At 53.1% G+C, this 57671-nt stretch carries 57 protein-coding genes and 2 tRNA genes (1 of these 59 running past the window's edge); 52 read left to right on the top strand and 7 right to left on the bottom strand.

Translation table 11 applies throughout. The annotated features are described in order from the left end of the window. The 4 genes in view from GX030_09945 to GX030_09930 are tightly spaced (at most 46 nt apart) and all read left to right on the top strand, a layout consistent with a single transcriptional unit that may run on beyond the window. Nucleotides 1–801, top strand: partial view of a UDP-N-acetylmuramate--L-alanine ligase gene (locus tag GX030_09945; GenBank protein NLV92695.1) — the 3' portion only. Its footprint begins 570 nt before the window's first position; only the last 801 of its 1371 coding nucleotides appear in the window; its start codon lies beyond the left edge, outside the window; it ends in the stop codon at nucleotides 799–801. Nucleotides 802–847: 46 nt separating this feature from the next. Then, a complete protein-coding gene (locus GX030_09940; GenBank protein NLV92694.1) occupies nucleotides 848–1237 on the top strand; it encodes a GNAT family N-acetyltransferase in 390 nt (129 codons plus the stop codon). A 3-nt stretch (nucleotides 1238–1240) separates the two neighbouring features. After that, nucleotides 1241–3691, top strand: a complete 2451-nt coding sequence (locus GX030_09935) for a DEAD/DEAH box helicase (protein NLV92693.1) — start codon at nucleotides 1241–1243, stop codon at nucleotides 3689–3691. A 17-nt stretch (nucleotides 3692–3708) separates the two neighbouring features. Then, a complete protein-coding gene (locus tag GX030_09930; GenBank protein NLV92692.1) occupies nucleotides 3709–4251 on the top strand; it encodes a gamma carbonic anhydrase family protein in 543 nt (180 codons plus the stop codon). On the opposite strand, the gene GX030_09925 is transcribed toward GX030_09930, so the two are convergent. The 6 genes from GX030_09925 to GX030_09900 form a co-directional block, all read right to left on the bottom strand. Further along, a complete protein-coding gene (locus GX030_09925) occupies nucleotides 4200–5072 on the bottom strand; it encodes a hypothetical protein (protein ID NLV92691.1) in 873 nt (290 codons plus the stop codon). The genes GX030_09930 and GX030_09925 overlap by 52 nt on opposite strands. Then, nucleotides 5065–6909 carry a DEAD/DEAH box helicase gene (locus GX030_09920; GenBank protein ID NLV92690.1) on the bottom strand — a complete coding sequence of 615 codons (1845 nt, stop codon included), beginning with the start codon at nucleotides 6907–6909 and terminating at the stop codon, nucleotides 5065–5067. The genes GX030_09925 and GX030_09920 overlap by 8 nt, the downstream gene beginning before the upstream one ends. Nucleotides 6910–6985: 76 nt before the next feature. Then, nucleotides 6986–7816, bottom strand: coding sequence for a Dam family site-specific DNA-(adenine-N6)-methyltransferase (locus GX030_09915; GenBank protein NLV92689.1), 831 nt, complete (start codon nucleotides 7814–7816; stop codon nucleotides 6986–6988). A gap of 79 nt (nucleotides 7817–7895) precedes the next feature. Next, nucleotides 7896–7971, bottom strand: a tRNA-Ala gene (locus GX030_09910). 55 nt (nucleotides 7972–8026) lie between these two features. Further along, on the bottom strand, nucleotides 8027–9445 hold the full coding sequence (locus tag GX030_09905) for a hypothetical protein (GenBank protein NLV92688.1): 1419 nt from the start codon (nucleotides 9443–9445) through the stop codon (nucleotides 8027–8029). Further along, entirely contained in the window at nucleotides 9423–9848 is a 426-nt protein-coding gene (locus GX030_09900; protein ID NLV92687.1) for a hypothetical protein, read from the bottom strand. The genes GX030_09905 and GX030_09900 overlap by 23 nt, the downstream gene beginning before the upstream one ends. 174 nt (nucleotides 9849–10022) lie before the next feature. Between GX030_09900 and rimO the strand changes: the two genes are divergently transcribed. The 4 genes from rimO to GX030_09880 all read left to right on the top strand — a co-directional run bounded on the left by rimO (nucleotide 10023) and on the right by GX030_09880 (nucleotide 14057). Further along, a complete protein-coding gene (gene rimO / locus GX030_09895; GenBank protein ID NLV92686.1) occupies nucleotides 10023–11345 on the top strand; it encodes a 30S ribosomal protein S12 methylthiotransferase RimO in 1323 nt (440 codons plus the stop codon). Then, nucleotides 11342–11866: a CDP-diacylglycerol--glycerol-3-phosphate 3-phosphatidyltransferase gene (gene pgsA, locus GX030_09890; GenBank protein ID NLV92685.1), complete on the top strand. Its 525-nt coding sequence runs from the start codon at nucleotides 11342–11344 to the stop codon at nucleotides 11864–11866. The genes rimO and pgsA overlap by 4 nt, the downstream gene beginning before the upstream one ends. A 139-nt stretch (nucleotides 11867–12005) precedes the next feature. Continuing rightward, nucleotides 12006–12512, top strand: coding sequence for a hypothetical protein (locus GX030_09885; GenBank protein ID NLV92684.1), 507 nt, complete (start codon nucleotides 12006–12008; stop codon nucleotides 12510–12512). A gap of 54 nt (nucleotides 12513–12566) precedes the next feature. Beyond that, a complete protein-coding gene (locus GX030_09880) occupies nucleotides 12567–14057 on the top strand; it encodes an AAA family ATPase (protein NLV92683.1) in 1491 nt (496 codons plus the stop codon). Between the two features lie 50 nt (nucleotides 14058–14107). Here GX030_09880 and GX030_09875 read toward each other — a convergent pair whose 3' ends face one another. After that, complete coding sequence (locus GX030_09875) at nucleotides 14108–14326, bottom strand: hypothetical protein (protein NLV92682.1); 219 nt, start codon at nucleotides 14324–14326, stop codon at nucleotides 14108–14110. 628 nt (nucleotides 14327–14954) lie between these two features. Between GX030_09875 and GX030_09870 the strand changes: the two genes are divergently transcribed. The 44 genes from GX030_09870 to GX030_09655 all read left to right on the top strand — a co-directional run bounded on the left by GX030_09870 (nucleotide 14955) and on the right by GX030_09655 (nucleotide 57537). Next, nucleotides 14955–16202, top strand: a complete 1248-nt coding sequence (locus GX030_09870) for a competence/damage-inducible protein A (protein ID NLV92681.1) — start codon at nucleotides 14955–14957, stop codon at nucleotides 16200–16202. Nucleotides 16203–16384: 182 nt separating this feature from the next. Beyond that, nucleotides 16385–17419 (top strand): recombinase RecA, encoded by a 1035-nt coding sequence (gene recA / locus GX030_09865; GenBank protein ID NLV92680.1) that lies wholly within the window; start codon nucleotides 16385–16387, stop codon nucleotides 17417–17419. Beyond that, nucleotides 17416–18102, top strand: a complete 687-nt coding sequence (locus GX030_09860) for a hypothetical protein (GenBank protein NLV92679.1) — start codon at nucleotides 17416–17418, stop codon at nucleotides 18100–18102. Before recA ends, GX030_09860 begins: the two co-directional genes overlap by 4 nt. A 212-nt stretch (nucleotides 18103–18314) precedes the next feature. Beyond that, nucleotides 18315–19877, top strand: a complete 1563-nt coding sequence (rny, locus tag GX030_09855; GenBank protein NLV92678.1) for a ribonuclease Y — start codon at nucleotides 18315–18317, stop codon at nucleotides 19875–19877. 198 nt (nucleotides 19878–20075) lie between these two features. Next, nucleotides 20076–20336: a stage V sporulation protein S gene (locus tag GX030_09850; GenBank protein ID NLV92677.1), complete on the top strand. Its 261-nt coding sequence runs from the start codon at nucleotides 20076–20078 to the stop codon at nucleotides 20334–20336. 101 nt (nucleotides 20337–20437) lie between these two features. Beyond that, nucleotides 20438–21376, top strand: a complete 939-nt coding sequence (locus GX030_09845) for a membrane dipeptidase (GenBank protein NLV92676.1) — start codon at nucleotides 20438–20440, stop codon at nucleotides 21374–21376. Nucleotides 21377–21488: 112 nt separating this feature from the next. Continuing rightward, nucleotides 21489–21704 carry a dodecin domain-containing protein gene (locus tag GX030_09840; protein ID NLV92675.1) on the top strand — a complete coding sequence of 72 codons (216 nt, stop codon included), beginning with the start codon at nucleotides 21489–21491 and terminating at the stop codon, nucleotides 21702–21704. 144 nt (nucleotides 21705–21848) lie between these two features. Further along, complete coding sequence (locus tag GX030_09835; protein ID NLV92674.1) at nucleotides 21849–22274, top strand: SpoVA/SpoVAEb family sporulation membrane protein; 426 nt, start codon at nucleotides 21849–21851, stop codon at nucleotides 22272–22274. Nucleotides 22275–22298: 24 nt separating this feature from the next. Next, nucleotides 22299–23321 (top strand): stage V sporulation protein AD, encoded by a 1023-nt coding sequence (gene spoVAD / locus GX030_09830; GenBank protein ID NLV92673.1) that lies wholly within the window; start codon nucleotides 22299–22301, stop codon nucleotides 23319–23321. 17 nt (nucleotides 23322–23338) lie between these two features. Next, nucleotides 23339–23677: a SpoVA/SpoVAEb family sporulation membrane protein gene (locus GX030_09825; protein ID NLV92672.1), complete on the top strand. Its 339-nt coding sequence runs from the start codon at nucleotides 23339–23341 to the stop codon at nucleotides 23675–23677. Between the two features lie 78 nt (nucleotides 23678–23755). Continuing rightward, complete coding sequence (locus GX030_09820; GenBank protein ID NLV92671.1) at nucleotides 23756–24088, top strand: phage holin family protein; 333 nt, start codon at nucleotides 23756–23758, stop codon at nucleotides 24086–24088. A gap of 52 nt (nucleotides 24089–24140) precedes the next feature. Then, nucleotides 24141–24704 carry a stage V sporulation protein AE gene (locus GX030_09815; GenBank protein ID NLV92670.1) on the top strand — a complete coding sequence of 188 codons (564 nt, stop codon included), beginning with the start codon at nucleotides 24141–24143 and terminating at the stop codon, nucleotides 24702–24704. Nucleotides 24705–24706: 2 nt separating this feature from the next. Further along, nucleotides 24707–26152, top strand: coding sequence for a spore germination protein (locus GX030_09810; protein NLV92669.1), 1446 nt, complete (start codon nucleotides 24707–24709; stop codon nucleotides 26150–26152). Between the two features lie 11 nt (nucleotides 26153–26163). Then, nucleotides 26164–27153: a hypothetical protein gene (locus GX030_09805; GenBank protein NLV92668.1), complete on the top strand. Its 990-nt coding sequence runs from the start codon at nucleotides 26164–26166 to the stop codon at nucleotides 27151–27153. Beyond that, a complete protein-coding gene (locus tag GX030_09800; protein ID NLV92667.1) occupies nucleotides 27125–28225 on the top strand; it encodes a CoA protein activase in 1101 nt (366 codons plus the stop codon). Before GX030_09805 ends, GX030_09800 begins: the two co-directional genes overlap by 29 nt. After that, the gene (locus GX030_09795; protein ID NLV92666.1) at nucleotides 28222–29208 is read left to right on the top strand and encodes a 2-hydroxyglutaryl-CoA dehydratase; all 987 of its coding nucleotides are present in this window, start codon (nucleotides 28222–28224) and stop codon (nucleotides 29206–29208) included. The genes GX030_09800 and GX030_09795 overlap by 4 nt, the downstream gene beginning before the upstream one ends. A gap of 79 nt (nucleotides 29209–29287) precedes the next feature. Next, nucleotides 29288–30631, top strand: a complete 1344-nt coding sequence (gene lysA, locus GX030_09790; protein ID NLV92665.1) for a diaminopimelate decarboxylase — start codon at nucleotides 29288–29290, stop codon at nucleotides 30629–30631. A 6-nt stretch (nucleotides 30632–30637) separates the two neighbouring features. Continuing rightward, the gene (locus GX030_09785) at nucleotides 30638–31261 is read left to right on the top strand and encodes a site-2 protease family protein (protein ID NLV92664.1); all 624 of its coding nucleotides are present in this window, start codon (nucleotides 30638–30640) and stop codon (nucleotides 31259–31261) included. A gap of 23 nt (nucleotides 31262–31284) precedes the next feature. Continuing rightward, complete coding sequence (locus GX030_09780; protein ID NLV92663.1) at nucleotides 31285–31827, top strand: hypothetical protein; 543 nt, start codon at nucleotides 31285–31287, stop codon at nucleotides 31825–31827. Nucleotides 31828–31852: 25 nt separating this feature from the next. After that, on the top strand, nucleotides 31853–32572 hold the full coding sequence (locus tag GX030_09775; GenBank protein NLV92662.1) for a segregation/condensation protein A: 720 nt from the start codon (nucleotides 31853–31855) through the stop codon (nucleotides 32570–32572). Nucleotides 32573–32587: 15 nt separating this feature from the next. Next, nucleotides 32588–33148 (top strand): SMC-Scp complex subunit ScpB, encoded by a 561-nt coding sequence (gene scpB / locus GX030_09770; GenBank protein NLV92661.1) that lies wholly within the window; start codon nucleotides 32588–32590, stop codon nucleotides 33146–33148. Between the two features lie 62 nt (nucleotides 33149–33210). Beyond that, nucleotides 33211–33945 (top strand): DUF2953 domain-containing protein, encoded by a 735-nt coding sequence (locus GX030_09765; protein ID NLV92660.1) that lies wholly within the window; start codon nucleotides 33211–33213, stop codon nucleotides 33943–33945. After that, a complete protein-coding gene (gene ytfJ, locus GX030_09760) occupies nucleotides 33881–34363 on the top strand; it encodes a sporulation protein YtfJ (GenBank protein NLV92659.1) in 483 nt (160 codons plus the stop codon). Before GX030_09765 ends, ytfJ begins: the two co-directional genes overlap by 65 nt. Nucleotides 34364–34370: 7 nt before the next feature. Then, nucleotides 34371–35570 carry a D-alanyl-D-alanine carboxypeptidase gene (locus tag GX030_09755; GenBank protein NLV92658.1) on the top strand — a complete coding sequence of 400 codons (1200 nt, stop codon included), beginning with the start codon at nucleotides 34371–34373 and terminating at the stop codon, nucleotides 35568–35570. A 190-nt stretch (nucleotides 35571–35760) separates the two neighbouring features. Beyond that, nucleotides 35761–36501, top strand: coding sequence for an rRNA pseudouridine synthase (locus tag GX030_09750; protein ID NLV92657.1), 741 nt, complete (start codon nucleotides 35761–35763; stop codon nucleotides 36499–36501). An 8-nt stretch (nucleotides 36502–36509) separates the two neighbouring features. Then, nucleotides 36510–37766: an NAD(P)/FAD-dependent oxidoreductase gene (locus GX030_09745; protein NLV92656.1), complete on the top strand. Its 1257-nt coding sequence runs from the start codon at nucleotides 36510–36512 to the stop codon at nucleotides 37764–37766. Between the two features lie 128 nt (nucleotides 37767–37894). Next, entirely contained in the window at nucleotides 37895–38995 is a 1101-nt protein-coding gene (locus GX030_09740; GenBank protein NLV92655.1) for a histidinol-phosphate transaminase, read from the top strand. 39 nt (nucleotides 38996–39034) lie between these two features. Further along, complete coding sequence (locus tag GX030_09735; GenBank protein NLV92654.1) at nucleotides 39035–39718, top strand: (d)CMP kinase; 684 nt, start codon at nucleotides 39035–39037, stop codon at nucleotides 39716–39718. Nucleotide 39719: 1 nt separating this feature from the next. Continuing rightward, on the top strand, nucleotides 39720–40346 hold the full coding sequence (locus GX030_09730; GenBank protein ID NLV92653.1) for a 1-acyl-sn-glycerol-3-phosphate acyltransferase: 627 nt from the start codon (nucleotides 39720–39722) through the stop codon (nucleotides 40344–40346). Nucleotides 40347–40476: 130 nt separating this feature from the next. Then, the gene (locus GX030_09725) at nucleotides 40477–42672 is read left to right on the top strand and encodes a bifunctional 4-hydroxy-3-methylbut-2-enyl diphosphate reductase/30S ribosomal protein S1 (GenBank protein NLV92652.1); all 2196 of its coding nucleotides are present in this window, start codon (nucleotides 40477–40479) and stop codon (nucleotides 42670–42672) included. 123 nt (nucleotides 42673–42795) lie between these two features. Beyond that, nucleotides 42796–43524, top strand: a complete 729-nt coding sequence (locus GX030_09720) for a DUF1614 domain-containing protein (protein NLV92651.1) — start codon at nucleotides 42796–42798, stop codon at nucleotides 43522–43524. Between the two features lies 1 nt (nucleotide 43525). Continuing rightward, complete coding sequence (locus GX030_09715) at nucleotides 43526–44722, top strand: hypothetical protein (GenBank protein NLV92650.1); 1197 nt, start codon at nucleotides 43526–43528, stop codon at nucleotides 44720–44722. A 41-nt stretch (nucleotides 44723–44763) separates the two neighbouring features. Then, nucleotides 44764–45684, top strand: coding sequence for a hypothetical protein (locus tag GX030_09710; GenBank protein ID NLV92649.1), 921 nt, complete (start codon nucleotides 44764–44766; stop codon nucleotides 45682–45684). 5 nt (nucleotides 45685–45689) lie between these two features. Further along, the gene (locus GX030_09705; protein ID NLV92648.1) at nucleotides 45690–45881 is read left to right on the top strand and encodes a hypothetical protein; all 192 of its coding nucleotides are present in this window, start codon (nucleotides 45690–45692) and stop codon (nucleotides 45879–45881) included. Nucleotides 45882–46039: 158 nt separating this feature from the next. After that, nucleotides 46040–47344 carry a DUF512 domain-containing protein gene (locus GX030_09700; GenBank protein NLV92647.1) on the top strand — a complete coding sequence of 435 codons (1305 nt, stop codon included), beginning with the start codon at nucleotides 46040–46042 and terminating at the stop codon, nucleotides 47342–47344. After that, nucleotides 47337–48668 (top strand): ribosome biogenesis GTPase Der, encoded by a 1332-nt coding sequence (locus tag GX030_09695; protein NLV92646.1) that lies wholly within the window; start codon nucleotides 47337–47339, stop codon nucleotides 48666–48668. Before GX030_09700 ends, GX030_09695 begins: the two co-directional genes overlap by 8 nt. After that, on the top strand, nucleotides 48665–49273 hold the full coding sequence (plsY, locus tag GX030_09690) for a glycerol-3-phosphate 1-O-acyltransferase PlsY (GenBank protein ID NLV92645.1): 609 nt from the start codon (nucleotides 48665–48667) through the stop codon (nucleotides 49271–49273). Before GX030_09695 ends, plsY begins: the two co-directional genes overlap by 4 nt. 225 nt (nucleotides 49274–49498) lie before the next feature. Beyond that, a complete protein-coding gene (spoIVA, locus tag GX030_09685; GenBank protein ID NLV92644.1) occupies nucleotides 49499–50977 on the top strand; it encodes a stage IV sporulation protein A in 1479 nt (492 codons plus the stop codon). Nucleotides 50978–51177: 200 nt separating this feature from the next. Beyond that, nucleotides 51178–51468: an HU family DNA-binding protein gene (locus GX030_09680; GenBank protein ID NLV92643.1), complete on the top strand. Its 291-nt coding sequence runs from the start codon at nucleotides 51178–51180 to the stop codon at nucleotides 51466–51468. Nucleotides 51469–51639: 171 nt separating this feature from the next. Continuing rightward, on the top strand, nucleotides 51640–52860 hold the full coding sequence (locus GX030_09675) for an aspartate kinase (protein NLV92642.1): 1221 nt from the start codon (nucleotides 51640–51642) through the stop codon (nucleotides 52858–52860). 73 nt (nucleotides 52861–52933) lie between these two features. After that, nucleotides 52934–53011, top strand: a tRNA-Pro gene (locus GX030_09670). 116 nt (nucleotides 53012–53127) lie between these two features. Continuing rightward, nucleotides 53128–54528: a hypothetical protein gene (locus GX030_09665; protein NLV92641.1), complete on the top strand. Its 1401-nt coding sequence runs from the start codon at nucleotides 53128–53130 to the stop codon at nucleotides 54526–54528. Between the two features lie 381 nt (nucleotides 54529–54909). Further along, nucleotides 54910–56982, top strand: a complete 2073-nt coding sequence (fusA, locus tag GX030_09660) for an elongation factor G (GenBank protein ID NLV92640.1) — start codon at nucleotides 54910–54912, stop codon at nucleotides 56980–56982. A gap of 132 nt (nucleotides 56983–57114) precedes the next feature. Then, on the top strand, nucleotides 57115–57537 hold the full coding sequence (locus GX030_09655) for a TIGR04086 family membrane protein (protein ID NLV92639.1): 423 nt from the start codon (nucleotides 57115–57117) through the stop codon (nucleotides 57535–57537). Nucleotides 57538–57671 lie beyond the last annotated feature (134 nt).

Below are 57671 nucleotides of genomic sequence, written 5' to 3'. Positions count from 1 at the left end.
TCCTTTACTAATCTGATTAAAGCCTACCAGGCCTTCTTGGGGCAGCTAAAACCCGGGGGCGTGGCGGTAGTAGGAGCCCAGGCTGCGCGGATGCTGCAGGGTCAGTTGCCGTCAGCAGTAACCTACGGGTTAGATGATCCCGACTGCGACTACACCGGTCGGATCCTCCGGCTCGAGGGATTTGATTCCCAACTGGAAGTGAGCCGCCGGGGCAGGGTGATGGGAACCTTGGAGTTGAAGATGCCGGGAGCCCATAATCTCGAAAATGCCCTGGCTGCGTCGGCAGCCTGTTTGGAATTGGGATTGGAGTTTTCTCAGATCAAAGAGGGTTTGGCCCAGTTTCAAGGGATCAAGCGGCGGTTTCAATTGGTCCAGCACAACCGGGAAAGGGACATTCTCATCATCGACGATTACGGTCATCATCCGACGGAGTTAAGAGCAGCGTTGCGGGCAGCCAAGGAGATTTTCGGACGCCGAGTTGTTGCTGTCTTCCAGCCCCATCGGTTCAACCGGACCCAGTTTCTTTTTGATGAGTTTGCTAACTCCTTTTCCGATGCCGATGTGGTAGCTGTGGCACCTATCTATGCGCCGCCACCGGAAACCCCTATTCCCGGCGTCAGCTCGGAAAAACTGGCTGAGGCGATTCTTGCCGTGGAAAGAAAGCCTGTTGAGGCCTTTTCCGACCTGGGAAGTGTCACTGATTGGTTGGCCGATAACCTTCGCTCCGGGGATTTAGTAATCACCTTGGGGGCCGGCAATATTGGGCTAGTGGGTCAGGCCCTAGCACGGAGGTTGGATTAATTTGGAGACGAAAATTGCTCAAACTCCTGAGGAACTGCAGCAGGTGATGGCCATTCGGGAGGAAGTGTTTGTCCGAGAGCAACAGGTTCCTCCGGAGTTGGAGAAGGATGCAGAAGATGATTCAGCTATCCACTTCTTGGCCCTGGTGAATGGACAAGCAGTGGGGGCGGCACGCCTTGTGGTCCATGGCGATGAAGGCAAGGTGGGCAGGATGAGTGTGCTTTCCCCCTTTCGGGGCCGTGGGATCGGTTCAGCCCTTTTGCGGAAGGTGGAGGCTGCGGCTCGGGAGCAGGGGCTTGTTCGGTTGCGGCTTCATGCCCAGGACCATGCCCTCAAGTTCTACCAACGACTGGGGTATCAAGTAACCGGAGAGGCCTTTCTCGAGGCGGGAATTGTCCACTTTCCCGTGGAGAAGCTGCTGCAGGGGAGAGACTAAAAGGTGGACGTAAAGAGATTCTTAGAGGCACTTACCAGCGATCCTGATTATCAGGGTCAGATAGTGGATATCCAGGAAATACCGGCAAGAGAGGCAGTGTACGGGAAACTAGAGGACCCGTTACCGGTGGTACTAACTTCGGCCCTGAAAGAAATGGGAATTTCCCGGCTGTACTCCCATCAAGCCGAGGCCATTACCTTAGCCCGCAGGGGTAAGAATGTAGTGGTGGTTACTTCGACGGCCAGCGGGAAGACCCTATGCTATAATCTACCGGTGCTGGAGCAGCTAATTTACCACCCCGATACTACGGCACTGTATATCTTTCCCACCAAGGCATTGGCCCAGGACCAACAACGGGGACTTGCCCGGTGGCAATCGCTAATTCCCGGGTTGCCTTTGGTGTCGGGGACCTATGATGGCGACACTCCTCGTAACGAACGGCGCAAGCTAAGGGATGAGGGAAACTGCATTTTGACGAATCCCGACATGCTCCACGGTGCCATTTTGCCCAATCACAGTAGTTGGGGCAAGTTTTTCGCTCGGCTGAAGTTCATCGTCATCGATGAGATTCATACCTATCGGGGGATCTTCGGCTCCAATGTGGTGAATGTAATTCGCAGGCTGCGGCGCATCTGTCGCCACTACGGCAGCGACCCCCAGTTCATTCTCTGTAGTGCCACCATTGCCAATCCAAGGGAACTGGCTGCCAATTTGATCGGAGATACTGTCACTGCGGTGACCAACGATGGCTCACCTAAGGGGAAGAAGACCTTTGTCCTGTGGAATCCTCCCTTTCTTGAGGGGACCACGAAAAGACGCAGTACTAACAGTGAAGCCAAGGAATTGTTGGTCCGACTGCTCAAATCTAGAGTTCAGACCATCACTTTCACCAGGGCCCGGGTCTCTGCAGAATTGCTCTATCGTTACGTGCGGGAGGTGCTGTCCCGTGATGGGGCGGCCATGGCCAATGCCATCAGGGCTTACCGGGGTGGCTACTTGCCCAAGGAAAGGCGGCTCATCGAGCAACAACTCTTTTCCGGTGAGCTGTTAGGGGTGGTCAGTACCAACGCCCTGGAGCTGGGGATTGACATTGGCGGTTTGGATGCCGCGCTGATCGTTGGTTTTCCGGGGACCATTGCCAGTACTTGGCAGCAGGCAGGGCGAGCCGGTAGAAGTGGCACCGATTCCCTGGTGTTTCTCCTGGCCCATAACACGCCCATTGATCAATATCTGATGGCCCATCCCCAGTACTTCTTTGAGCAAAGTCCGGAACATGCTGTGGTTGACGGCGACAATCCCTACGTTGTCGTTGGGCACCTGCGGGCTGCGGCCCATGAATTGCCGATTCAGGTGCAGGAGGAATCGGATTTTGGCCAGTATGCACCGGCGATTCTGGATATTCTCGGTGAAGACCGCCAGGTAGTGTATCGTGGTAACCGCTGGTTTTGGGTGGGCAGCGGATACCCGGCAGAAGACGTCAACCTTCGCAACATCTCCGAGAACACCTATACCATCGTTGATATTACCGGAGAGCCCCAGGTGATCGGCTCCACCGATGAGCTCAGTGCCTTTGTTCAACTCCATACTGAAGCGGTATACATGCATGACGGAGACTCTTACTTTGTCTCAAAGCTGGATACCACGGAAAAGGTGGCCTACGTCCATCGGGCTGAATTGGACTATTACACCCAGGCAATCTCCGATCGTCGCCTGCAGGTGGAAACCGAGGAAATCCGCCGGTCCATGGGTGAGGCAACCGTCGCCTTTGGCGAAGTAGAAGTGACTTACATCACCTATATGTTTAAGAAAATCAAGTTTGAAGACCGGGACAGTATTGGCTTTGGCAAAGTTGACTTGCCGCCTACAGCCCTGGATACCTGTGGCGTTTGGCTGATTCCGCCACTTAACACCCTCCATCGTGTTCGGGAGTACGGGCGAAATCCCGTCGATGGACTCTTGGGACTGGCCAACGTTGCTACAGAGGTTGTACCTTTGTTTGCGATGTGTGATCCGATGGATATCGGTTCTGTAGTTGAGTCCAGTAACACCGGTGTCCCAACGGTGTTTCTCTTCGACCGTTATCCCGGCGGTATTGGCTATGCCCAGAAGGCCTATGAGAAGATGGAGGAGATCTTGGAAGCCTGTTTGCAGCTCATTGAAGGATGTAGCTGTCTCGATGGCTGTCCTTCCTGTGTAGGGGCTCCGCTGCCGCCCTATGCACAATTGGACCCCGAGGCCGATAGCAAGGGGCGAATTCCCGACAAGGAAGCAGCCCTGGTGATTCTGCACGATTTGTTGGGGAAGGAACCCTATATCCCCCTGCGGCCTGTACCTTCCTGGTCCGCCGAGGACCAGGTGGCCGCCACCCAGGAAGTGGTGAGACCGGTGAGCAAACCCCTTCCGGAGAGAGTCGAGCTTCGGATCCGCAAGCAAGTTCAAAGGCTAAAGGAGTAGTCATAATGCAAAAAACGATGATGAAGTTTAACGGCAAGGAGCCGCAGATTGCGGATAATGTCTTTATCGCCGAGGGCGCCCGCCTGATTGGTGATGTGACTTTGCATCCCAACGTCAGTGTCTGGTTTAATACCGTACTGCGAGCGGATATCAACTCCATTGAAATCGGTGAAGGGTCCAACATCCAGGATAACTCCACCGTTCATGTGGATTACGACTATCCGACGGTGGTTGGCCGCCATGTGACCATTGGTCATAATGCCGTGATCCATGGGGCTACCATCAAAGACGATGCCTTGATTGGGATGGGGGCGATTGTTCTCAACGGCGCTGTCGTTGGGGAAAAGGCCATCGTAGGAGCCGGTGCTTTGGTGGGGGAGGGGAAGGAGATTCCTCCCCGCAGTTTGGCAGTGGGTGTCCCGGCCAAGGTGATTCGCACTGACATGACCGATGAGCAGTTAGCCTTTGTCAAAGCCAACCTCGAGGGCTACCTGCGTTTGACCGAGGCCTATCTCGACAGCGGCACCGAATTGAGGGCCAAGGCTGATTCTGATAAGTAAAGGAGTGCACTGGTTAAGGGACGGACCACCACTCGCGGTTGATTGCGAAGTTGGGCCTCCTTGAGCCGGAGCTCCTTTTCTGAGGCTCTTTCCTCGGCTTTGTCGTCGGTAGCATTGAGGAAATCGAGGCGTGTGAAATATTCTGCTATTTCTTGAGACTCTTGCTGCAAATGGGCTGAAGCTTCTTCAGCCCATTTGCGATCTTCCTGCTTGAGGAGATCAACGATGTATTGTCCAATGCAGTCGCGATAGGCCTGCAGGAAGGAAATCCGCCGCTTGTAGCGTTGAGCGGGGAAGGGAGGTAGGGTGCTGCGGTACAGGGAGACAAGATACCGATAGGGATTGGCAATCACTTGCCCCGTTACCAGATTACACCCCACTTCGATGCAATTTTCCTCCTGCCGGCTGGGACTTAGGTAACCAAGGTGCAGGACCATAAAGAGAAAGGGAACAAAGGTTACCGGGGCCATTCCCCACCGGTCTGCCTCGGTGTAACCGAACTGGCATGTGATCTTGCTGCGTCGGGCGATGGAATCAAGGATTTGCTCCAGACGAAAGCTGCCGGGACAGATCAATTCAATGCTAGGGTCTGTCAGCAGTTCAGGATGAAAGGCTAGTTTCAGGGTTTGGGCCGGTGCCATCAGCCCCGTGAGCACCCTGGCCTGGTCTTCGTCAAGTTCTGCCACCAGGATATCTCCATCCCAGTGATGGGAAGCCCCCAGTGCATTGAGATACTCGACAACAAATCGCGCTAGCTGGGTTTGCTGCTTACTCCATTGGACCGGAGTCTGCAAATTCTGTGCCGTCGGCAGGCTATGCATTTAATTTCACTCCTTGAGATGGTTGTTGCAGCAGAATGGTATCGATAATACTGGGGGGCAACTGGCTTTTTGCCTTGAGAATTTGGTCTCCCAAGGAATCAATTTGTTGGGCTAGATCCTCTTCATCCCTGGCATTGGACAGAATGTTCATAATTCTCGTCTCCAAAGAGTGGTCACCATCGAGCCGATGGAGAATGGCATCCAGTTCGCCGATCACCATCTCAAACATGTTGATCTTTTCCTGCAGTAAGTAGACGATATGTTCCTCGATGGTACCCAAGGTAGCGAAGTTGTAGATCTCCACATCATGGGTTTGCCCAAGGCGATGGACCCGACCGATCCTTTGCTCCACTCGCATCGGGTTCCAGGGCAGATCAAAGTTGATCAGGTGATGGCAGAACTGGAAGTTCAGTCCCTCACCGCCGGATTCGGTACTAACCAGCACATCACCGTATTGCTGAAATAGGAACTTAGACCATTCCTTTCGCCCCTTGGACAAGGAACCATCAAAGCCTAAAGTGGCCAATCCTGCAGCTTCCAGGTGTTGGCGAATATGGGTTAAGGAGGCTCGGTATTCGGTGAAGACCAGCACCTTTTCTCCGATGGTTTGGGCCAACTCCACTACTTTGTCCAGCTTCGCGGTGGTCTCGATGGCCATGGCTTGATCAATTAATTGGTTCAGGCGGGCAACGACGGCAGGATCCGCTGCCACTTGCCGCATCTTGTCCAAAGTGACCGCCGCGGCCCAGGGACTGCTGCAGGCTTCTCTCTGGAGAGTGATTAGGGCTAACCGATTTTGCCCCAGGTTGGTAGACCTGTGATACTCTTCTTGCACAAAATCAGTCACCGCTCGATAGAATGCGATTTCTTCAGGGTAGCCCTTGATGGGCACCGCCTGGACGTTACGCTTGGTAAATTGGACAGTGTCTTGACCTCGGCGATTGCGTACCATCACTTGGCTCAACAGACGGCGAAGCTCTGCTGTGTTATTGGGCGTCCGTTTGTCGGCAACGTAACGACGTTGGAAGTCCTTGTAGGAACCCAGTTGTCCTGGTTTGAGCAGAGTAATCAGGTTGTACAACTCTCGAAGGTCGTTTTGCACCGGAGTGGCAGTGAGCAAGAGAAAGTATTTTTTTGACAGTTGGTTGACAAACTGCCAATTGGCAGTACGTGAATTCTTCAAGCGATGGGCTTCATCGACGATAACCATATCCCAGTCAATGCCCAAGACAATATCCCGATGGGGTTGACGTTTGGCGGTATCGATGGAGGCAATGATCTGGGGGGAATGTTCCCAGTCAAATTGGTGGCGCTGGATCTGGGTGATGATGCCGAATTTATCCCGGAGCTCCTCATACCATTGCCAGCACAATGAAGAAGGAGTGAGGATCAGCACCCGTTGCACCAAGCCTCGCAGAATATATTCCTTGAGGATCATCCCGGCTTCGATGGTCTTGCCTAGGCCAACTTCATCGGCGAGAATTGCCCGGCCCCGCATGATGTTCACCACTCGGTGCAATGTATCTAGCTGATGGGGATAGGCAACGACATTTTCCTTCCGCCAACGGTCGGCCAGATGTCGGGGACACAACAGCTGTTGCCAGTCCTTCTGGCAGCTGAGATGATACCCCGTTCTAGCCAACTGGTGCCAAGTCCAACTATCGAATTGTTTGCGGCGAATTTGTTTTTGGAGAGTGGCGAATTCGCTTCGGGAAAGGAGGACATCGAAGAGACCGTCGACGGTACGAGGGGGAAAAAAGGTCTCAGGTTTTGCCTGTTGCCCAAAACCTTCCCCCAGGTTACCCCGAAGCAGAGGTACAGTGATGATGATTTCCATGGGCTGCCTCCTTTCTTGCAGGGTGTCCACTATTGTAGTGTTTACTGACCCGGGCAAGGTTATAACGGCAGCCCAACTACCCCTGGAGGTTCTTGGTGGCGAGGACTTCCTTAGCGGGAGTGCGGTCGCCATCGCAGGAAATTCTGCGGGGACCATAGAGGAAGTGGAGCTCAAAGCCGAGACTGCGATAGAGTTCGATGATCCGGCCCGTGGCCTGGTTAGACAGAACCACCGGTCCAGGATGGCGGGATAACCATCTAGCCAATCGGACCTGATCCGACCAATCAAAGTCCCTTGCGGCATAGCTGGTGAACTCGACGTCATAGGGAGGGTCGGCATAGATGAAATCATCGGCCTTTAGCTGCAGCCGAGCAAAATCCACAGAGGAGAATTGCCAGTGGGCCAGCACCTTCTGGTACGGAGTGAAATCTTTGATGTAATTGATCCTAGTGTAGCGGCCGAAGGGGACGTTGAAGTGGCCCTTGCGGTTAAATCTACAGAGCCCGTTGTAGCCGGTGCGGTTCAGGTAATAAAAAAGCTCCGCGGCTGTTTTGGAGTGAGCCTGGTTGGCATCAATCAGGCGGTTGAATCGGTCCCGGTGGGTATAGTACAACTCTTCATCGTTTTTCATCGGCAAAGAAGCCACCAGCCCATTTTGCAACCAGGTGTAGAAGTTGATCAGGTGGACATTGATGTCGTTAAGAAGAGCCCGCTGGGGCAGAAGCCCTAGAGATACTGCCAGGCCGCCACAGAAGGGTTCCACCAGGCGTCTGTGCCGATGTTCGGCCCACAAGCTTCTTAAATGGGGCACCAACCAGCGTTTACCGCCGGCCCACTTAAGGGGAGGTCTAAGCTGGCCCCGATCATCACTAGTTGAAAAGTCCTGCTGCTGTGTCTTGCCAGGCATGCATCTCCTACCCCCTTCCGGTCCAGACAATGGCGGGAAAAGAAAAAACCCCTACCGGTCGATTCCCGGGTAGGGGTTTTGGTGGACTCGAAGGGATTCGAACCCTCGGCCTCCGCGTTGCGAACGCGGCGCTCTCCCAACTGAGCTACGAGCCCGGAAAATCAAATCCAGAGCTATTATACCGCAACCTATTCCTGCTGTCTAGATGAACTACGGGATAAAGCTAAGAATTTTACTGACGGGGAGGAGCCACCGGGTCAGAGCACCGGGAAAGAGACCCACCAGGATCAGAAGACCGGCGAGAACCGCGGCCAGGTAATGCCGCCGGGAGATCAAGGCACTGATACTTTCCTCAAGGGTTGCTCTGTTAGCGATCAGGTGGCCAGCGTGGCACACCGCAAAAACCAAGATCCCTGCTGCGGTGATCCATGAAATCCGCAGCGCCGATAGTGTGAGCACCAACCACGGCAGACCGGGACTACCGGGAAGGAAGGCTACTAAAACTAAGGCAATTCCAAAGCCCAGCCCCACTGCCCAGTGGGGCTTGTCAACCCTTGCCTTATCGGAATCAATGGCAGAGGCCCAGTCCGCCAAAAGGTAGCGGAAGTACAGCAAGTAGGGGGCTAAGACCAGCCCAAAGGCAAAGGCCAACAGGGAAGCCTCGGTACCAAAGCCAGCCAGGATCAACAAGATTCCATTGTAGATCATCCCATGGTAGGCCGTTGACGTCGAGCCTGTGGTCCCAAAGGCTGCGAGAGCACCGTATGCCATGGTCAGCAAGCCAACGATCACCAAAGCAAAGCCAAAGGAAGGCGCTGCATCGGGAAGCAGCCTAAGGCCGGCAGTAATCAGAATCAGTAAAGCACCCTTACTCACAAGACCCACCAGCAATGCAGCAGTGACTGCCGACAGCTTCCCGGAACTAGAAAGCCATCCATGTAGGGGAAAGGTCGGCAGAACGACGGCCACTGCTAGGAATACTCCCAACAGAATCCACCACTGAGTTGTGGGAAGGATGGACTCCTGGGCCGCTGGGATAATGGCCGCGAAGTCAAAGGTGCCAGCGGCACTGGCCAGGGTGACCAGGCTCCAAGTGAGCAGCAGAGTACTGAGGAGCATGGCAGCAAAGACAGCATGACGGAATCCAGCTCCCCCTTTGGACGCCAATCGCTGATCCCAGAATACCAGCAGGTAGTTACCGAGAAGAAACAGCGGCCAGGTGATGACCAGTGCCATCACTGAGGTGGAGGTAACAAGACCAATTAGACCAAGGTGGGTAAGCAAAGTGCCCACGAGGCGCCGTCGTCTGTTTCTGGTATCTGTCTTTTCCGGGGCTTGCCCGTCACCTACACTGATGAGAATGAAGAAGGGGAGCAGGGCTAGCAGGAGAATGCCAGCTTCACGGCTAAATGCGAAGGAAAAGTCCAGTGTGGACTCAAAAAGGTTGATTGAGTAGAAAACACTGGGTGTCATCCCTGCTTCCAGTTGTGCGGTGATCCTTCCCAGCCCGAGATATGGCAAAGAGTGCCCCAAGGAGGCGAGCCAGGGTAGCAGCGGGGCTAGCCTTTGTGGCACCACCAGGATGGCAAGCGCGATGAAAATAGTACTAAAGAGAATGAGTTGTATCATTGGTATCCTCCCTGCCTTTGCCAAGGGCAAATAGAGTCTGCACTGCTTCGCCCAAGGTAGTGATGGCACCGCCCACTAGGTTCCAGGGCCAAGCAAAGATCCTGTCGCTATACCGATGCAGCCGATAAAGGGCTTGGGATAACCATTTCGCTCCGGTAAGCAAAATACCAGAGGCGATCCCGTCCCAGGTCACCAAACCAGCTCCAATTATGGTCAAGAGCTGGTGACATCGTTTCACTTGATAGCCGAAAAACTCCTCCGCCGTTGGGCCTTCGCCCAGAAGAGGTTCCCGTGGGTACTTGGCTCGAAGCCTTTTAGCCACGGCAGCCACCAATAGAAGTATATAGGCTGCTGCCAACAGGACTAGCCAGACAAGGGGTTGGTCTATATAATAAGGTGGCACCGGCAAGCTCCTTTCCACAGCACAGGATACCTCTGTATTCTCCGCGAGGGATACTGTTTCCTGGCATTATCAGCCAGGCATTGTTGGCAGGGGTAGGTTTCCGATATATTCTGATATAATTGATTGAGGTTTTTAGTCTAGCTAGGGGGAAGCAAATTAGTGAAAAAGGTTGGAATGGTTTCGCTGGGATGCGCCAAAAACTTGGTTGACAGCGAAATAATGTTAGGGATGTTACGGGACGCGGGATATGAGATTACCAGCGATTCCCAGGAAGCTGACGCCATTATCGTAAATACCTGTTCCTTTATCGGTCCCGCCAAGGAAGAGTCAATTGATACTATCTTGGAGATGGCTGAATATAAATCCCAGGGCAACTGTCGGGCCCTCATCGTTACCGGCTGTTTGAGTCAACGCTATGGCGAGGAATTGATGGAGGAAATGCCGGAGGTCGACGCCGTAGTGGGAACCGGTGACTTCGACCAGATTGTCAATATCTTGAATTCTGCCCTGGAAGGTCGACGCACCACTCAGATCGGGGACAAGAATATCTCTTATGAAAAAGAGCTACCGAGAATGCTGTCTACCGGCGGCTACAGTGCCTACGTTAAGATCGCGGAGGGCTGTGATCATCGCTGTGCCTTCTGTGTTATTCCCAGTTTGCGGGGTAGGTTTAGAAGTCGTTCCCTTGAATCCATCGTTACAGAGGTTATGGGGATGGCGGTTCAGGGCACCAAGGAAATCAACCTCATCGCCCAAGATACCTCGGCCTACGGAATAGATCTATACGGCAAGCCTCAGCTGCCGGAACTGCTGCGCCGGCTGGCGCAGATAGAAGGGATAGAGTGGATTCGGGTCCTGTATACCTATCCAGCTAATCTCACCGATGAGCTCCTCGAAGTGATGGCGACGGAGCCTAAGGTTTGCAAGTACCTGGATATTCCCCTCCAGCACGCCAATGGGAATATCCTTCGTCGGATGCGCCGTCCCGCCGATCAACTGAGAATTAAGGAACTGATTGAAAAAATTCGCCGCAGGATTCCCGATATTACCCTGCGCACTACCTTGATCGTGGGGTTCCCTGGAGAGACAGAAGCCGCCTTTGCCGAGCTCTGTCAGTTTGTCTCTGAGATTGAGTTTGATCATGTGGGAGTTTTCCCCTATTCCCGGGAAGAGGGAACGGAGGCCTATGATATGGAAGGTCAAGTCGATGAAGAGGTTAAGCTGCAGCGCAGGGATAAGCTGATGCAGATCCAGCAGGGTATTTCATGGCGGAAAAATCGACAGCGGGTGGACAAAATCTATCCCGTGTTGATCGAGGGTACTTCCCAGGAATCTGACTTGGTGATGCAGGGCAGGGGTCCCTTCCAGGCTCCAGAGGTTGATGGTGTGATATATATCGGTGATCCCAGCCTGAAGGTGGGGGACATTGTTCCGGTAAGAATTACAGAAGCGTATGCCTATGACCTTGTCGGTCAGGTTGAGGAGGACGAAGGGTGAACTTACCAACGACTTTGACCATCGTTAGGATTGTACTGGTTCCGGTGTTTATGGCACTGGTCTTGGTGAAAATTCCCTACGGGGCCTATTTTGCCGCCCTGGTTTTTATCTTGGCCGCCATCACCGATGGTTTGGATGGGTATATTGCCCGCAGTCGCAATCAAGTTACTAAGCTGGGTCAGTTATTGGATCCCATTGCTGACAAGCTCCTGATCTCCGGGGCTTTGGTCAGTTTGGTTCAGATGAATTTGGTCTCGGCTTGGGTAGCGATGATTATTATTGGGCGGGAATTTGCTGTCTCAGGCCTGCGAATGGTGGCGGTGACGGAAGGAATTGTGATTGCAGCCAGCAAGTTGGGAAAGATTAAGACCATCACCCAGATCGTAGCTATCGTTGCGATTTTACTTCAGCTTCCCGGCGCTCTGTTCCTTTTGTGGTTAGCCGCTTTGATCACCATCGTCTCAGCGGTGGATTACTTTGCCCGGGCCGGGAAATTCCTCAATCTTGATTCCTCCAAGTAACCAGACTGTCGAGGAAACCTTGGTTTGGTTGTCTTTCATTGGTAGGATGGACAAATGTTGCTTGGCCGCTCCTTGGATGGAGCGGCTTTTTTTCGTTGATTCCATGTTATAATGGTCAGGCAGGGGAGGGCTACACAAAATGAACAAGACACGTATATCCATTATTGTCATAACATTGGTAATCGTCACACTACTGGGCGTGGCTGGGCAGAGACTACTGTATATGCAGAAGGTGGAGCGCCCTCTGAAGGAGAGATTTTTGGCTATCACCGGAGTCGAATCCTTTGAATTGCTGGAGGTTCCCGGTGGACAGGAGCTGGTGGTTGCAGTGGCCAAGGATGTTGATTTGCCTCGGCTTTATCGCCAGTTGCAGGCCACTGCTCGGGAAGTCCTAGGCAGCGATGGTGGGGAGATCGAAATTTTGGATCAATCCAGTCCGACCCTAGAGGAAGTTCTGCATAGGGTCCATTTTGTGATTCAGGAAGGGATCGCCACCGGGCGATTTACCGTGATGAACGATTCCGTTGCACAGGTGATGGTTAATGAAGGGATCTCCAACTATAAGCTAGCCGTAGATAGTGACAATGTCTATCTCCAGATAGGTCAGGGAGAAAATTACCTCTACTCCGTTTTTCCTAGGGCATAGTCAAGCACCTAACAACACGGGACGTAGCAAGATATGGGGAGGGATTGGTAGTTTATGAGGAGTCCATTCAAAGAAGTACTGATCGGAACAGCCCTAGGGTTAATGGTAACTTTGGCTATTGCCGGCGTTGACATCACGCCCTTAGTAGTCCTGAGCGGGATTGCCGTCGCCTTTAAGCTCATGGCCGACGGAAGGCTGGGGCAAAATCAGTTGGAGACGGTGAGCAAGGTGGCTAAGAATTCTCCGCCAACTACCTTCGCCGATATCGGTGGCCAAGAGGTAGCCAAGCGGGAGTTGATGGAAGCCTTGGAGTTTGTTACCGATGCCGCCAAGTGTCGCGCCCTGGGGATTCGTCCCATCAAAGGGATACTGTTGACCGGACCGCCGGGTACAGGAAAGACCCTATTAGCTAAGGCCGCGGCTAACTACACCAATTCTACATTTATCGCCGCCAGTGGTTCGAATTTCGTTGAGATGTATGCCGGTGTGGGGGCATCCAGGGTGCGCCAGCTCTTTCAAAGGGCCAAGGAACAAGCCAAAAAGCAGGGCCTGGCCAGCGCGATTATCTTTATTGATGAAATCGAAGTGTTAGGTGGTAAGCGGGGAAGTAACTCCAGCCATCTAGAATACGATCAGACTCTAAATCAACTGTTGGTCTGCATGGATGGGATCAATTCCGAGGATGAAGTTAGGATCTTAGTCATCGCTGCCACTAACCGGGCGGATCTGATGGATGACGCTTTGCTGCGACCCGGTCGATTTGATCGCATTGTCAAAGTTGACCTTCCCGACAAGGCGGCGAGAAAACACATTCTCCAAATTCACGCCCGGGGTAAACCCTTAAGTCCCGAGGTTTCATTGGATGACATCGCCGCTGAGACCTTTGGCTTTTCGGGAGCTCACCTAGAGAGTTTGCTCAACGAAGCAGCGATTGGAGCAATGAGAAGGAATATGGAGGTCATCACCGCCGAGCACATTAAAGACGCCATCGAGAAGGTGATGCTCGGTGAGAAGCTGCCCCGTCGTCCACGCCCTAGTGAACTGAAGAGAATAGCTCATCACGAGATTGGTCACGCTTTGATTAGCGAGTTGCTGCAGCCAGGCTCGGTCTCCTCGGTGACGATTACATCCCGGGGTTCTGCTCTCGGTTATATGCGGCAAAATCCCCAGGATGACCGGTATTTGTACACGGAAGGGGAGTTAGAGAACCAAATCGCTATCGCTTTGGCGGGTGCTGCCGCTGAGGAACTGTTTTTTGGCAGCAAGAGTACCGGCTCCGTAGGCGATTTTGAGCAAGCAACGCAAATCGCAAAGCGGATGGTACTTTCTGGGATGTCCCCCTTGGGAATTGTCAGCCCCCGGGACCTTTCGGGCCAGGAGCTGCAAAACAATATCGGTAAGATTGTGACTCAGCAATACCAGCGGGTAGTCGACCTCTTGCGGGAGAACGAAGCCGTAGCCCAGCGGCTGGCAGCTCAGTTGCAGGCACAGGAACGGTTGGATGGCTCGGAAATTGCCGAGGCCCTTGCCGGCAAGGCCGCCTAGCCCGCAAAGAGTGACTCCCAGAGAAAGCTGGTTTCACCATTAGGTCCTGGCTAGTAGCTTCGCCGAGAGGCCATACGTCCTGTATAGATCGCACACTGGCCCATTGCCCAGTAGAGGCAATCGTCACAGGAAGCCTCGGTATCATCTTGTTCGGTATTTAACCAGGAATATCCGTAGCCTTGAGCTTCGGCGACAGACTCATACTCGCTGCAGTGACTGGCAATCAGCTTCAAATCCGTCTGATAGTCGTAGTTGGTCCCATCATGCACAACCAGGTGCTCCTTTCTTGGCTGCTATCTGCCCTTAGTATGACCAAGTACAGCAAAAACTCACCATCGGATTTCTCTGCCGGTGGTGAGTTTTGCGATCCCCTTGCAGTGACAGCCATGAAGCAGCACCAGTTATTAGGATTTTCTACTTTTTCCGTTGCTTCCCGTAAGTGCAGTTGCTGGTTCATTGTTGTAGCTGAACTGAATTCTGCGATTGGCGCGGTAACATAGAACTCCCCGGTTGTGATATCCGCCGAAATGGTCGCAACTTAGACAGCGACTGGGGCCAATTTTCCACCGGCGTTCCGGACACCTCACCTGTATGCCTCCAATCTCAGAATCTGTATATTGTTCCAGTTTATTAAAATCATTATACCACCGGGCTGAGGTCGGTCAATGCCTATATAAGAGGGTTTACAAACAATTTACCTAAGTGGATAATTACCCAAGAAGATAATTATGCCAGGCAAGGCCCAGCTCAGGAAACGAGGGTGCAGCCCCTTGCCGGCTTGAAATTTCATCCAGGTGGTGGCGGGAAATAGTAAGGGAAGCCACGAATCAATGGAATATAGTTTCTTTTTGAGGGGGGAAGGTGGCTCCTCAGAATCTTGGGGGGCGACTACGCATATTGAAGGCAGAAATCTTGACCATTGGAACAGAGTTACTTCTGGGGGAGATCGTTGATACAAATGCGGCCTTTTTGTCTCGGGTGTTGGCCGCGTGTGGCATTGGTGTCTACTATAAATCCACCGTTGGGGACAATCTCCAGCGAATGGTAGCGGCCATCAAGCAAGCCATCGGTCGGACAGACTTGGTGATCACCAGCGGCGGGTTGGGGCCCACCAGCGATGACTTGACCAAGGAGGCAGTGGCTTTGGCCTTGGGGCGCAAGCTAGTCTTCAGTTCAGAGGCGGCGGCGATGGTATCAGAGAAGTTCGCCCATCGCCACAGTCGAATGTCTTCCAACAATCAAAGGCAAGCCAAAATCCCCGAAGGCGCCAAATTGATTCCCAACGAATGGGGTACCGCGCCGGGAATCATCTGTGAGTTCCAGGGCTGCACAGTGATTTGCCTGCCGGGAGTGCCGGTGGAATTGGAGGGGATGACCACAAAGACCGTGGTGCCCTATCTCCAAAGTCGGCTTTCCGGTAAGGGTGGAGTGATTCACTCCCGAACGATTCGCTTTTTTGGTATCGGCGAATCCAGTCTAGAAGAGGAGCTTGCCGATATTCTTCAGGCTCAGACCAATCCCACCATCGCTCTCTATGCCGGTTCCGGCGAGGTGCGGATTCGGGTGACCGCCTTTGCGGCCACCACCGAGGAGGCTGAGGCGTTAATCGATCCCGTTGAAGCAGCGATTAAAGATCGGGTTGGTGAATATGCCTATGGTTACGGAGATGATAATCTGGAAGGGGCTACCGCGCGGCTGTTGACCGAGGGAGGATATACCTTGGCGGTGGCCGAGTCCTGTACCGGGGGTCTGGTTTCCCATCGTCTCACTAATATCCCCGGCAGCTCTGCTTTCTATATGCGAGGGGCAATCACTTACAGCAATGAGGCGAAGGAAGAGGTTCTAGGGGTGCCCAGGGATGTCTTGAACCAGCATGGGGCCGTTAGTTGGCAGACTGCTGTTGCGATGGCTGAAGGGGTGAAAAGATGGGCCCAGACGGATTTTGGGGTGGGTGTCACCGGGATTGCTGGACCAGGCGGGGGAACCCCTGAAAAGCCCGTTGGTTTGGTATACGCTGCTGTAGCTGGCCCTGGCCAGACCCAGTGGAGGGAGTTTCGCTTCTATGGCGATCGGGAAATGATCAAGCACAGAACCGCCTCCAATGTGATTAACATGCTGCGGCTGTACATCCTCTCTTTGCAGTAGATGGCTGGCAGTCCGGGCTTGCCAAGGATTTACCTGACCGGTGCCGAAGGACTTCCTATCACCGGCTGTTGCCCTCGGGGGTTGTAGCTAGTCAGGATATGGCTGATATGATATAATGAAGGGGAAGAACAGGTGTTTGCCAAGAGTGTGGATTCTTGGTCGAAAAGGGAGGAAAATAGATCTTGTCCGAGCGTCAGAAAGCACTGGAAGTGGCTTTGAGTCAGATAGAGCGCCAATTTGGAAAAGGTTCGATTATGAGACTGGGAGAGGCTACCCCTGTAGATGTGTCGGTAATTTCTACCGGGTCTTTGGCTCTAGACATAGCTTTAGGAGTCGGGGGGATTCCTAGGGGAAGGATTGCGGAAATTTATGGGCCAGAGTCATCGGGTAAGACCACGTTGGCTCTGCATCTAATTGCCGAGGCGCAGAAAGCCGGAGGAATTGCCGCTTTCATTGACGTTGAACACGCGCAGGATCCCGCCTATGCCAAGAGTTTGGGGGTTGACATCGACAATTTGCTCATTTCGCAACCGGATATGGCCGAACAGGCCCTGGAAATTGCCGAAGCCTTGGTGCGAAGTGGCGCGGTGGATGTCATTATTGTGGACTCCGTAGCGGCCTTAGTTCCTCGGGCAGAGATCGAAGGGGAGATGGGCGATGCCCATGTCGGACTGCAGGCCCGGTTGATGAGTCAGGCGCTGAGGAAATTGACCGGTGCCATTAGCAAATCTCGAACTACGGTCCTGTTTACCAACCAGATTCGAGAAAAGGTGGGGGTAATGTTTGGGTCTCCGGAAACCACTCCCGGTGGACGAGCCCTGAAATTCTACTCCTCTATTCGCATGGATATTCGTCGAATCGATTCTATCAAGCAGGGGACCGAGGTTGTGGGCAACCGCACCCGGGTTCGAGTGGTGAAGAACAAAGTTGCGCCCCCCTTCAAGGAAGCTCAATTTGATATCATGTACGGAGAGGGTATCTCTCGGGAGGGCGACATTCTAGACGTTGGTGCAGATATGGACATCGTCTCCAAGAGTGGAGCTTGGTACTCCTATGGGGATATCAGGTTAGGTCAAGGCCGGGAAAACTCAAAGCAGTTCTTGAAGGAAAATCCTGACTTGGCCCGTGAAATTGAAAACAAGATCCGTGAGAAGGCCGGGTTGCCTCTTTTGATTCTGCCTGAAGAGCAAGAAGCTCAGGAGAGACAGGCTCAATGAGTCGAGGCAGCAAAGGACCATCCCTGCCCCAGGTTCCCAAGGAGGGTGGTCCCTGGCAGCTAACGGCATATCGGTTTCTCGGTCAAGATATCGAGATGGAGTTGGATGGCAAGTACGTAATCAACCTCGATGCTGAGATTTTCTACCAACAAAGTTGGACAGAGGGGACTCAGATCACCGATGTCCAATTACAGCAAACGATCAATGCCCATGTAGTGAAGTGGTGTAAGCAGCGGGTGATCAACTTCCTATCCTATCGGCAGCGGACGGAAGAGGAGATTCGCCGCTATTTACAGGGATTACCAATAGACGCCGATTGCATTGATGAGGTGATCGGCTGGCTGAAACAGCAGGGACTAGTTGATGATCGCGAGTTTGTAGTTCGTTGGGTTCAGCATCGCCTAGCCACTAACCCCATGGGTCGACGACGATTGTTCTTAGAGCTCAGGCAAAAGGGAGTAGACAAGAATTTAATCGAAGAGACCCTTGATGAAGTTAGCCATCTTCTGGATGAGTCTGCTATGGCCCTGCAACTGGCCAATAAGCAGCTTCGCAAGTACAAAGACGCTGATTCACTGACTGTCAGGCGTAAGCTAACCGCCTTTTTGCAGCGGCGTGGTTTTGAGTACAGCGCCATCAAGCACGCGGTGGCAGAGGTACTACAGGAATCAAACTGTGACTGAGAGTCATAGCTTGACAGTGTATTCCCCAAAGGGATAAAATTAGACGAGCGGGCTTTGTGTTAGACGAATTTGCTATAGATTGCAGGACGAAGATGGCTGGCAGCAACTTAGAGTGGTATCTGTTGGGAGCCGAGTGTGATACTCGGCTTTCCTTCATCTAAGCTGTCTGACATGTTGTACAAGAATGTGCTCTTGCTAGCCTGACCTAGGAAATGAAAATAGATCGGGATTTGGAGGTGAATCGCATTACCGCTTTATATTATGTACTTGTAGCAGCTGTATCCCTTGGCATTGGCTACCTAGTGAGGAAGTTCATTGCCGAGGCTAAGATAACCTCAGCTGAGGAGGCCGCGAAGAGGATTCTCCTGGAAGCCGAGAAGGAAGGCGAAGCTAAGAAACGGGAAGCTTTGCTAGAGGCCAAGGAAGAGATCCACCGCCTTCGGGCTGAACAGGATAGAGAAAATCGAGAACGGCGTAACGAGCTGTCGCAGCAAGAGCGGCGACTGGTGCAGAAGGAAGAGGTTCTCGATCGGAAACTTGAAGGTGTAGAGCGGAGAGAGGAGCAGATCGCTCGACAAAGGACCCAACTGGAATCGATGCAGCAGGAGTTAGAGGAAACCCTCAATAAGCAGCGCGCCGAGTTGGAGCGTATCTCCGGTCTAACCACAGAAGATGCGAAGGACCTGATTCTGACTCAAGTCAGAGAAGAGGTCAAACACGAAACAGCAAAAATGATCAAGGAAATCGAAACCCAGGCTAAGGAGGAGGCGGAAAAAAGAGCTCGCAATGTCATCGCCCAAGCGATTCAACGCTGTGCTGCAGACCATGCCGCGGAGACAACGGTGTCTGTAGTCAATTTGCCCAATGATGAGATGAAGGGCAGAATCATCGGTCGTGAGGGACGAAATATTAGAGCTCTGGAAACCCTTACCGGAATCGATTTGATTATCGATGACACGCCGGAAGCAGTGATTCTGTCTGGCTTTGATCCGGTACGGCGGGAAATCGCTCGCATCGCCTTAGAGCGGTTGATTGCCGATGGTCGAATTCATCCGGCTCGGATCGAGGAAATGGTTGAGAAGGCCAAGAAGGAAGTTGACTCGGTTATCCGGGAAGAGGGCGAGCAGGCTACCTTTGCCACCAAGGTACATGGGTTGCATCCTGAACTGGTGAAACTGCTGGGTCGTTTGCGCTTTAGAACCAGCTATGGACAAAATGTGCTCAATCACTCGATAGAAGTTGCTCACTTGGCCGGGATTATGGCAGCAGAATTGCATGCCGATGAAAAGGTCGCCAAGCGGGCGGGATTGCTGCACGATATTGGTAAAGCCATCGATCACGAGGTGGAAGGTACCCACGTACAGATCGGGGTAGACCTGTTGCGCAAATACGGAGAATCCGAGGCTGTCATCCACGCCGTAGCTTGTCACCATGGCGACACTGAAGTGGAATCCGTAGAAGCTGTCTTAGTGGCGGCGGCTGATTCCATTTCGGCAGCCCGTCCTGGAGCTCGCCGGGAGACGCTAGAAGCCTATATCAAGCGACTGGAGAGCCTAGAGGCCATTGCCGATTCCTTTGAAGGTGTGGAAAAGGCCTTTGCCATCCAGGCCGGTCGTGAGATTCGGATTATGGTGAAACCCGATCGGGTAGGCGATCAGATGTCTGCCCAGATTGCCCGAGATATTGTAAAGAGAATCGAATCGGAATTAGAGTATCCAGGTCAGATCAAAGTTACGGTGATTCGGGAAACCCGAGCCGTAGAGTATGCCCGCTAGGAATTTGTGGCCTGGCTATTGCCTACGAGACACCCTGACGGGTGTCTCGTTGTATACCCCCGCGATGAATTCGAGAAAAATTGTGAAAATTATCCATTAAAAAAAGGAATCCTCTCTCCTTGCATCAATATATTGGTATAGTAGTATCAGGGATTGCACACGAACATGTCCAAACACATCGAGGGAGGTTGACAAGACATGGAAGTACTAAAGGTTTCCTCCAAGTCAAATCCAAATTCTGTTGCTGGAGCGCTAGCAGGGGTACTACGGGAGAAGGGCACCGCCGAAATGCAAGCCATAGGTGCCGGAGCACTTAACCAGGCAGTGAAGGCGGTAGCCATAGCCCGAGGATTCGTCGCTCCCAGCGGAGTAGATTTGATCTGCATTCCAGCTTTTACCGACATTTTGATCGATGGAGAAGAGCGAACAGCGATCAAACTCATTGTGCAACCGCGCTAAGCACGTTGTACCTAGTTGTAACTTAAGTTGGAGTTCCTGTCTATTCCCCGTGAGTAGACAGGTTTTTTTCATGTAGGCTCACATAAAGGGGAGGAGTTACAGTGATAGCTGATGCCCACATAGATACAATGTCTTTCTTGCTACATAATCACTTAGAATTTGGTGTGCGGAATTCTCAAAGCCACGTAGATTTGCCTCGGCTGTTAGAGGCTGGGGTGAGGCTGCAAATCTGTGCCCTCTTTACGCGACCGGTGGCAAATCGGTCGGTACAACTGCAGGAAATTCTTCGGCAGATCGCCTATGCCCGGCAGCAATTTGCCCTCAATGAAGACCGGGTGGTTCACGCTGAAACCGCAGACCAGGTAAGGAACTTGGCTGCCGACAAACTGACGGCGGTTTTGTCAGTGGAAGGTGGCGGAGCTCTGGCAGGGGATCTGGCAATGCTGGACATCCTCTTTGCCCTTGGTGTGCGGGGGCTGACCCTTACCTGGAGCCACCGCAATGAGCTCGGTGATGGGGTGGGTGATCCCCAGGCTGCAGGCGGGCTCACCGGTTTTGGTCGCCAGGTTGTTGCCCGCATGGAAGAGCTGGGCATGATCGTCGATGTTAGCCATTTGTCTGAGGCGGGCTTCTGGGATGTGATGGATACGGCCCAAGGCCCAGTGGTTGCCAGTCATTCCAATGCCAAGGCATTGTGTAACCACCCCCGTAATCTCACCGATGCCCAGCTTCAGGCCATCGGTGAGCGAAATGGGTTTATCGGGATTAATTTCCTGCCGGCCTTTCTCGATGACGCCGGTATAGCCTCTGTCGATAGCATTCGCCGCCATGCGGTACACATTGCTGAAAATGCCGGAGTTCATTGCCTGGGATTTGGATCTGATTTTGATGGAATCAGTCAGCTTCCCGAGGGAATTCAGGATGTTCTTGGTTTTCCTCAGATCCTAGAGGTCCTCAGCAAGGAGTTTAGCTCGGCGGAGATGGAGTTGATCACGCATCGGAACCTGCAGCGAGTGTTGACGGAAATTCTTCCGGATTAGACAGATTTAATCAACAAGACCCAGCCAAAGGTTGGCTGGGTCTTTCTGTTTTAGGAACAGTACCGAAGGGACACAATAGACGTAGTTTGAGTCAAGTGAGGGGGGATGACTTTTGGCAGTCACCAAGATAGTGGAGCTGGTTGGTGAATCGAAGGTGGGTTGGGAAGACGCAGTCAGATGTGCCGTCAAGACTGCTTCACGAACGATTCGCAACATTACCGGTGTCCACGTACTCAATATGACGGGAAATGTCAATGATGCCGGCGAGATCGTGGAATACAAAGCGGACATCGAAATCGCCTTTCTTGTCGATGGTACCGATGATTAAAAGGATGAGCTTGAGGTTACCGGTGCCGGAGGCCCGGCACCGGATGGTCACGGTGCACCAGTAAATTCAGTGAACTGGAGGAAAAAGCCGATGTCTCGTCTAGCCCAGAGTGTTTCTTCCGATCCCGTCAGGGTCCAGAATCAAATGGACTTTGATTATGTCGTCACGGAAATGCGGCCAAAGCCCAACTTGCTGCAGAACCTACTGCGAGCCTATCTCGTCGGTGGTGCCATTTGTATGGGCGCTCAGGCAATCATGAACTTCATGTTGTCTCTCGGGCTCAATCAGACCCAGGCGGGAGGACGCACTGCCGTAATTCTAATTTTCATCGGTGCACTCCTGACGGGGCTTGGGGTGTACGATCAGTTGGCTAGATTTGGGGGAGCTGGTTCTGCAGTTCCCATCACGGGATTTGCCAACACGGTGGTAGCTCCAGCAATGGAGTTTTCCCGGGAAGGGTACGTGTTGGGCATGTCCGCCCAGCTCTTTACTATTTCTGGGCCGGTGTTGGTCTATGGAGTGCTCTCTGCAGTTATCTCCGCCGGAATCAAACACATGTTCGGTTTCTAGATCAGGTAAGCGGTAGGTGATAAAGTGCAACAGGGGAAAGTGGGCAAGCAGAGCATTAGTTTCGGTGAGGGAGTGGGAATCAAAGCTACAGTCACCGTGGTTGGTCCGATGGAAGCGGCCGGTCCATTGGGACAGTACTTTGATCACGTCTTGCCCGACACCAGATACGGCGAGAACTGTTGGGAAGGCACAGAGAGCAAGATGCTCAAAGAGGCTTTTCAGACGGTGATAAATAATGCTCTAGTCCCACTGGAGGATGTTGACCTGCTGGTGACCTCGGACCTGCTTGACCAGCTAACGGCATCGAACTATGCGGTACGGGAAATCCCAATTAATCACCTAGGCGTCTACTCGGCTTGCGCTGGATTTGTCGAAGGGGTAATAGTGGCTGGTATGGCACTGACGGGCGGTTTTGCCAAGAACGCCGTTGTTGCCGTTTCCAGTCACCACGACGCAGCTGAGCGGCAGTATCGGTTTCCCACCGAGTTAGGTGTTCAGCGCCCGCTTTGGGCCCAGTGGACCGTTACCGGGGCTGGGGCTGCCTTTCTGGAATTTCCTGCCCGGGACTCCCTGCGGGTGGTGAGGGCTACCATCGGCCGGGTGGTGGACTATGGGGTTAGGGATGCGTACAATATGGGTTCAGCCATGGCACCGGCGGCGGCCGATACCATCCAAGCCCACCTCCGGGACTTTGACCTAACCGCAGATTACTACGACCTAATCCTAACCGGCGATTTAGGCCACGTTGGCTTGACGGTGCTTCGGGAATTGCTGACACGCCGTGGAATCTCCATCGGTAGAGGGCTCGATGATTGTGGGGTGATGATCTACGATCGGGAGCGGCAGGACGTGCATTCCGGCGGTAGTGGCTTGGGATGTGCTGCCGCGGTGTTCAATTCCTACATCGTTAAGCAGTTTCGTCAAGGCCGGTGGAAAAAAGTCCTCTTGGTGGCCACCGGTGCCCTCCACAGCCCCGTTCGAGTTAAGCAAAGTGAAAGCATTCCGGCAATTGCCCATGCCATTGGGGTCGAGGTTATAGGAGGTTGAAGGAAGTGGACTATCTGATGGCTTTTCTCGTCGGCGGAGCAATCTGTGCCTTGGGCCAGGTACTCTTTGACACTACGAAGTTAACAATGGCCCATATCATGGTGTTATTCGTGGTGGCGGGTTCGGTGCTGACCGGCTTAGGCATCTATGACAATTTGGTTCGCATCGCCGGGGCTGGAGCTACTACCCCGGTATCTAACTTTGGCTTTGTGTTGACTAAGGGAATACTGACCCACCTAGAACGAGATGGATGGTATGGACTGCTTTCCGGTGTCTTCGAGTTTGCCGGGGCGGCCATTGCGGCCACGATGCTTTTTGGATTCGCCGCGGCGGTGATTTTCAAACCTAAGGGATAGTATAGAAAAGGGAACATGGTCGATACTAAAAGCGCTTGCAAAATTTGTGGTTAGTGTCATTAGGGAGGTCATCGAGAGATGGAATGGGTTGGAGCGCTAGTCAGACTCGTTGTGTCTGCACTTGTATTAATGTTCGTAGGAGCCATCTTGCCGGGCTTTGAGCCCTTGGGATTCTGGAACGCCCTTCTGGCCGCCGCAGTTATTGCCGCGGTTGGATGGGTCGTTGAGGCGACTATGGGCAAGAATATTTCCCCGTATAGCCGGGGGATAGTTGGATTTCTGGTTTCGGCCATCATTATCTGGGCCGCCCAGTACGTCGTACCGGACATGTCGGTGAGCATTCTCGGAGCTTTGCTGGCTGCCTTTGTCATTGGAATCATCGACTTGTTTGTCCCCACCAGTATTCGCTGAGGATTCGAGTCTTCAAGAGAAGGTCTTGGTAGGAAGGGGAGGTTGTAGGCTAATGCATCGGAGCAAGGTGAGAGTGATTTTGGTAACCGATGGAGACAGAACCGCGCAGGAAGCAATGGAAGTGGCAGCACAAAACATCGGTGGCCGGTGCATCAGTGCATCGGCCATTGATAACTTCGCTCCCGATGCCAAGGAGTTGTTGGCCATGATCAAGTCCGCGGCTGGGGATCCCGTAGTAGTTATGTTCGATGATCAAGGTGAGGAAGGTCTTGGAAAGGGAGAGCAACTCTTGGCCCGAGTTGTATCTGATCCTGATATTGAGGTACTGGGAGCCATCGCGGTGGCTTCGAATACAGAGGGGGTCCGGGGTGTAGAGCCGGATTTTTCTGTCACCAAGGATGGAGACATCGTCGCTGGTGGTGTTAACAAGGAGGGACATCCCGTTGAGAGCCCACTGATCAAGGGAGATACCGTCGATGTCTTGCGAAAACTGGATATTCCTATCATTGTGGGTTTGGGTGACCCTGGGAAAATGCAATTTGCCGATGCTGCCGCCACCGGAGCCCCGGCAACTACCGTTGCCCTACAGGAAATTCTGCGCCGTAATGGGGAATGACGATGGAAATTCAACGGACACTCAAGGAAAATCTGGAGCTCCTCAGACCAAAGCTGGGAATTGACAGCAGCTTTGATGTGATGCTGAGAGAGTTTCTTATCGGTCAAACTCCCGCGGCTATGCTGTACTTGGATGGTTTTATCCAAAGCCAGGTCACCTCAAGGGTGTTGGAGCACCTGATGAAGCTGACCCGCGAGGATATCCTCCCCAACCCTATCGAAAAGCTCATCCAATCCCATATTCCCTATTTTGAAGTAGCCACCATAGACAATCTGGAAAGCTGCGTCGATGAGGTGTTGGCAGGACAAGCTGTCTTGTTGCTCGATGGCTGCACCCGCGCCATCGCCATAGATCTTCGCCAGTATCCAAATCGAAGTATCGACGAGCCGGACTTAGAGCGGGTCACCCGGGGCTCCCATGATGGATTTGTGGAGACCGCCCTATTCAATGTCAACATGATTCGCCGGAGACTGCGGGATCCAGGGTTGCGTTTTGAAGCCGTTAGGGTTGGGCGGCGCTCCAAGACCGATGTGTTTATTGGTTATGTTAATGACATTGCCAACCTAGAATGGGTCAACCACACCCGAGAGCTTTTGCAAAGCATCGATACTGTCTCCCTGACCATGGGGGCCAAGACCTTAGAAGGATACTTGGTCAGAAGCAAACTGAATCCCTTTCCCACGGTACGTTATACCGAACGGCCTGACGTGGTGGTGGCCCATCTTCTCGAGGGGCACATTGTCCTGTTGACCGATACCACGCCTACGGCGATGCTCTTCCCCGCCAGTGCCTGGCACTTTACTCAACACGCGGAGGAGTATTTCCAGAATCCCACGGTGGGAACCTATCTCAAGTGGGTCCGTTTTCTTGCTATTTTGGTGGCCTTTCTAATGACTCCGCTCTGGTTCTTGCTGGCCGCTAACCCCCAACTGCGTCCAGAGTGGTTGCAGTGGCTGGGCCCTCGGACAGGAAGTGAAATCCCGCTGTTCCTACAGCTGGTGATTCTCGAGCTTGCCATCGATCTAACCCGCATGGCCTTTATCCATACGCCTTCGGCTCTGGCCAGTTCCCTAGGGTTGGTGGCGGCCATTTTGTTGGGGGATTTCGCCGTACAGGTGGGGTTGTTTGTTCCTGAGGCCATATTGTATCAAGCCACCAGTGCAATCGGCTTTTTTGCCCTGCCAAACTATGAGTTCTCCTTGGCCCTTCGGATCTTCAAAATCCTGACGCTAATTCTCACCGGGTTTTTCGGCTTATATGGCTTTCTAGGAGGAATTGGGTTCACCTTGGCGGTGATGGGGGCAACCCGATCCTTGGACCTGCCCTATTTGTGGCCCTTAATTCCCTTTGATTGGGTTGCACTGAAGCGTCTCATTCTTCGATATCCCATTCCTGAGGTGACCAGACGTCCTAAGCGGCTCAAGACCCAGGATGAGGACCTAGCCTGAGAAAGGTGGCGATGAGATCAGTGGTTCGAGTCGGTATTCCCCGGGCCCTTGCCTTCTATGATTATGGCTCATTGTGGATGCAGTTCTTTGCAGAGCTAAATATCCAGGCGGTGATTTCACCGCCGACCAATCGGAGCATCGTCGATATCGGGGTGAGGTTGGCCACCGACGGTACCTGTCTGCCGGTCAAGACCTTCTACGGTCATACAGCTTATCTGGCCAGCAGGTCCGACTTGGATTGGATTTTCGTTCCCCGCATCATTGGAGTGAGAAGGCGGGAATTTATCTGTCCGAAATTCATGGGGTTGCCGGATTTGGCTCGACACGGAGTCACAGGCAAGGGTAAAGGACCAAGAATATTGGCCCCGAAAATCGATTTGCGCACCGGCAGTTGGGGCACCCTTCTGGAGATAGCCAGGATGGCTCGCAGCCTAGGAGTAAACCCGATGCAGGCCATCGCCGGATATCAAAGGGCTTTAGCTGCCTACCTTGAGGGACGGGATAGGTTAGAGCCCAGGGATCAGGAGGCCAATAGTCTCGCGAAAGGGTCTTTATCCATTGGAATCATCGGGCACCGTTATCTCATTGAGGACGGGTATCTCAGCATGGATCTAGTGACTAAGCTGAGGGCCATGGGCGTCAATCCTATCATTGGTGATCGGTTGCCCCAAGATCTGATTGATGTCAAGGCCAAAAGCTGGCCGAAGGAAATGTATTGGCGTGCCGGACGAATTGCCTTTGGCAGTGCTAGAGCTTTCTTAGATGCCAAGCCCGTCCCCGTGAACGGGGTGATCTACATAGCAGCCTTTAGTTGTGGTACGGACTCGATTATCGGGGAACTAGTAGAACGGGAAATGCGGCGCAGGGAAATGCCCTTTCTAGCGGTTAACCTCGATGAACATACCGGGGAAGCGGGAATGATCACCCGGTTGGAGGCCTTTGTGGACTTAATTCGATGGAGGAAGGATACCGGTGAAATGCACTTTTCCGCACATGGGTAATATCTACATTCCCATCAAGGCTTTGTTGCAGGAGTTGGGATATGAGGTGATAGTTCCTCCCCCTTGCACAGAGGAAACTCTGAACATCGGGGTAGCCTTGGCTCCGGAGACCGCTTGTCTGCCCCTCAAGGTGCCCGTCGGCAATTTCATCGAAGCACAGCGACTGGGGGCTGAAGTCGCCATCATGGCCGGAGGTGTTGGTCCCTGTCGCTTCGGTTTTTATGGCCAAGTGCAAAGGGAAATCCTGCGGGATCTGAATATTGACCTCGACGTGATTATCCTGGAACCACCACAGGGGGACTGGAACAGGTTTTGGCGCCAGGTGCAGCTTGTGCGTCGAGACCAACCCTGGTCGGCGGTGGCTCGGGCGCTGCGAATTAGCTGGCACAAGTTTCAGGCCCTTGATGTACTAGAGACTGCGGCCCGACAGGCCCGTCCAGTGGCTGCGAATCCTCGGCAAGTGGACGCAGCCCTCTCCCGGGCTCTGCAGCGCCTCGATCAAGCCCAAACAGTGGCCAAGGTAAAGGAGGCAGTGGCCCTAGGGGTAGACAGGATAACTGGCCTAAAGGTGCCAGGACGAAAACCTCGACTGAGGATTGCCTTGGTGGGGGAAATTTACACCCTGCTGGAGCCCTTTGTCAATTTGGATGTGGAAAAGCTGCTGGGGCGTCATCGGGTATTGGTTGAAAAAAAGGTGCAGATCGGAGATTGGGTCAAACACCACTTACTACTAGCCCCCCTGCAGCCAAGGCAGCAGAACCAGATGGCTCGGATCGCCAAGGGTTACTTGTCCGGTCCCGTTGGGGGCCATGGCTTGGAGTCTGTAGCCCATGCCCTGGAGTTTGCCCGCCAAGGCGTTGATGGAATCCTGCATCTGTTACCCTTCACCTGCATGCCTGAGATTGTAGCCCAGAGTGCCTTGGCCCAGGTTAGCAAGGATCTCGGTCTTCCCATTATGACCTTGGTTTTGGACGAGCAGACGGGAGAGGCCGGTTTTCATACTCGCATCGAAGCATTTTTAGATCTGCTGTCTCGACGACAGCAAGGGGAACCGGGGGTGGCAGCGCGATGAGGTCAGAGGCGCTATATCTAGGATTGGATGTGGGTTCGGTAAGTACCAATGTGGTTGTGATAAACGAAGCAGGCAAGTTGCTGGCGAAAAAATACCTCCGCACCCAAGGTCAGCCCATTAAGGCTATCCGAGAGGGACTGAGTGCCATTGGGAGCAGCTTTGACAATGCTCAAATCAAGGGTGTGGGGACAACGGGTAGTGGGCGCCGCCTGGCGGGGATTATTGTGGGGGCCGATGTCGTCAAGAACGAAATTACTGCCCACGCGGTGGCCACATCGATGAGTGTTCCCGGAGTGAAGACAGTGCTTGAAATCGGGGGACAGGACTCGAAGATTATCCTCTTGGAAAATGGAGTGATTCGGGACTTTGCGATGAATACCGTATGTGCCGCGGGAACAGGTTCCTTTCTCGACCAACAGGCTGCCAGGCTGGGAATTCCCATTTCTGAGTTTGGTGCCCTGGCGCTCAAGGCAAAGGCTCCTGTCCGCATTGCCGGCCGGTGCACGGTATTTGCGGAATCAGACATGATTCATAAGCAGCAGACAGGACACAGTATTGAAGATATCATCGCCGGGCTGTGCGATGCCATGGTGCGCAATTACCTCAATAGTGTTGGTAAGGGCAAAGACCTGCGTCCAGTAATCGCCTTTCAAGGTGGGGTTGCGGCCAACATTGGGATGCGGTATGCCTTTGAGCGAGCCCTAGGTCAAGAAGTGGTAGTCCCCGAACACTTCGATGTGATGGGAGCTTTGGGAGCAGCCCTACTGGCTAAGGAAGAGGTGAGAAAGACTCAGACAAGGACAAGATTTCGGGTTTTTGATGCAGTGGAACACCGTTATGAATCCCGCAGCTTTGAATGTCAGGATTGCGCCAATGCCTGTGAAGTTGTGGTGGTGTTGATGGACGGTGACCCGGTAGCAACCTGGGGTTCGAAATGTGGCAAATGGGAATCAACGAAGCAGGAACTTCCCATTGCCCGCTAGGTTGCCCCTCGTTGACCGCCTCAAAGTGCCTATGATATCATAGAATACATTGAGGCTTGCTCGTGAGAGGGGAATGACCATGCAGTTGCAGGGTACGATACAGGTAGATACTAATGGTCATCTGGTGGTCGGCGGATGCGATACTGTAGAACTAGCTGCTGAGTTTGGCACTCCGTTATATGTGATTGACGAAGCCCGGTTGCGCCAGATGGCCCGGCGTTATAGAAGCAGTTTCAACAATTACTACCCTGATACCAAGGTTGCCTATGCCGGCAAGGCGATGCTGACCTTGGCGATCTGTAAAATCATTGAGTCGGAAGGACTCTATCTCGATGTGGTGTCCGGGGGAGAGTTGTATACCGCGATTAAAGCAGATTTTCCCATGGAGAAAATTCTCTTTCACGGCAACAACAAGTCCACCGATGAGCTTGCCTTGGCTCTAGATCATCGTGTGGGCCGCATCGTTGTTGATAACTTCTATGAACTACAGTTGTTAGCCCAGTTGGCCGCGGACCGAGATCAAGTTGTCGATGTGTTGCTTCGGATTAGTCCAGGGGTGGAAGCCCATACTCACTCCTATATTCAAACGGGACAGCTGGACTCAAAGTTCGGTTTTGCCATTGCCCACGATGTGGCCCTCAAGGCCGTTGAGCTGGCCCTAAAGTCTTCACACCTCAACCTCAAAGGGATTCATTGTCACATTGGCTCCCAGATCTTTGATATCAGCTCCTTTGTTCCCACGGTGGAGCGGATGCTGGGCCTAGTGAAGGACATCGCGCAGACATTTAACTATCCAGTTTCCGAGGTGGACCTGGGGGGAGGTTTGGGAATTCGGTATCAGCAAGGTGACACTCCCGTAGGTCCTGAGGCTTTGGCTCAACTGATTGCAACGGAAGTAGATCGAGTTAGTAGTGACTTGGGTATCCCCAGGCCCACATTGATTGTGGAACCGGGGCGTTCTATTGTAGGGGAAGCAGGACTAACCCTATATACAGTGGGCTCCATTAAGGACATTCCCGGAATCCGACGCTATGTGGCCGTCGATGGGGGAATGAACGACAACCCCCGGGTGGCTCTCTACCAGGCCAGATATGAAGCCGTTGTGGCCAATCGGATGCATGCAGCCAAGGAGGCGACGGTGTCCATTGCCGGCAAGTGCTGTGAGTCCGGGGACATGTTGATCCACGACATCGAACTTCCCCACCTACACCCCGGCGATATCTTGGCGGTTTTTTCCACCGGAGCTTACAATTATTCCATGGCCTCAAACTACAACCGTCTCCCGCGCCCGGCGGTGGTCTTGGTCAGTAACGGGCAAGCCGACCTGATCGTCAAACGAGAGACCTATGAGGATTTGATCCGGTTGGATCTGATTCCTCAGCGGCTCCAGAAGGACTCGGCTGTCACTACCGGAAGGGAGTAGAGGTTGATGTTCTCCGCGGATTTTAGGACCCTGATTCTAGCTGTTCCTGCTGTCCTATTTGCGATTTCCATCCATGAGTTTGGACATGGCTTGGCTGCCACCTGGTTAGGAGATCCTACCCCACGGGTACAGGGGCGGTTGACTCTCAATCCCTTGGCCCATCTGGATATTATGGGTGCACTGATGTTTATTTTGTTTCGCTTTGGATGGGCTAAGCCCGTAATGGTCAATCCCTACAACTTAAGACCGGGACCAAAGAAGGGGATGCTGTTGGTGGGGATTGCGGGACCGGCGGCTAATTTTATCACCGCCTGGGTTTGTACCCTACTGTGGCGCCATTGGCCCACAATGTTGTTCCCCTTTAACGTGTCGATGGTTGCCGTCACGTTTCTGCAGATCAACGTCATCTACAATCTGAGCTTAGCGGCCTTCAACTTGATTCCAATCCCTCCTTTAGATGGCTCTAAAATCCTCTTTGGATTTCTCCCCCGTAGGTTCTATCCCGTTGCTGTTTGGCTTGAGCAATACGGGTTTTTCGTCTTGCTCTTGCTGTTGGTGACGGGCATGGTGGGACGGCTATTTCTCCCGATTGTCAGCCTTCTCCAACGCCTCTTGTTTTATCTGACTTAGGTGGATCGGTGGGAGATGTGCCTGTGCGCATTTTTTATCGGGTAAGACAATTTTTCCGCAGCTGGCGGGTTCGATTGGTGCCGGAGGATTACGGGCTTTTAGTGGAGTATCTCAACGAAGGGGAGCAGGCCCTGTTTTTTCGCATGGCCCCAGCGGATCAACGCCATTGTCTGGACACCGCTAAATCCGCGCTGGGCCAGGAGGCTGCAAAGTCCTTGGATTCAGAGGAGTTTCGGCTCCTTCTTCGCAGCTGTCTGCTGCACGATGTTGGCAAGGCTGCCGGTGACTTAGGGGTATGGTCTCGATCGATTATTACGATGTTATTGGCTTGCTCCGAGGGTTTGGTTCGGCGATTGGCAGCCTATGGAGCCAATCAACAGGCAGGCTCCTTTCTATGGGCTTGTTACGTGCATTTCCAGCACCCGGCAAGGGGAGCCCGCTGGCTGGCTGATGTGGGCGCGGAAAGGGAGTTGCTGGAGCTGGTTCTGTATCATCACGAGGATTGTTACCCTGGTAACAATCCTCTCCTGTTGGACATTCTGCGGCGGTGTGATGAAATGAACTGAGAGGTAACGTCGGGAGGAATGGAAAATGTCCTACGAGGTGCGACTCCCGGTTTTTGAAGGTCCTCTAGATTTGCTACTGCATCTGCTGGAGCGAGAGGAAGTTGACATTTGGGACATTCCCATAGTGCGGATCACTGAGCAATACTTAGCTTATCTTCGTACCATGCAGGAGTTAGACTTGGCAGTGGGGGGAGAGTTCTTGGTGATGGCTGCTACCCTGATGCAGCTCAAGGCCCGAACCCTCTTGCCAGGCACATCCCTGATAGATGAATATGATGACGATCTGGACCCCATTGAAGAGCTGACGATGCGGTTATTGGAGTATCGGGCCTTCAAGGAAATTGCCGGGGTGTTGGGTGAAAGGGCGCAGTACTGGAACCAGATTAGGTTTCGCCCTATTGCCCAGCAACAGCTAAAACCCAAGTACGCAAATCCCGTGGGTAACAGTACCGTAGATACTCTCTGGAAGTGTTTTCAGCAAATGGTGGCTGATCGGGCGGATTTGCTCCGAGTTCGGCAAGTGCAGCGACGGGAAATCGATCTGCAGCAGACGATGGAGAAAATCGAGGGGTGTTTGGCCCAGGGACCCAGGACCTTTAGCCAAATGCTGCCGCCGCAGCCGACTACAGCGGAGCTGGTGGTTCACTTCCTTGCAGTGTTAGAATTGATGCGGCTGGGCAGATTGGTGGCTCAACAGTACGGTAACTTTACCGACATTCACTTGCAGTTATGCCAAGTCAACTAGTCAGGGGTGGCGATTATGACATTGGAAGAAGCGAAGGCGGCTCTGGAAGCGATGCTCTTTTCTTTATCGCGACCGCTGTCAGCCCAGCAATTGGCTGAAACACTGGATATAGAAGTGGGTACCGTGGAGGGTTTGCTTGACCAGCTGGCCCAGCAGTATCGGCAGGAACACCACGGCATCCAGTTGTATACCCTGGCCGGCGGATATGTCTTAGGGACGAAGCCGGAATACAGTCGGTATGTGCGGCATCTTCACGAGCCGGTGATTCGAGGGGGATTATCCCAAGCTGCACTGGAAACCCTAGCGGTAATCGCTTACAAGCAACCCTGCACCAAGACCGACATTGAAATGATTCGGGGCGTGAATGTCGACTCGGCGGTGAATTCCCTCCTCAGTCGAGAATTGATCACCGAGGTGGGCCGCAAAGATGCTCCTGGTCGTCCGATCTTATATGGGACCACCGAGGAGTTCTTGGTGTCCTTTGGGATTAACCATCTCGATGATCTGCCACAGCTTCCCGAGAAAACCCTCCTTCAGCTAGAGGAGATTGAGGCGGCAGCCACCGGTGAGGAGTAGACAATTAATTTGAATAATGTGCCAGCAAGGGGGCATCCTGTCAAACAAAGGAGAGATGGCATATGCCATGGTTGATAGGATTAGCGGGATTAATCTTGCTGGCTTTTTTTGTGCCAATTTGGATTGGATTTCAGTACAGCAAAGACGGCAGCCAGGATGAGCTCAAGCTGATTCTGCAACTATGGCCCGCGGGCAAAGTCACCGGCAGGAACCAAGTTATTGATGGATGGCTGGGCAAACTGTCTCGCCGGCTAAGGGCTACCTTTGTCCTTCACGGTCCCGCTGAAGGATCCCAGGAAAAGGCCCCAGGGCAAACCCATCAGCCTCGGGATGCAGGATCCGGTGTAGAGGATATCATCGCCAGCTTCAACTGGGCTGTAGACCTTATGCGTCGCTTTCTCCAGGGGGAGTTGGGCCATGGAGACGGAGGCTTGCCCCCTTGGGCTGCACTGGCCACTGCCGGGCTTGGAAGGATTCGATACTGCGAGGAATTCCAGTGGAACACCAAGCTGGGAACGGGAGGAGCTGCTGGGACCGCCATAGCTGCCGGGAGCCTGTGGGGGCTAAAAGGGAGTCTAATGGCCCTGGTGGCTGGTCACGTGGAATTTAGCCATCCTCCCCAGATTCAGGTCACGCCGGACTTTGCCGCCTCGGGACTTCAGACTTTCCTCCATTGCATATTCCGGATCCGCATCGGTCATGCTATCATTGTCGGACTGCGTAGTGTGATTAATGCAGCCAGCGCGAAGGGGGTTAGGATCGTTGGACAGCAAAAACGGACGTCATCATCCCATTGAAGGTTTAATGCAAACCACCATGCAGAGCTTACAGGAGATGGTCGATGTTAACACCATCTTGGGGGACCCCGTTGAAACACCTGACGGAAATGTAATTCTGCCGGTATCCACAGTCTCCTTCGGTTTTGCGGCGGGGGGGACGGAATACCAAGCCTCCGAAGATCGTAATAGACAAGAGGGAAGCAACAGCTCATACCCCTTTGGCGGCGGCAGTGGAGCCGGTATGTCCCTTCATCCTGTGGCTTTCTTGGTGGTGGGGCAGGGGCAAATCCGGTTGATGCCAGTGGACCGCACTGCCATCTATGATCGGTTAATTGATTTAGCTCCTAAACTGGTGGATCAACTGCAAGCAATGAGGTCCAAGAGCGAAAGACAACCCAGTTGGGTCCACAATGATGGAGTTACGCAAAGGGTGTAGGAGAACGATGACACGTGAAAAGGAGAAGGACTGGGTGCCCAAGGTCGGTGTGAACCGGCCTTGGGCGAAATTTGGCCCTCTTTGGATGTTGGCGCTGTTGGTCTTGTTGTTAGGAAATTGGCCTATCGTTGCAGCCGCCTCGCCCACTCCTCCCAGAGTCAGTGCAGCTTCAGCAATACTGATGGATGTCACCACTGGCGCCATTCTCTTTGAAAAAAACGCTTATCAGCAGCGACCGATGGCGTCGACAACCAAGATCATGACAGCGGTCTTGGTTTTGGAGCAGATGGATCTGCAAAGTCAAGTTGCTATCGACTGGACCAGCGCCAATACCGAAGGGTCCTCCCTGTACGTAAAACCTGGAGAAGTATACTCCGTTCGGGATCTGTTGTATGGATTAATGCTCCGTTCCGGTAATGATGCCGCGGTGGCCTTGGCTCAAAGCGTCGCTGGCAGTGTCAGTGAGTTCGCCAAGTTGATGAACCAAAGGGCCGCGCAGCTGGGGATGACTCAAACTCAGTTTACCAACCCCCACGGCTTACCTGACAACCACCACTATTCCACCGCCTACGATATGGCGGTTTTGACCCGATATGCCCTACACAACCCCAGGTTTGCTGAAGTGGCAGCCTGCAAGGAAACCACGATTTTTCGTCCCTCCCATGGAACCTGGCCGATTCGCAACAAGAATCGACTGCTGTGGGATTATGGCGCCGACGGGGTGAAGACGGGATATACTCGGGCTGCGGGCCGCTGCCTAGTGGCCTCGGCTACGAAAAATGATCGCCAGTTGGTGGCGGTGGTGCTCAATGCTCCCGATATGTGGACCGATGTGACCGCTTTGTTGGACTATGGGTTTCAAGCCTATGAGAATGTTGTGCTGGTCACTAAGGGCGAGGCCTATGGCGCCGTGGATGTAATCGGCGGTACAGTCGGCCAGGTGCAGGCCCTAGCCACAGAGGATTATATCCTTACCGTTAAGGCTAATGCTCCCAGGGAGGCTCAGATCCAGGTAAAGCTAGCTGCGGATTTGCAGGCGCCGGTGCGAGCAATGCAACCGGCGGGGCATCTAGTTGTTTCCTATCCGGGGCAGGCAGACCGCATCATATCGCTGGTGGCTGCACAGGAAGTGGCAAGAAAGCCCTGGTCAACTCAACTTTGGGAGAAGGTTACCGCTGGATTTGTCCATCAAACCGACCACAATTAAACTGTTTTATTGCCTTCCTTGCCACCGTGAGATATACTTTGGTGGGATAGGATTAGTCCTCAGCGTCGCCTACCCAGTTATGGTGTTTGGGCTGCATGGGGACTATTTTTGTCCGAGACAGAAGGTAACTAGGAGGAGGGCCAGGGAAATGACCACTAGACATCAACCACAGGCAAAGGGGATTGCTCCGATGCGGCTGCAAAAGTTTCTGGCCCATGCCGGCGTTGCCTCCCGCCGAGCCAGCGAGGAACTGATTCAGGCCGGTCGGGTTCAGGTCAACTCCCAGACCGTCACTGAACTGGGAACGAAGGTGGTTCCCGGCAAGGACGAGGTGCGAGTTGACGGTAAATTGATTACCGCCCTGGAAGGTAAGGCGTACTACATGCTGCATAAGCCCGTGGGGTATGTCTCTACGGTCAAGGATCCTCAAGGGCGTCCCACGGTCCTGTCACTGGTTGATGTCCCCGAAAGGGTCTATCCCGTGGGGAGATTGGACTTTGACAGCGAAGGATTGCTGTTGTTGACCAACGACGGTGAAGTGGCTTGGGCCTTGACCCACCCCAGTCAAAGGGTAACCAAGCGCTACCTGGTGGAGGTTGAAGGCAGGCCTTCTGCCCGAGATTTACAGTCATTGGCCCAGGGCGTGATGTTAGAGGATGGCATCACAGCTCCCGCGGAGGTGAAGCTGCTGTCAGCCCATGGCAATGGTGCCCTAATAGAGATGGGGATTCACGAGGGACGCAATCGACAAATTCGTCGGATGTGTGAAAGGATCGGGCACCGGGTGACAAAACTAAAAAGGGTGCAGATGGGTCCAATCATGTTGGGAAGATTGCCGGTGGGAGCCCATCGGCCGCTGCAGCCCAAAGAGGTAGCGGCCCTGAGGCAGCTTGTCCCCAGCGAGAAGGATAATGGTAAAAGGATAAGGTAAAGGTGAAGCTGGTGAACGCAGATGCAATCGTAGTTGGTGGTGGTGCCGCCGGGATGATGGCTGCTGGCCATGCCGCTAGGTTGGGAGCCAAGGTACTGCTGCTGGAGAAAACTGACCTTTTAGGAAAAAAGCTCTTAATTACTGGGAAGGGCCGGTGTAACATCACCAACTCTCGGCCCGTTAGTGATCTCTTGGAGTGTTATCCTGGGGGAGCCAAGTTTCTTCGGGGGCCCTTACATCGCTTTAGCAACACCGATGTAATTCATTTTTTCGAGGATCTGGGTGTGCCGACGAAGGTAGAGCGAGGAGGCAGGGTTTTTCCCTGTTCCGACCGAGCCGATACTGTAGTATCAGCGCTGAGGCGATTTGTCCTGACCAGTGGGGCGCAGGTTCAGCTAAATGCCAAGGTAGTTGAGGTGCTCACCCGGGCCGCTCCTGCCGAAAAACCCCGGGTCTATGGCGTGAAACTGGCCGACGGCCGGCAGCTAACAACTAACAATGTTGTGATTACTACCGGAGGCAAGTCCTATCCAGGAACGGGTTCTTCCGGCGACGGATATGAATTAGCTGCCCGTTTGGGGCATTGCATTGAAGAGCTGTTCCCGGCCCTGGTTCCCTTGAGAATTCAGGAGCAGTGGGCGCGAGACCTGCAGGGATTGTCCCTGAGGAATGTGACTGCAACCTTGCTGGTCAACGGTAAGGTAGTCTCTCGGGAATTTGGAGAGATGCTCTTTACAAGCTTTGGCGTTAGTGGCCCCATTATCTTGACCCTCAGCCGAGCCGCTGCCATCGCTCTTCGGCAAGGAGCCGAGGTGAAATTGCGGCTTAACCTAAAGCCCGCTCTAGATGAGAAGCAATTGGATAATCGGCTCCAACGGGATTTTCAGAAATACTCCCGTAAGCAGCTTCACAACGGTCTTGTAGATTTGCTGCCCAAGGCGCTGATTGATCCGGTTATCGCCGAGGCGGGAATAGAGCCCAACCAACCGGTTAATCAGATCACGAAGGAACAGCGCACTCGTCTAGTGGACACCCTCACGGGACTGGAAATGACAGTGACCGACACCCTCGGCCTTGCCGCAGCCATCGTCACCGCGGGTGGGGTTAGCCTGAAGGAGGTCAGTCCCCAGACCATGGAGTCGAAGTTGGTCCAGGGTTTGTTCTTTGCCGGCGAGGTATTGGATATCGATGGGGTGACGGGTGGATACAACCTGCAAGCGGCCTTTAGCACCGGAAGGGTGGCGGCGGAGTCCCTCCGCTACTAAGCCATTGGGGCGGGGAGTGTCGCTTTACAGGGTACTAGGCCTGTGGTAATATATTGGAAAATATCAACAAGCTCCCACTAGGCTCAGGGAATGTCTCCGGCAGTCTTGGGAGGGAAAAGGTGACAAGTATGGCCAGCAAGCCTAGTTATCGAGATGCAGTGAGGAATATAGCTCCCTATGTTCCCGGCAAACCCATCTCCGAGGTGAAGCGGGAGTTGGGGATTTCCGATGTGTTGAAGATGGCTTCCAACGAAAATCCACTGGGTCCCTCGCCCCTGGTGCAGCAAGCCCTGCGAGAGTCTGTTGATCAGTTGCACTTATATCCTGATGGTTATGCCTATGAGTTGCGACAGGCCCTCGCCGGGCACCTTCAGGTTGAGGAGGAGCAGTTGGTCTTTGGCAATGGGTCCGATGAAGTCATCCGGATGATCGCAGAGACCTATTTTTGCCCCGAAGACGAGGTGGTGATGGCCACACCCACCTTTAGTGTCTATCGCGCGGTGGCGGACCTGATGGGCGCCAGGCCGGTGGAAGTACCCTTGCAGAACCATACCCACAATCTTTGGGCTATGGCGCAAGCCATCACCGATCAAACTAAGGCGGTTTTTATCTGTAACCCCAATAATCCAACGGGCACGATAGTGTCCCAATCCCAGCTAAAATCCTTTCTTCGGGACATCCCTTCTACGGCAGTAGTTGTTCTTGACGAAGCCTACTATGAATATGTCAAGGACGAGAGCTATCGGGGCTCCTTGGACCTAATCGGGGAGGATCATACTGTCATCATCTTGCGTACCTTTTCTAAGGTATATGGATTAGCTGGTTTAAGAATTGGTTATGGCATCTCCGACTCTGAGACGGTTCAGCTGCTGGAACGAGTTCGGGAACCCTTCAATACCAATGCTATGGCCCAGATTGCAGCCCTGGCCAGCCTTGAGGACCAAGCCCACGTCGATGAGTCCCTTGCAGTCAATGAGCGGGGCAAAGCCTACCTGTATCGAGCCTTTGAGGATATGGGGCTTGAATATGTTCCCTCCCATACCAATTTCATTTTGGTTGACGTTGGTCGTGACTGCCTTCGGGTATTTGAGGAGCTCTTGGCCAAGGGTGTGATCATCAGGGCCGGTGCTTCCTTTGGTTACCCCACCAAGATTCGGGTCACCGTCGGCACCGAAGAGCAAAACACCAGGTTTGTTGCGGCTTTGGCCGATGTGCTGGCAACGACATAATAAAAGGGCGACAGGCGGGGCGATAGAAAGGAGTAGGAGATGGCACAACTATTGCGAATAGCGATCGATGGTCCGGCCGGTGCCGGCAAGAGTACCGTTGCCAAGATTCTGGCCAAAAGATTGGGTTACACCTATGTAGATACCGGCGCAATGTATCGGAGTCTGACGCTATTGGCGATTCGAAATGGAGTTGCCATCGACAGCGAAGCTGCGGTGTCTCAGTGGCTGAGGGAATTGCAGTTTTCTCTGGATATGAAATTCGATGGCGATACTCTCGCTGTTCATGTCAATGGCGAGGATGTAACGGAGGCAATTAGGACTGCCCAAGTGAGTAATGCCGTTACCGTTGTGGCGCAATATCAATGTGTGCGAGAGTTTCTCTTGGCACAGCAGAAGCAATGGGCCCAAAGGCCTGGGGTAATCATGGACGGTCGGGACATTGGTACTGTCATTATGCCCAACGCCGAGGTGAAGTTTTTCCTGGTCGCTGGCCTGCGGGAGCGAGCGCTGCGACGTCAAGCTGAACTGGAAAAGAAGGGTCAGATTATCCCCCTAGAGGAGATCGAAGATTCCATTGCTCGCCGAGATGCCCAGGATGCAGCCCGCCAGACGGCGCCTTTGGCCCAAGCCGAAGACGCTATCGAAATCGATACCACCGCCCTTACCATCGACGAGGTTGTAGAATTGATGATAGCCCATATTGAGCAGGCAATGGAGGGATAAGATGGCGCTTTATAGGCTGGTTCGGCTATTGCTTCGATTGATTTTCCGAGTGGTTTTTCGCTGGAAAGTCATCGGCGCAGATAATATCCCAGAATCGGGCCCCGTATTGGTGGCAGCCAATCATATCAGCTTGTTGGACCCACCGGTGGTGGGGTGCGCGGTGCGGCGGGAGATTAGTTACATGGCCAAGGCTGAGCTCTTTGAAAGGCCGATCTTTCGCTGGTTTCTAGCTAAATTGAAGGCCTTTCCTGTCCGAAGGGGAAAAGCCGATCGGACAGCGATCAGGACGGCACTGGAGATCTTGAAACAGGGTGGCGTTGTGGGACTGTTTCCTGAAGGGACCCGCAGCAGGACCGGTGAGATGCTTAGTCCTCAGCACGGTGTAGCCTTGCTGGCTATCAAGTCCAATGCGGTCATTGTGCCGACGGCAGTCTATGGGACCAACAGAGTCGATAAGTTATTTGGCTTCATCCCTATTCCGCCGAAAATCTACGTCAAGTTTGGTAAACCCATGGAGGTTAGCCAGTACGAAGGCCGGGTAGACAAGAATACCGTGGCAGAGGTCAGCGTTCAGGTGATGCGCCAAATTCGTCACAATCTGCGGGAACTGGAACTGTACCGGCTCTAATTGTGGGAAAGCCGGAGGTTTTCCCAGTAACGAAGAAGGATTTTCCCAATAGGGGGAAGAATAAAGCAGGAGATCTGTGGTTTGTTAATTCAGGCCTTGTGTATACTACCGGAGAGAAAGGTGTCTTTTTGTGCGAATTGTCCTAGCGGAGCGGGCTGGATTTTGTTTTGGGGTTCAGCGAGCTATCGATTTAACCTTTGAGGTAGCGGATAATAAAGCAGGCGACACAGATGTTTGCACTCTTGGTCCATTAATTCATAATCCGCAAACGGTAGAAGCGCTGCAATCAGCCGGTGTCCGTGTAGTTGATAGTCTTGATGAAATACGGGAAGGTGTAGTAATCATCCGTTCGCACGGCGTGCCTCCTGCAGTTATCACTGAGGCTGGCAATCGAGGACTCCAGGTTGTTAATGCTACTTGTCCCTTTGTCCACAGAGCTATGCGGTGGGCTAGGGAGCTATACGACGATGGATTTCAGGTTGTGATTGTTGGCGACTGCCAGCATCCAGAAGTGATTGCGGTGAGGGCATATACTGAGGATACAGCGGTAGTAGTCAACTCACCATCAGAAGCCGAGAAAGTTCCTTTTAGCGAGCGGTTAGGAGTTGTCGCCCAGACAACTCAGTCACGGGCCCACTACCAAGCCTGTATTGAGGCGCTTCGTAACCGCTGCAAGGAACTTAAGGTTTTTGATTCGATTTGTACCGCCACAACCGAGCGTCAGCAAGAGGCCCGGGAATTAGCAGCCAAGGCCGATGTGATGTTGGTTGTTGGAGGGCGCAATAGTGCCAATACTACGCGGTTGGCAGAAATTTGTAGGGAGGCTGGAGCTCTTACTTATCATATTGAGACGAAAGACGAGATCGATCCAGGGTGGTTTAACATTGGAGTTGATCACGACTTACTCGTCGGAATAACAGCAGGAGCTTCTACGCCGAACTGGTTAATTGAGGAGGTCGTGGAACGGATGGCTGAACTTAACGAAAAGAAACAAGAGCAAGAAGTTCGGGATGAAACGGTGGAGGAGACTGAGGTGACCCCTGAAAGGGCACCGGAGGCTGAAGCTGATATCCCGGAAGAGACTTCACCGGTAACCGAGACATCGGAGACCGAGGAGGAGTCCATAGAGGCTCCTACCATGGAGCAGTACGATGAGACATTCAATACCCCAGAACAAGGGGATATTGTGGTTGGCAAAGTAGTCCAGGTCAACGATGAGGAAGTGTTGGTTCACGTCGGCGGCAAATCCGAGGGACGGATTCCCCGCAATGAGCTGGGACTAAAGGCTGACCAAACTCCGGCTGACATCGTTGCAATCGGTGATGAGATAAAGGTCTATGTGATGCGAGTAGAGGATAGCGAAGGAACGGTATTGCTCTCCAAGCGGCGCGCAGATCAGGAAAGTGCCTGGGAAGAGCTAGAAAAGATCTACGAAGAAAAGGGTATTATCGAGGCCGAAGTTACCGAGCGCGTCAAGGGTGGCTTGTTGATCGACGTTGGAGTGCGGGGTTTTGTACCTGCTTCCCATGTTGACCGTCACTACGTTGAGGACTTGGAGCAATACGTGGGACAGACCTTCCGGGTTCGGATTATCGAGTTGGATCGGGCTCGGAACAATGTAGTTCTATCCCGCAAGGAAGTCCTGGAGGAAGAATATGAAAGGGCCAAGGCCGAAACCTTTGAGAACCTGCAAGAAGGTGATATTGTCGACGGTGTCGTGCGCCGGTTGACGGATTTTGGTGCCTTTGTCGACATCGGCTCCGGTGTTGAGGGCTTGCTCCACGTCTCAGAGATGGCCTATAGCCGCGTTGATCATCCCTCCAGCGTCCTTAGTGAAGGCGATGAGATCAAGGTAATGGTCCTCCGTGTCGATCGGGAGCGGGAGAGAATTTCCCTAGGTCTGAAGCAGACTCTACCGGATCCCTGGGACAACATCACCGAGAAGTACCGCGAAGGCGACAAGGTAATGGGTGAGGTCACCAGAGTTGTCGACTTTGGGGCCTTTGTCAAGTTGGAGGATGGAGTAGAGGGTCTAGTCCATATCTCCCAATTGGCAGATCATCATGTTGTTAATGCCTCGGACGTTGTCTCTCCTGGACAAGAAGTCTTGGTGAAGGTACTTAACATCGATGAGGAACAGAGACGAATCGGATTGAGCATTAAGGAAGCTCAGGATCGTCCTGCTGCCAAGAAGGAAAGCAGGGCTAAGGAAGAACCAACTTCCACCTACGAGCCAGCTCCGGTAGAGGAAGATACCGGCGGCTTGGCCAACATTGGCGAACTGGTGGGAGACGACCTCCGGGCCCTCTTTGAGGATGACAAGTAAATAATAACCTGAAGGGGTATACCCGCCATCGGTAACGATGGCGGGTTTTTTTCGTCTGCCATAAAAATGGCTGAGAAAGGGCACTCTACCCTCGAGAGATTGGGATTGTAGGAGGGATGATTAGTGTCCTTAGGACTGATTTTGCTGATTGCAGTTACCATCATGGTTTTCTTAGGTTTAGCCCAAAGGGTCTTAGACCGATTGAACCTTTCCGATGCAGGAGCCTTGGCCTTTATCGCCGCCATGATCGCCGGAAGCTTTCTTCCAGAAATACCGATCTTGCGTGGTGAGACGGCTGTTTCAATCAACGTCGGCGGTGCTCTAGTCCCCCTAGCTTTGGTGATCTACCTGTTGGTCAACGCCAGCGCAGCCGAGGTGTTTCGTGGGCTAATGGCCGCTGCCATTACCGCGGCGGTGACCTTTGGCTTAGCCCAGCTAACCCAGTTTAAACCGGGCCAAACCTTCATCGATCCCCTATGGGCCTTTGCTCTGATTGCGGGAGTGGTGGGCTACCTCTTTGGTCGCTCCCGGCGGGCAGCCTTTGTCGGCGGAGTACTGGGTTTGATTATCAACGATGTCATTGAGGCAGTGAGGGCCTATGCCGGTGGACTTCGTACCGATATAGTCATCGGTGGTGCCGGGATTTATGATGCCATCGTTCTGGCGGGGTTGGTGGCCGTCATCTTGGCAGAATTGGTGGGCGAGACCCGGGAACGGTTGCAGGGAGGACCAATCCATGATAAGGATCGATCCATCGCCCTTGATAACGAAGAGTTTCGCCGGGAGGAGTTTGGTGATGAATTGGGGCATATTGACCCTTCGGCTTCAACTTCCGATGAGGAGGAACGATAAGATGCAAGTCTGCCGACGGATTTGGCTAATAGCATTGATTGCCGTTGTTTGTTCTGGATTCCTCAGCGGGACGGGCGGGGTGGTCTTCGCCAAGGCCCAGCAGGACGAGCGAGAAGATGGGTTTTTTGAGCTCTTTGATGAAGCAGGTAACATTCTAACCAGGACCGGCCGGATTCTGGGCGTCGGCGATGGCTACATCGCGGCCGACAATCGCTACTACGTCGTGGAACGTATCGATGGCGACAAGATAATCACTAAGTTTAAGGAAACCATTGAGCTGCCGGAAGTGGAGTTGGAAGCACAGGCCTCTACTCAGGGTACGCTTCTTGCTCGCTGGTGGATAAGGGCCCGGCAGTTGGCCGCTGACCTGGTGCAGAGTCAAGGTAGGGGCAAAGGGGATAGTGACAATCGGGACACCAAGGTTGCCATTTACGCCACCCATTCCGATGAGTCCTATGTTCCCACCAGCGGCACCGCTTCCGAGGAAGAGGGCGACATCTTGGACGTAGCCAAAGCCCTGGGTAAGGCCCTGGAGGATTTGGGGTATACCGTTCAGATCTCGGATAACTCCCACCTGCCCCGGGACGGTGAAGTTTACCTCCGGTCCCGAAGAACCGCCTCACAGCTGTTACAGCAGTATCAACCCGATACCATCATCGATGTGCATCGAGACGCCGTGCCTGCGGAGGTATACGAGACCACTGTGAACGGTAAAGAGATGGTAAAGGTTAGGCTTGTGGTGGGAAAGCAGAATCAGAATCGGGAAGCTATTATGGAATATGCCAAGCGGATCAAGTCCGTAGCCGACAAGCAGTTTCCCGGCCTCGTAGACGGAATTCTTCACGCCCAAGGAAACTACAATCAAGACCTGTCACCGAAGGCGATCTTGATGGAGTTTGGCACTCACTTAACGTCAAAGGACAAGGCTGAGGCCGCAGCCCGATTAATGGCTCGAGTCCTGCCGGCAGCCGCGGGATTTTCCGGTGGACGTAGTACCCAGTCCAGCGTGCAAAGGGACGAAGATCGGTCTGCAGGTTCTAGTCTTTGGTGGATGCTGGGCGTAGGAGTTGCCTTAGCGGTGGGGCTGATTGTCCTCAATAACACCAGGGCCAAACATGTCAAGGGGTTTGTCTCCAAGGAATTCTCCGACGCAGGCCCTGAGGACAGCACCGAAGGTGACGGCAGCGATGGGGTGTAACCTCAGGGGAGCTTGGGTAAAGCCAGTAGGGAAGTGAGAGGATGGATCTGACCCATGTGATTCTAATCGGAGTAGTTCTTGGGTGTTTGGGAAGACTGCTGCTTCTGCACATCGACTATCGCCAGTATCCCAGCTACCCCCAGGGCTACGTTATCCATGTGTCCATGGCCCTCATTTCCTCCTTTCTCGGGGCGGTGGCTATTCCTGCTCTATTGGATAAGGATTATGCCGCGGCCACCTTCCTGGGCCTGGCTGCCACCCAATTTCGGGATGTGCGGAAGATGGAGCGGGATACCCTGGCAAATATGGAGTCGATGGAACTGGTGCCCAGGGGGAGCTCTTATATCGAGGGCATCGCCCGGGTCTTTGAGGCTAGGAACTACTTGGCCGGTGCCATTGCCGTGGTTTCTACTGGCTCTGTGTTGCTTCTTCAGATCGAAAACCCTTGGTATTCGGTGCTGATTCAGATAGGCTCAGGGCTGATTACAGGATTGCTGTTGTATCGAGCGGGCTTTGGACCCCAGGTAAAGGAACTGGCCGAGATTGTCCCCGCGAAGATTTCCTTCGATGGTCCGATGCTGATGGTGGATGATATCCCGATCATGAATGTCGGCAGCAAAGTGGCTCGAGAGCGGTATCTTCAGGATGGGTTGGCGGTACTGATCAAGCCCCACGACGCCAACGCCAAGGCCACTTTGGCCAATGTCGGCCAACGTCAGGCTATTGCCCACAATGCCGCGGCGCTGCTGGGCATCAGGATGGATGTCGGCGAACCGGAGTACACACCCTTGGTCAGGCAGGATGTTAACACCGGCGCCTTGGGATTGGTCCTAGTGCCAGCGGAGAAAAACCAAGCTGCATTAATTGAAGCCGTGGCCCAAGTTCCGGTATTGGAGGGCTCGGTCCGCAAACCCTTGGAATCCCTTCCCGGGAAGATGGCCGACGGAAGTATCGAGGAGTGAAGGCAATGGAGTTTTCTCCAAAGGATGTGATTGTTGCCGTTGTGACCACGAATCCGGAGTTGGTATCCGGGGGAGCTCCTATCTTTCACGCCAGGGATGAGGAGGAGCTTGAGAGGATAACCTTGTATCTAAGTCGCATTACCTTTGGGATGGACCATGACTTAGGCAATGGTGTTCATGTGATCGTGAAACATTAAGTGAGCCAGGCGGCCGACCCGGTTGAGGACGGCCGTCTTGTGCCTTGGAGCGGAGTTGTTCCGTTGGTCACAAGCCCTGAGGTCACAAGGAGTCCCACCGGTTCATCCCGAATTAAACCAAATGCGACGGGAAGGGGTTTTATCAGTGGAGGATGAAAATGGCAGCAGTTATTCGAACCGTTGAACCTGGCAGCATTGCCCACGAGGCTGGCATGGAGCCAGGAGATATTTTGTTATCCATCAATGGACAACGCCTGCAGGATCTCATTGACGTCAGGTATTTGTCCAGCGATGAAGAACTGGTCCTGGAGTTTTCCAAGGGCGAAAATGGCGAGATATGGGAGGTTGAAGTCGAGAAGGACTGGAGTGAGCCCTTAGGGGTTGAATTTGTCAGTCCCATTTTCGATCGGATCAGGCATTGCGCCAATCGCTGTGCCTTCTGCTTTGTCGACCAAATGCCCCAGGGACTGCGGGATACGCTATATATGAAGGATGATGACTATCGATTGTCCTTCTTGACGGGGAATTTCATCACTTTGACCAACTTGACGGAGGCAGATTGGCAGCGGATAGAGACCTATCGCCTCAGTCCGATGTATGTCTCCGTTCATACCACCGACCCTGAACTAAGACAGCAGATTCTGCAAAATCCCCGAGCAAGCCAAATCAGGGAGCAGCTAGAGCGCCTGCAGCGGGCGGGAATTGAGATTCATTGTCAAATTGTGTGCATGCCGGGAGTTAACTCTGGGTCGGTGTTGGAACAGACCTTAACAGATTTGGCGAACATGTGGCCCACGGTTCAATCCGTTGCCATTGTGCCCGTAGGCTTGAGTCAGTTTCGCAGTGGATTGACGCAGATTCAGCCCTGGACCCCTTCTGAGGCTCAAGGCCTAGTGAAGCAGGTGACGAGGCGGCAGAAAGAGTTTCTCCAGCGCTTTGGGACTCGCCTGGTCTGGGCGGCCGATGAGTTCTACCTCCTGGCTGAAGAGCCAATTCCGGCGGCCGAAACCTATGAAGGATATCGGCAGCTGGAAAACGGAATTGGATTGACCGCCAAGTTTAGGGAGGAGTTTTTCGCCTCAATGGCAAATTTTACCGGACGGTGTCCCCTCGAAAGGATTATGGTGATCACCTCCCCCTTGGGTGCCAAGGCTCTAGAGCCAATCCTAACCTATCTGCGTGAGGAGCTGGATATCGTCGTTGACCTAGAGGTGGTCATCAACCGGTTTTTTGGATCAACAATTACCGTTGCCGGGTTGTTAACCGGCCAGGACATATTGGCCAAGTTACAGGGGAGAAGTTGTGCTGGACTAGATGCCGTCCTGATTCCCGGCGCAGCCTTGAACGCTCAGGATAGGTTCTTAGACGATTTGTCGCTGTCGGATCTAGAGTCACAGGTGGAATGTGTAATTCGGCCAATAGGAAGTGGTCAAGAGTTAGCGAGGATGTGTCAAAATGGCTAGACCTGTTGTCGCAATAGTTGGTAGACCCAATGTGGGTAAGTCTACTTTGTTTAATAGATTTGTCGGAACCCGCAGTGCCATCGTTGAGAGTGTGCCCGGTGTAACCCGGGATCGCTTGTATGGCGAGGCACAGTGGTTAGACAAACACTTCACGGTGGTGGATACCGGAGGAATTGAACTGGACACCACCGATGACATCTTGGTGCAAACAAAACAGCAAGCGGAAATTGCCATTGAAGAAGCCGATGTCATCGTTTTTGTTGTTGACGGACGGCAGGGAATAACCCCTGTTGATGAAGAGATTGCCTTACTGCTGCGGCGCTGGGATCGTCCGGTGATTGTGGCAGCCAATAAGATTGACAGTCCAAATTTCGAGGCAAACATCTATGAATTCTATCAGTTGGGTTTTTCCGAAGTGATTGGAATTGCCGCGGAACACGGCCGCAATGTCGGTGATCTTCTGGATCAGATTATTTCTCATTTTCCCGCTGATATCGGAGATGAGTATGATCCCGATATCATTAAGGTTGCGGTAATTGGGCGACCCAATGTCGGAAAATCTTCAATTGTCAATGCCATCCTAGGTGAGGACCGGATGATCGTCAGTGACGTGCCCGGAACTACCCGAGATGCCATCGACACTCCCTTCACGTGGGATGGAACGAATTTCGTCATCATTGATACCGCGGGCATGCGGCGGAGGAAGAAAATCGAAGAGTCCGTTGAACGCTACAGCGTAGTCAGGGCCCTGAGGGCCGTAGATCGATGCGACGTGGCGGTATTGGTACTGGACTCTACGGAGGAAATAGCAGAGCAGGACAAAAAGATTATTGGTTATGCCCACGAGGCCGGTAAGGCTATTGTTCTGGCCGCAAACAAGTGGGATTTGGTGGTTAAGGACAGCAAGACCATGCAGCAATACGAGGCATGGATTCGCAGCGAGTTTGCCTTCATCCCCTATGCGCCCCTGACCTTTGTATCCGCTTTGACGGGACAACGACTGACGGAGCTACTGGAAATTATTCGCTATGTGGCCCAGCAACACAGCCTCAGGGTGACCACCGGCAAACTCAATGAAGTGATTCAGGAGGCCGTTACTTTGACGGAGCCGCCTTCTGACAAGGGAGTTAGGCTGCGGATCTTTTACGCCCATCAAGCCGGTGTTAAACCTCCGGTATTCTTGCTTTATGTCAATCATGCCCGGTTGTTTCACTTTTCCTATAAACGGTATATCGAAAACCAACTGCGGGAGAATTTCGGGTTTGCCGGTACTCCCATCCGATTGATTATCAAGGAAAGACGGGGTAAGGGAGATAGATCATGACAATCCTATGGTATACTTTGGCTCTGCTGGCCAGTTATTTGATCGGGTCGGTGCCTTCGGGCTGGATCGTAACCCGGGTGTGGCTTGGCGAGGACATTCGGCAATTTGGCAGTGGCAATATCGGAGCTACCAATGTCCTGCGGACGATAGGAGTGGTTCCGGCGATTTTGGTTTTGCTGTTGGACGCTGCCAAGGGAGTGGTGGGGGTATACTTAGGTGGCCTCGTCGGCGAGGATTTTTCCAGAGTGCTTTGTGGAATCGCAGCCATTGCCGGACACAATTGGTCAGCCTATTTGGGGTTTCGAGGTGGTAAAGGGATTGCCACCAGTGCCGGGGTGCTCTTTGCCCTGTGGCCCCATATCGGGTTGATTCTCCTGGGAGTATTCCTGCTGGTGGTAGGGATAACCCGCTACATTTCCTTAGGTTCGGTGACGGTGGCTGTAATCTTTCCCATTCTCTTATTGCTCTTTCGCATGCCGCTGCGGATCCTGTTAGCAGGCCTGGTATTGAGCTTCTTTGCGGTGTTTCGCCACAGTGCCAACATCAAGCGTCTATGGAAGGGACAGGAGTACAAAATCGGCGAAAAGGGCCGACCGCGGAGTTAAACTGTCGCGAAAATTGCATATATTTCCCCGGCTGGGAATAGTGGTGATCACGTCGGACGTTGTCCGGCGTGGTTTTTTATTAGCTCGGTCATATTGCTAGACCCCTAACAATATAAATGTAATGGTATTTGGCGAAGACTTACGCGTCAGGCCTGCAGCACAAACAATGGCGGCAACCGGTTTGGGCGGGGACTATTCGCAAGTGTTATCCGAGGAGGGAAGGGTTTGGAAAAGTACAATATATTCCAAGACATTGCCGAGCGCACCGGGGGCAGTATCTATATCGGTGTTGTCGGCCCAGTGCGTACCGGCAAATCCACGTTTATTAAGCGCTTTATGGACCTGCTTGTCATGCCCAGTATCAAGGATCCCCATCAAGCAGAGCGCACTCGGGACCAACTGCCTCAAAGTGGGTCAGGTCGCACCATCATGACAACGGAGCCCAAGTTTGTTCCCGATGAACCCGTGGAATTGGTCTTAGAGGATCATCTGCGGTTTCATCTGCGGTTAGTCGATTGTGTGGGGTACACTGTTCCTGGGGCAATGGGTTATGTAGATGAGTCGGGTCCGAGAATGGTGAGAACCCCCTGGTTTGACGAGGAGATTACCTTTCAACAAGCGGCGGAAATTGGTACCCGAAAGGTAATTGAGGAACATTCGACCCTGGGTCTAGTAGTGGTGACCGATGGTTCCATCACTGATTTGCCCCGGGAAAATTACCTGGCAGCAGAGGAACAGGTGATTTCCGAGTTACGGGAACTTGGCAAGCCCTTCATGGTGCTGCTTAACTCCCGCTACCCCAAGGCGGAGGCCACTCAAGAGTTAGCCAGTGAGCTCGAGGAGAAATACCAAGTGACCGTTGTACCGGTGGATTGTCTCAATCTCACCGAGGAGGATCTACTAGACGTTCTCCATGAAATGCTCTTTGAATTTCCCATTCGTGAAATCGGAGTGCGGGTCTCTCAGTGGGTGGAAGAGCTTGATCCTCAGCACTGGGTGCGGGAGAAGTTTGAAGAAGCAATCTTTGACGTTACCGATCAAATCACTCGGATTAGGGATATTGACCAGGCGGTGCAGGATTTAGCAGCCCTAGATATCTCAGAACATGTCACCTTAGCGGATATGGATCTGGGAGAGGGAGCGGTATTGATCGATGTGCAGGCTCCCAGGAGTTTGTTCTACCAGGTTCTGCAGGAACTGACGGGCTTTGAGGTCAGCGGCGACCATCACTTGATGCGCCTGATGCGGGAACTGACGATGGCCAAGAAGGAATACGACAAGGTAGCCGATGCCCTAGAGCAGGTGGCGATGACGGGGTATGGGATAGTGAATCCACAGTTGTCTGACATCACCTTTGACGAACCGGAACTATTTCGCCACGGCCATAACTTCGGCGTCAGACTAAAGGCAAGTGCACCATCGATTCACTTGGTGCGGGCCAACATCGAAACCGAGGTTACGCCCTTTGTTGGGAACGAAAGACAAGGTGAGGAACTGGTCCGCTACTTGTCACAGGTCTTTGAAGAGGATCCCAGTCGACTGTGGGATACCGACTTCCTCGGTCGGTCCTTCCAGGAGTTGGTGCAGGATGGGATTACCAGCAAACTACACCGCATGCCGGAAAATGCCCAACTCAAGCTGCAGGACACCTTGAGCAAGATTATCAATGAGGGCAGTGGCGGGTTAATATGCATCATCCTATAACGGTGCAGATCACCCTTTGGTACTTGTGTCATTCCTGGTGTAAAGTCGGTGTTGATCTGCACCGGCTTTTTCCCAATCCTTCGATCAACGCAGGCTCCGTTGTCGCCCTTGCAGCAGCGATGGCTGTCATAATTAGTCTGGTCGTGGGAAGGCTACCAAATAAGGAGAAATTCAGCCTGATGTAGGAGGTGGCACTCCCAGTGACCAAGACCGAGTTAATCGAATCCGTGGCAGAGAAGGCCGGTATTAGCAAGCGAGATGCCGGTACCGCTGTGGATGCGTTGTTGTCAGCCATAGGGGAGGCGTTAGGTCGAGGAGAAAAGGTTCAGTTAGTTGGCTTTGGCACCTTTGAGGTGCGGGAACGGGCGGCTCGGAAGGGAAGAAACCCGCAGACAGGAGAAGAGATAGCCATTGCAGCTAGGGCAGTACCTGCCTTCAGGGCCGGAAAGGCACTTAAGGACGCCGTGGCTCAACAGAAAGTGATGCACTAAATCTATGATCTCGCCTTCAAATCCCGGGATAACTCCCGGGATTTCTTCTGTCTGAAGCCCTCGCAAAGCCTCAACTTTGTGGTATAATCATTCGGTGAGCGTGTACAAGCAGAAACTAACTCGCCCTGGTCTCCTGCGGGATGCTGAGTTGATGGGAAGAGGGGTTTTAGCATGGAGATTGTCGTACAGAAGTATGGTGGGACTTCAGTAGCCGATGCTCAACGGGTGCAGGCGGTGGCGAAGCGGGCCATTGCTGCCAAAGAACAGGGTTATGGGGTAGTAATTGTAGTGTCGGCGCAAGGTGATACTACCGACGAACTAATCCAAAGGGCTCTGCAGATTACCGATGAGCCGCCGCTCCGGGAACTGGATATGCTGCTGACCACCGGTGAGCAGATGTCCAGCGCGCTGTTGGCTATGGCCATTAATGCCGCGGGCACCGAGGCCATATCCCTCACCGGAGTGCAAGCGGGGATTAGAACCGATTCCCTTCACACCAAGGCAAAAATTAAGTCCATCGATACTACTAGGGTAAAATCTGAATTAGCCGCCGGTAAGATCGTAATCGTTGCGGGCTTCCAAGGTGTAGATGAGCAAGGGGACTACACCACTTTGGGTCGAGGTGGTTCCGATACAACCGCGGTGGCCTTGGCAGCAGCCCTGCAGGCGAAAATGTGCGAGATATACACCGATGTCGATGGGGTATACACCGCAGACCCCAGGGTGGTCACCTCCGCCCGGAAGCTGGCGGAAATCTCCTATGGCGAGATGCTAGAGATGGCACGACTGGGCGCAGGGGTACTGCAGCCACGGGCGGTGGAATGCGCTGCCTTTGAACGGGTACCCTTGGTGGTGAGATCGAGTTTCAACAATAATTCTGGGACTTGGGTGAAGGAGGAGAATCAGTTGGAACGGGAGCGAGTCGTGGTCGGAGTGGCCCATGATCTAGATATTGCGAAGGTGACTCTACGGGGCGTTCCTGACAGACCAGGGGTGGTGGCAAGGATCTTTACGGCCTTGGCCGATGCCGGCATTAATGTGGACATGATCGTCCAAACCCCTCAGGAAAGGGAAACCTGTGATATGCTCTTTTCCATTGACCTGGCGGACCTGCCCCGTACCAGGGGGATCATTACTGTCGTCGGGGAAGAACTGGGAATTGACGGAATTCTCTATGATGATCAGGTAGCGAAGGTTTCCATCGTCGGAGCAGGCATGGTAACTAATCCTGGGGTAGCTGCAACTATGTTTCGGACCCTGGCGGAAGCAGGGATTAATATTCTGGCGATTTCGACTTCAGAGATCAAGGTGTCCTGTTTGGTCCCAAGGACTAGAGCTTTAGAGGCTGTAAGGGCCATCCACAGCGAGTTTCAGCTGGATTCCGATGCCTGAATAACTAGAAGTTATTTCTTTAGACAAAGGGGTTGCATTTTCGAAATAAACCTGCTATCATAATACTTGGTCACGGGCTGTGGCGCAGCTTGGCTAGCGCGCTACCTTGGGGTGGTAGAGGTCGCAGGTTCAAATCCTGTCAGCCCGACCAGTATCAAAGCGTCTTTCCGACTCCTGTTCGGGAAGACGCTTTTTTTGCAGCAGGGATTATTTCGGGACCTGGTATAATAGTGATATCATAGGTGCTTGAAGCAGGGAGGACAACCGATGCGTCCGATAGTGGTAGGTCTTTGTGTTGTAATGATGCTCGCCTTTGGCGCTCTGGCAGTAACCGGCGCCTCTGCGATGGCCTTGATCGAGGAATTTGTCGTCGAGGACATTTCCGGGAAGGCCTATGCAGTGGCGGATTTGACCCATGACGGCGTTCCTGAATTGATTGTCGGCTCCAACAACAGCGTGTATATCATGCAGTGGGATGGCTCGGGTTTTGTCGATAGGTGGCAGATTCCCGGTATCGCCGCCGGGGTAGCCAGCTTGACCGTGGGCGATGTGGATGCCGATGGACTGCCGGATCTTCTGGTTGGTACCGGTCAGGCCGGTTCGATTATCATCTTCGGTTTCGATGGCCAGGACTTTTTCCGCAAGGGCGAAACCGACTATCTCTGGTCCGCGGTAGACAGTATCCTGGTCAGTGATGTAGACGGCAATGGCTGGGAAGATATCCTGGCGGTAACCAGCTCCGGCGGTGCTCGCTTACTGCAATGGAATGGCTTGGGATTCGATAGTGTGTGGCGCCTTGAGGGTACCGGAGGTAGAGTCAGCCTGCTTACCGTGGCTGATGTGAACGACGATGGCGTCGATGAAGTGATCTATGGGTTGTCCGCCGGCAAGGTAGCTGTCCTGCAGTGGCTCGACGATGAGCTGGTTCCCATTTGGGAAAACTATCCCTGGGGTACCGTCAGCGCTGTCACCCTGATGGATGTTGATCGCGATGGCGTGCTTGATATTGTGATTACTACTAAGCAAGAGATGCTCTATGCCTACGGCTGGAATGGTTCGACCTTCGAACTGAAGCATCATTTATCGGATCCCTTGCTAAAGATTTCAGAGGCAGTAGCCGGTGACTTGGACGGAGACGGACAGGATGAGTTAATTTCGGTAGTCGATGGTGGTTTGCGGGTGATGCAGATCACCAGGGCTTCGATTCAAGTTATCGCTGATGTCGATTTCATTCCTGGGGCTTCGGAGCTGCGGCTAGGCAGCGGTAGACTGATCCTTTTTGATGCTGCTGGGGCGTTACATAGTCTTAGACCAGTTCCCAAGGATTTCTTTGAGCTAGTGGTGGCCGAAGAGTCCATGGAATTGGCCCAGCCGCCAATATGGGTTGAGGGCCAACCGTTGCTTAGTGCCACGGACGTGACGAAGATTCTGGGTCCCATGGTTTTTTGGGATGCTGCTTCCAATGGGATTACTATCATCGGAAATCAGGGGTTTGTCTTAGGTCAAGTGGGTTCCAACAAAATGACGGTTAATGGAGAAGAACTTGGGTTGACTGTTGCTCCCGTCGTGGATGATGATGTGGTGTATTTACCTTTGGAGATGATCGCCGAGTTTGCCACCGCTCTGCGCTGGCAACCACAACTTCGCCGAGTAGAACTGATTCCCTAAGTGCAATTAAGTGATCAAACATGAGGAGGTCCTGAGCAGTGAGATGCCAGGGATCTCCTTTTGTGTTATTAGCAGAGAAAATCGGTCTTTGATGCACTTTTGCTGAAGATGCGGAAATTGTAGGCAGGAATCGTAACTCCTGATGCGAAGCTTAAATTTAACGACTTCTACTAACTAGACTACACTGACATAATGTTCCGATTCCGGTTAACCCTTGGTAGGTTATCAAGGGGGATGAGTGGAAAGGACAGCGGTGGCGTCACAGGAAAGGGCATAGTTATACTTATTTGCAAGTACTTCGGGACAAAATCAGGTAATACTAGTAGTAATCGACATTAAACTATATTCAGTTTGTCACCGGCATGAAGGAGGAGATCACTGGTGAAAAAATACGCTGTTAGTCAATTGCGTAACGTAGCACTTGTCTCCCATGGAGGCACAGGAAAGACGACGTTGGCAGAGGCCTTGCTATTCCGCTCCGGCGTTATCAAAAGACTGGGTAGTGTCGACAATGGTACTAGTATCCTTGATTACGATCCTGAGGAAGTCAAGCGACAGGTTAGTATCAATACGACAGTAGCGCCCGCGGAGTGGGAAGGTCACAAGATCAACTTGCTGGATACCCCGGGATATTTCGACTTCGTCGGTGAGGTCAAGGCGACGCTACGGGTGGCTGATGGCGCTATTATCACCGTGTGTGCTGCCTCCGGTGTCGAAGTGGGCACGGAAAAGGCTTGGGGCTATTGCGAGGAGATGGAAATTCCCCGCATGTTCTTCGTCAACAAGATGGACCGAGAGAACGCTAACTTCCAGAAGGTTCTCGATGCACTGCAGGAGATGTACGGTGCTAACGTAGTTCCGCTCCACTTGCCCATCGGCGAAGCGGAGAACTTCACTGGGTTAGTGGATCTGGTGAGAATGAAGGGCTACAAGTTCGTTGACGGTAAGGCCCAGGAGTGTGAGATTCCCGCGGAGATGAGTGAAGCGGTGGAAAACTATCGCGAAATGCTGATGGATGCCGCCGCGGTTACCGATGACGAGCTAGCGATGAAGTATCTAGAAGGGGAAGAGCTAACCCAAGCTGAGATCGAGGCAGCCATTGGTGTGGGCACTCAGTCTGGCACCATAGTTCCAGTCCTCTTGGGCTCGGCCAAGGAGCAAATGGGATTGGATATTCTCCTTGACTACATCGTGGCCTGTATGCCTTCACCGGACATGGCGACAGTCTCGGGCAAGGATGCCAAGGGCGAAACCGTTGAAATCACTCCCTCTAAGGACGAACCCTTGTGTGCCTTTGTCTACAAGACCATCTCTGACCCCTACGTCGGTAAGTTGACGATGTTTAGAGTCTATTCCGGCGTATTTAAGTCCGATTCCCATATCTATAACGTAACGCAGGGACTGGATGAAAGGGTCGGTCAGGTATTTATCCTCCAGGGTAAAGAGCAGATTCCCGTGGATGAGGTGGGCCCCGGTGACTTAGCCGCGGTAGCCAAACTCCAAGCCACGGTGACCGGTGACACTTTGGGTACAAAGAGTAAAGCCATCACTCTAGACCCCATCGATTTCCCGATGCCACAGGTTTCGATGGCCGCTGTTCCCAAGGCAAAGGGCGATGAGGACAAGATTAGCTCAGGATTGTCCCGCTTAATCGAAGAGGATCCGACTTTGCGGGTGGAAAAGAACGCCGAAACGGGAGAAACCATCATTTCCGGAATGGGCGAACTGCACCTGGATATCCTTACCAGTCGTCTGAAGTCCAAGTTTGGCGCTGAGGTGGAACTGTCCACACCTAAGGTTCCCTATCGGGAGACGATTCGGGGTAAGGTACAAGTTGAGGGTAGACATAAGAAGCAAAGTGGCGGCCGAGGCCAATTCGGTCACGTCTGGCTAGAAATCGAACCTTTAACCACCGGCGAGAACTTCGAATTTGTGGATAAGATCTTTGGTGGAGCCGTTCCCAGACAGTATATCCCTGCCGTTGAGAAGGGTGTTCTGGAGACAATGGAAGAGGGAGTCATCGCCGGCTATCCCGTGGTCAATGTGCGAGTAACCCTCTATGATGGCTCCTATCACAGCGTGGACTCTTCGGAAATGGCCTTTAAGATCGCCGCTTCCATGGCCTTCAAGAAGGGCTTCGTTGACGCCAATCCCATTTTGCTGGAGCCGATTATGAACGTGGAGATTACCGTTCCCGAGGCCTACATGGGTGATGTCATCGGTGACATGAACAAGCGTAGAGGCCGGATCCTGGGTATGGAACCCCAAGGCGGACAGGAGATCATCAGGGCTCAGGCGCCTCTGGCGGAAATGTTCAGCTACGGTATCGATCTGAGATCCATGACTCAAGGTAGAGGCAGCTTCAGCATGGAATTTGACCACTATGAGGAAGTACCAGCTCAAATCGCAGAGCAGGTGATTGCTGAAAGCAAGAAGTCAGAGGAAACGGCATAACCATAGTATTACTGTGATCAAAAAAGCCCCTGGTCGGTGTCGATCGGGGGTTTTCCTTGTCTTAGCCTGGTCTAAACCCCCAGATCTTAGCATATTCCTGTACTAAAAGCCTGACCAAGGAGGGGAGGACAGGTGAGGATGACTGGGGGATATCCGCTCTCAAGCAGGGTATTGTCAGCTTTGCTTCGAGTTATTATTGGTCTGGGCGGGGGTCTGGTGGTTGCTGCTCTAATGGCAATTACCGGGTCTGTTTTGGTCTCATTGGTGGCCTCATTGGCTCATCTGCAGCTAAGTTCCGATATTATTTTCCGAACTTTTAACTTCCTTAGTATCGGCTTAGGCGCAGCCTATACGGGGAGATACGTAGGGCGGGCAGGGTGGTTGATGGGTGGCCTGCTCGCCTTCTTGTATTACTGCCTGTTGACTTGGTGGGTGGAGGGAAGTCTGCAGTTCTTGACTCAAGCCAATCCTGAATGGTTAGGTCAGATCGGGATTGCTATCGCAGTAGGGATTCTCGGTGGGATCGTCGGGGTGAATCTCAGCAATGACCACTAAACCTGTTGTCCCAGCTCTAATTGCCGTAGACAAAACAAAAAGCCTTCAGAATCCTAGATTCTGAAGGCGTTGGCAGGGGAGACAGGACTCGAACCCGCAACCCTCGGTTTTGGAGACCGATGCTCTACCAATTG

This window comes from Bacillota bacterium, from assembly GCA_012727955.1.
Taxonomy (GTDB): domain Bacteria; phylum Bacillota; class Limnochordia; order DTU087; family JAAYGB01; genus JAAYGB01.
This window is presented reverse-complemented; position numbering and strand designations above follow the sequence as displayed.

What these genes read in the sequence shown, in the direction of transcription:
- GX030_09940 (NLV92694.1), top strand. Translation starts at nt 848, where the DNA reads ATGGCCATTCGGGAGGAAGTGTTTGTCCGAGAGCAACAGGTTCCTCCG.
- GX030_09930 (NLV92692.1), top strand. Translation starts at nt 3,709, where the DNA reads ATGATGAAGTTTAACGGCAAGGAGCCGCAGATTGCGGATAATGTCTTT.
- GX030_09925 (NLV92691.1), bottom strand. Translation starts at nt 5,072, where the DNA reads ATGCATAGCCTGCCGACGGCACAGAATTTGCAGACTCCGGTCCAATGG.
- GX030_09920 (NLV92690.1), bottom strand. Translation starts at nt 6,909, where the DNA reads ATGGAAATCATCATCACTGTACCTCTGCTTCGGGGTAACCTGGGGGAA.
- GX030_09915 (NLV92689.1), bottom strand. Translation starts at nt 7,816, where the DNA reads ATGCCTGGCAAGACACAGCAGCAGGACTTTTCAACTAGTGATGATCGG.
- GX030_09905 (NLV92688.1), bottom strand. Translation starts at nt 9,445, where the DNA reads ATGATACAACTCATTCTCTTTAGTACTATTTTCATCGCGCTTGCCATC.
- rimO (NLV92686.1), top strand. Translation starts at nt 10,023, where the DNA reads ATGGTTTCGCTGGGATGCGCCAAAAACTTGGTTGACAGCGAAATAATG.
- GX030_09885 (NLV92684.1), top strand. Translation starts at nt 12,006, where the DNA reads ATGAACAAGACACGTATATCCATTATTGTCATAACATTGGTAATCGTC.
- GX030_09880 (NLV92683.1), top strand. Translation starts at nt 12,567, where the DNA reads ATGAGGAGTCCATTCAAAGAAGTACTGATCGGAACAGCCCTAGGGTTA.
- GX030_09860 (NLV92679.1), top strand. Translation starts at nt 17,416, where the DNA reads ATGAGTCGAGGCAGCAAAGGACCATCCCTGCCCCAGGTTCCCAAGGAG.
- rny (NLV92678.1), top strand. Translation starts at nt 18,315, where the DNA reads ATGAAAATAGATCGGGATTTGGAGGTGAATCGCATTACCGCTTTATAT.
- GX030_09850 (NLV92677.1), top strand. Translation starts at nt 20,076, where the DNA reads ATGGAAGTACTAAAGGTTTCCTCCAAGTCAAATCCAAATTCTGTTGCT.
- GX030_09835 (NLV92674.1), top strand. Translation starts at nt 21,849, where the DNA reads ATGGACTTTGATTATGTCGTCACGGAAATGCGGCCAAAGCCCAACTTG.
- GX030_09825 (NLV92672.1), top strand. Translation starts at nt 23,339, where the DNA reads ATGGCTTTTCTCGTCGGCGGAGCAATCTGTGCCTTGGGCCAGGTACTC.
- GX030_09820 (NLV92671.1), top strand. Translation starts at nt 23,756, where the DNA reads ATGGAATGGGTTGGAGCGCTAGTCAGACTCGTTGTGTCTGCACTTGTA.
- GX030_09815 (NLV92670.1), top strand. Translation starts at nt 24,141, where the DNA reads ATGCATCGGAGCAAGGTGAGAGTGATTTTGGTAACCGATGGAGACAGA.
- GX030_09810 (NLV92669.1), top strand. Translation starts at nt 24,707, where the DNA reads ATGGAAATTCAACGGACACTCAAGGAAAATCTGGAGCTCCTCAGACCA.
- GX030_09805 (NLV92668.1), top strand. Translation starts at nt 26,164, where the DNA reads ATGAGATCAGTGGTTCGAGTCGGTATTCCCCGGGCCCTTGCCTTCTAT.
- GX030_09795 (NLV92666.1), top strand. Translation starts at nt 28,222, where the DNA reads ATGAGGTCAGAGGCGCTATATCTAGGATTGGATGTGGGTTCGGTAAGT.
- lysA (NLV92665.1), top strand. Translation starts at nt 29,288, where the DNA reads ATGCAGTTGCAGGGTACGATACAGGTAGATACTAATGGTCATCTGGTG.
- GX030_09785 (NLV92664.1), top strand. Translation starts at nt 30,638, where the DNA reads ATGTTCTCCGCGGATTTTAGGACCCTGATTCTAGCTGTTCCTGCTGTC.
- GX030_09775 (NLV92662.1), top strand. Translation starts at nt 31,853, where the DNA reads ATGTCCTACGAGGTGCGACTCCCGGTTTTTGAAGGTCCTCTAGATTTG.
- scpB (NLV92661.1), top strand. Translation starts at nt 32,588, where the DNA reads ATGACATTGGAAGAAGCGAAGGCGGCTCTGGAAGCGATGCTCTTTTCT.
- GX030_09765 (NLV92660.1), top strand. Translation starts at nt 33,211, where the DNA reads ATGCCATGGTTGATAGGATTAGCGGGATTAATCTTGCTGGCTTTTTTT.
- ytfJ (NLV92659.1), top strand. Translation starts at nt 33,881, where the DNA reads ATGCAGCCAGCGCGAAGGGGGTTAGGATCGTTGGACAGCAAAAACGGA.
- GX030_09755 (NLV92658.1), top strand. Translation starts at nt 34,371, where the DNA reads ATGACACGTGAAAAGGAGAAGGACTGGGTGCCCAAGGTCGGTGTGAAC.
- GX030_09750 (NLV92657.1), top strand. Translation starts at nt 35,761, where the DNA reads ATGCGGCTGCAAAAGTTTCTGGCCCATGCCGGCGTTGCCTCCCGCCGA.
- GX030_09740 (NLV92655.1), top strand. Translation starts at nt 37,895, where the DNA reads ATGGCCAGCAAGCCTAGTTATCGAGATGCAGTGAGGAATATAGCTCCC.
- GX030_09735 (NLV92654.1), top strand. Translation starts at nt 39,035, where the DNA reads ATGGCACAACTATTGCGAATAGCGATCGATGGTCCGGCCGGTGCCGGC.
- GX030_09730 (NLV92653.1), top strand. Translation starts at nt 39,720, where the DNA reads ATGGCGCTTTATAGGCTGGTTCGGCTATTGCTTCGATTGATTTTCCGA.
- GX030_09715 (NLV92650.1), top strand. Translation starts at nt 43,526, where the DNA reads ATGCAAGTCTGCCGACGGATTTGGCTAATAGCATTGATTGCCGTTGTT.
- GX030_09710 (NLV92649.1), top strand. Translation starts at nt 44,764, where the DNA reads ATGGATCTGACCCATGTGATTCTAATCGGAGTAGTTCTTGGGTGTTTG.
- GX030_09705 (NLV92648.1), top strand. Translation starts at nt 45,690, where the DNA reads ATGGAGTTTTCTCCAAAGGATGTGATTGTTGCCGTTGTGACCACGAAT.
- GX030_09700 (NLV92647.1), top strand. Translation starts at nt 46,040, where the DNA reads ATGGCAGCAGTTATTCGAACCGTTGAACCTGGCAGCATTGCCCACGAG.
- GX030_09695 (NLV92646.1), top strand. Translation starts at nt 47,337, where the DNA reads ATGGCTAGACCTGTTGTCGCAATAGTTGGTAGACCCAATGTGGGTAAG.
- plsY (NLV92645.1), top strand. Translation starts at nt 48,665, where the DNA reads ATGACAATCCTATGGTATACTTTGGCTCTGCTGGCCAGTTATTTGATC.
- GX030_09675 (NLV92642.1), top strand. Translation starts at nt 51,640, where the DNA reads ATGGAGATTGTCGTACAGAAGTATGGTGGGACTTCAGTAGCCGATGCT.
- GX030_09665 (NLV92641.1), top strand. Translation starts at nt 53,128, where the DNA reads ATGCGTCCGATAGTGGTAGGTCTTTGTGTTGTAATGATGCTCGCCTTT.